Here is a 57,671-nt window from a genome sequence, read left to right as displayed (position 1 = left end):
AAATATCAGCGAATGGAGAAGAACAATCTGTGGCGATCTGACGTCGACTTTCAAACCCTACAATGGCGAAAAAGTCGCTTTACCTGAATTTGTGCAGCGTGATGAATTTGTGGAAGGCATCCACAAAGCAAAATTCAAGGCATTACCAAATGGATTTAAATCACTGACACCAGACGAAGTTGCGGAGATAAATCAGGATCCTGCCAGTTCACCGTTCATGCCTCAGCAAGAAAAAGGAATTCGGCCAGCCTGCCCTCTTCCCTACCAGCTTTATGCGGACACTAAACTGAGTACAGACAAGAAATCCATAGAATTATCTCTAAAATCGGGAAACGAAATTTTCCGCAATAAATCAGTTGGTGCACCATTCGCCGTATACGCTCCGGGCAAGTATCTGGACCAGCATGTCAAAGTATGGAATTATGCTGTCAAAAGTGGTGACACATTAATAGATTCTTACAAGTTAGATAATTTTGAAAATCAGCATTATCATATACGTGCTTACGGACCTAATGGCTTTTTAAGGGAATTCACTGGTGACGTTAATGATCCGCTTATTGAGATAACGGCCGAATACCATTTGGATAAAAATAAAAAACCAACCGGAAATATTGAATTGCATTTCAAAAACCTCGATTCCAAAAAAATAACTGCTGAAATCATTGATAACGCATACAAAACTGGAAAACAGGTGAAGGTATTGGATGCTGTCAGTCAAAAAGCGTCGCCTGCTGTCGTTATCCTTAATCTTGAAAAAAGCTTTAACTGGTATGATTTCAGTGTGAAAATTTCGGGAAATAAGTCGTACGAGAAGCGCTTTGCCGGACACGTTGAGACGGGAAAAGAAAGTCAAAGTGATCCTTTCATGGGCAGAATCATCTGATATTGAACGAGAAAATCCGGATTCAGAAATATCGAAAAACTACATTTGAAAGCTTTATTATACGTAAAATAAAAAGGCCTGGAAATTTACCTGTGTTAAGAAATTGTTAATTAGCTTTGATAGAATTTTTTTTATCTAAAACAGCAATTTTACTATGGGTAAATTTCTAGCTTTCGTAGTTTCACTCTTTTTTATATCCATATTTCCAAATCTGGCAGAAGGAAAGGAGATACTCTTCATTAATGAGATTTTAGCTTCAAACAAAAACGGAATAACTGATAATACGGGTGCAAAGGAAGACTGGTTTGAAATTTACAATCCCAACAGTTACGAAATTGACTTGGCCGGATATTACCTTTCGGACAACGCTACGAATCCAACTAAATTTCAGATTGCTGGTGGTGCCGGCTCTCCCAAAATTCCGGCGGGAGGATTTATTATCATCTGGGCCAGCAACAGTATCGCCCGGGGTGTATTACATACCAATTTTGCGCTTTCCGCTTCCGGCGAAGCTGTTCTGATTTCGTCACCTCAACAAGAACTGATAGATCAGGTAATTTTTGGTCCTCAGACAGATGACGTGTCATACGGCAGAAAACCAGATGGTTCAGGAACGTTTGTTTTTTTCTCATTAACAACCCCTGCCACTTCAAATAATAGTGCTGCAACGGTACTGCCTAAACTTGCCTTACCTGTTTTTTCACAAACAGCCGGGTTTAAAAATGCTGCTTTTGATCTTGCCATTACCCATCCCGAACCTGGCGTAAGAATTCGTTACACATTGGATGGATCTGATCCTCAGGATGATAATACAACCAGAGACTTTAAATATAAAAATAAGTACAATGACGACGGCACACATCCCGATGTAGGTGGGGTTGGAGAAGGTTGGTCCCTTGAAAGCTATAGAACAAATTTATACGCAGGCACAATCCGGATTGACGACAGAACCTCAGCGAATAATAAAATTTCCCGGAAAACCTCGTCCATTACGTATGACCCAGGTTACTTACCCACTGAAAAAATCTATAAAGGAACGGTTGTACGCGCCAAAGTCTTTAAAGACGGATTTACACCCAGCGAAACAGTAACGAGAACATTTTTCGTTAACCCGTCAGGCATTACAAAATATTCCGTCCCGGTTGTCGCTGTGACGGCCCCTGAAACTTCCTTTTTTGACTATGACAGCGGAATTTATACGCCAGGGATAACCTTTGATCAATTCCGTAGAGATAATCCAGGGTTACCTGCCGGATTTTGCTCCATTGGAAATTTTAGCAATAGTGGTGATCTGTGGGAAAGGCCCGCCACAATAGAATTTTTCAATAACAATAGCCTCATACTCTCTCAGGAATCTGCATTTCGTATCCATGGGGGCTGCTCACGGTCCGTTCCCCAGAAGACACTTCGTCTTTACAGCAGCACAGAGTTTAATTTCGCTGTTTTTCCGGAAGCTCCAACCCGGTTTCCTAAGCGGTTATTATTAAGAAATTCGGGTAATGACAATAGTTCCACGCTTTTCCGCGATTCCTATTTTCAGAAATTAGTTGGAAATCTGTCGTTTGATACCCAGTTATCCCGGCCAGCTGTTGTTTTTTTAAATTCAGAATATTGGGGAATTCAAAACATTACGGAGCGTTATGACAAATATTATTTAGAGAAAAAATATGGCGTGAATCGTGACAATGTGGACCTGATTGACGTGGAAGGGATCGAAGTAGAGGAAGGTGATGCCGTGAAGTATAATGAGTTAATGGCTTTTGTCAACGCAAATTCTCTTACAACTCCCGTTAATTATGCTGCGATTAAAACGATGATCGATCTGGAAAACTTTACTGATTATCAGATTGCAGAGATTTTCAGTGCCAATACGGACTGGCCGCATAAAAACACCAGGCTTTGGAGAAATAAAGTAAATTACAATCCTGACGCTAACGTACCTTATGGGTCAGACGGACGGTGGAGATGGATGTTATATGATACGGATATTGCCCTTGGATTAAATGTTGGAGCAAATGCAAACTCAATTCCAAATGCAAGAACAGGCGGCGCACCATCAGCTATACTTAATAAGCTTCTGGATAACGCAGAATATAAAACCTACTTTATTAATCGCGTAGCTGACCTATTGAATTCCACCTTTCTGCCATCACGTTCTGTTACTTTACTAAACGCAACCAAGGCGTTATATGAACCTTTGATCGACGAGCATCTGGCGAGATGGAAATCACCTGTGAACAGGGCTTTCTGGAATCAAAGCATTAACGAAATGGCAACATTTTTAAATGACAGAGGGTCAAATTTCCAGAATCATATCCGTGCTAGTTTAGGTTCTTCCTACACCAATTTTGCGCTTACCATTCAAGTGAGCGATCCTGACCGGGGTTATGTGAAGGTTAATAAGATGAACATTTTACCCACTACCGACGGATTATCCGCATTACCGTATCCATGGACAGGAACCTATTTTCAAAACAATGAGATAACCTTAACGGCGATTTCAAAAGATGGAAATCACTTTCAAAGATGGGAAAAATCGGGTGTCAGTTACGCGACAACGTCTGAGATTAAAGTAACTTCCACATCGAGTGCGTTGGAATTCAGAGCAGTGTTCGCCGACGGGCCATTACCGGTTACATTGCGTTCATTTGATGCTAAACGTGCTGAAAATAAAATAATCGTGTCATGGGAAACTACCGCAGAAGTCAACAATGACTATTTCGAAGTCGAAAAATCAGCTGACGCAAAGAATTGGTCTTTACTGGCGACATTGAAGGGAGCGGCGACAACAAAGGTACTTCAGGAGTACAAAACAGTTGACGAGCAGCCATTTCCAACACTTAACTATTACCGTCTGAAACAGGTTGACTTTGATCGGACAACAACCTTTTCTCGTATTGTTTCAGTCGATATGGGTAATTTTCAGATCAATAAATTATGGCCTAATCCAGTGGCCGATGTGTTAAATATTTCGCTCGATCAGTCCGTCGACTCCGGTGAATATGAGATTATGGATATCAACGGAAGGGTTGTGAAAAAGCCCCAAAAACTATCCGCGACTTCTGCACTTACGATTCCGGTTGGAAATCTGGACACAGGAATATATCTGATAAAAATTAGAACAAATGACGGCGTGAACCATATCGGTCGGTTCGTAAAGCAGTAAGACACCTTCTAAAATAAGTCTCAAAAAGATCAAAAAAAACCTGGTCATCCCGGAAATTCCGCGAGGGCCAGGATTTTATTTTTACATGAAAGCCACTTACTAAGGATTACAGCTTGCTGACATAAATGGCATGTCGGGCACAAATTACTGGAAATTGACTGCTATTTATGCAGTCACTATTTTCTGATGGCAACCAATAACAGACAGGTATATCTCATTTTAGCTGGTTGTGATAGATGCAGCTTTACAGGTGATATTGCAATGCAGTAATACGTCAGCATTAAATTATAAATTTGTCAAAAATGACTGATTAAATATTTATTAAAACCTGTTAATCAAACCATTAACAATTAATTTCCAATATTTATCCAGCGTATTATTTTACACCGCACATTTGTAAAAAAACTTGATAGTTTTCGTTTCAGTCTAGTAAAACTCATCCCAGAGCAAGTAAACGGACTTTCGAAGGTATCATGTCAAAACTGACAGTTTGTCACGGCACTTGATGTAATTTATTCGCTGGTACGGGGTTTTTAAGGATTAAGCAGTACGACAGAAAATCTGAAAAGAATCTTCGTCACGAATTAAGAATCAAATAATTTTAACTTTTAATATATAACAATGGGAAAAATAATTGGCATAGACTTAGGAACTACGAACTCCTGTGTAGCTGTCATGGAAGGTAATGAGCCTGTCGTAATCGCAAATAGCGAAGGTGCTCGTACGACTCCTTCTGTGGTTGCGTTTATGGATAATGGCGAACGTAAAGTAGGTGCGCCTGCCAAACGTCAGGCAATCACCAATCCCAAGCATACGATTAGTTCTATCAAGCGTTTCATGGGTAAAAAGTATGACGAGGTTTCCAGTGAAATGAAAACAATCGCATACAGTGTTGAAAAAGGCCCAAACAACACGCCGCGTATTCCAATCGGAGACCGTTTATATACTCCACAAGAAGTTTCGGCATTCATTTTGCAAAAAATGAAACAAACCGCTGAGGATTATTTAGGGGTAGAAGTAACAGAGGCAGTAATCACTGTTCCTGCTTATTTCAATGATGCTGAACGTCAGGCAACCAAAGAAGCAGGTCAAATTGCTGGTTTGGATGTTAAACGTATCATTAACGAACCAACTGCTGCTGCCCTGGCCTACGGTCTTGACAAGCAACATATCGATATGAAAATTGCAGTTTTCGATTTAGGTGGCGGTACGTTCGACGTATCGGTACTTGAACTTGGAGACGGAGTTTTCGAAGTAAAATCAACAGACGGTGATACCCACCTTGGTGGTGATGACTTCGACCAGGTGATCATCAACTGGCTTGCTGCTGAATTCAAAACCGACGAGGGTGTAGATCTTACAAAAGATCCTATGGCTTTGCAACGTTTGAAAGAAGCTGCTGAAAAAGCAAAAGTTGAGCTTTCAAGCTCTACGCAAACGGAGATCAATTTACCATACATTTTCCCGGTAGATGGTATTCCGAAACACCTTGTTCGTTCATTGACTCGTGCCAAATTTGAACAATTGGCAGACAGCTTGTTCCAACGGATGATGGAACCTTGCAAGAGAGCGATGAAAAATGCAGGTTATTCAAACAGCGATATCAGCGAAGTAATTCTTGTCGGTGGATCAACCCGTATTCCTCGTGTTCAGGAAGAAGTTGAGAAATTCTTTGGAAGAAAACCTTCGAAAGGTGTTAACCCGGATGAAGCGGTTGCTGTTGGTGCTGCAATTCAAGGTGGTGTTTTAACAGGTGAAGTGAAAGACGTTCTTTTGTTAGACGTAATTCCTTTGTCACTTGGTATCGAAACTTTGGGTGGTGTTTCTACGAAACTGATCGAAGCGAACACAACAATTCCATCGAAGAAAACGGAAGTGTTCTCAACGGCTGCTGATAACCAGCCTTCTGTTGAGATCCACATCTTGCAGGGAGAGCGTCCTTTGGCGAATCAAAACCGTACATTGGGTCGTTTCCACCTATCTGATATTCCGCCGGCACAACGTGGTACTCCTCAAATTGAGGTTACTTTCGATGTGGATGCGAATGGTATCCTTCACGTTTCTGCGAAAGATAAAGGAACTGGAAAGGAACAGAAAATTCGTATTGAAGCTTCAAGCGGATTAACGGATGCGGAAATCAACCGTATGCGTGAAGAAGCAAAAGCTAACGAAGCTTCTGATAAAGCAGAACGCGAAAAAATTGAAAAAATAAACGGAGCAGACAGTCTGATTTTCTCAACTGACAAACAGTTGAAAGAATTTGGAGACAAGTTATCTGAGCCGAACAAAACCGCTATTGAAGGTGCACTTGCTGAACTGCGTACTGCACATTCTAGTCAGGATTTGACTGGTATTGATACTGCGATGGAAAAATTAAATGCTGCATGGCAGGCTGCATCTCAGGAGATGTATGCTCAGGGAGGTGAAGGCCAGCAAGGTGCTCCTGGAAATCCACAAGGTAATGGAGCCAGCGAAGGTGCCAATGCAGAAGATGTTACTGATGTAAACTTCGAAGAAGTTAAATAAGGTACAGCAATTCAAAAAAATCCCCTTCTTTTAGTTGGGGATTTTTTTTCAGCTCATTTTTTGAAAGTGCGTAAATAATCTCCATCGGTATGACATTAAGTTGGCTGAAATCCTGGCATAAGTTTTTATTACTGAGAGCAACCCATTCATCGGCATACAAAACGAATTCTACATTTATGGATAACATGATGACTTTACCTGAGTTAAAATATCTGTCTCCCACAACCCGTGAGAAAGCTATGACCATAGCGCAGGATTTAATCAAAACAACTAATATTTCTCCAAAAGATGCTGTTGCAAAAGCGATTCTGATTGCTAAAAACTGGGCAGTTAAAAGTATCAATCGCAACGTTTGGAAAAAATTAAAGTCAATTGAAAAGGAAACGATATGAGTGATTCAAATCAGAGATTTAAAGGACAAACCGTAATTGTGACTGGTTCCAGTTCTGGAATTGGTAAAGCTTGCGCTGTATATTTTGGTCAGCTTGGTGCAAACGTCGTTGTTAATTACAGCGGCAATCAGGAAGCTGCCGATAAAGTTCTGGAAGAAATCATTAGCAATGGTGGTGCCGGAATTGTCGTAAAAGCTGATGTAAGCAAGGAAGAGGAAGTAAAGGCGATGTTTAACCAAACGGTCAGTAAGTTTGGAAAACTTGACATTCTGGTGAGTAATGCAGGCATGCAACAGGACGCATCCTTTTTGGAAATGACTTTAAAAGAATGGCAAAAGGTGATTGACGTCAATTTGACGGGTCAGTTTCTTTGCACACGCGAAGCAGCACGTCAGTTTGTTGCGCAGGAAAAAGCTGCGACGAAGGATGGTGATGTTGATCACAGTGAACTTTCAACTGGAAAAATTATCCTGATGAGTTCTGTTCACGATATTATACCATGGGCTGGTCACGTGAATTATGCAGCTTCAAAAGGTGGCGTGATGATGCTGATGAAATCTATTTCTCAGGAGCTTGCACATCACAAAATACGGGTTAATTCCGTTAGTCCCGGAGCGATAAAAACAACAATTAATAAAGAAGTTTGGTCGGATCCGGAAAAATATAAGGACTTACTCAAACTGATACCATATAAGAGGATTGGTACACCGCTTGATGTTGCCAAAGCTGTTGCCTGGCTTGCCTCTGACGACTCTGACTATGTTAATGGCGAAACGTTATATATTGATGGTGGAATGACACTTTATCCCGAATTTGCAGACAACGGTTGATCATGTATCGACCGTTTTTTTTGAATATATTATTGGACGATCTCAGCTCTGGTGACTTTCAAATTATAATATTTCATCCCTGCTATTTGCGGCTGTCTTTTGCCGTTGTAAGTATAATATTTTCCATCAAAATAGATTGTCGCCAAACCTTCCAATTCTTCAAAATCCGGCAGGTTGCCACAGACAAATCCTGCGTCTACTGAATCGTAAGTTCCGGGAATAGAAACAAACACAACGTATCGTTTTTCTGTCGAATCATAGAACACCCTTCCCGTCTGGTTCGTAACAGTTTTTATAACTTTTCCCGAATAGCAATTTTCTACATCAGGATTTGGAGCCGTCTTCTCCTTACGACATCCCCATGTCGCAAGGATAAGGACTGATATCCAAAACAACATTGATTTTAGCAGGCTCATTTGACGTCTGGTTTTGTGTACATTAATAAAGACACAAAACGCCCCTTCGCGTTGGAACCGTAATACGAATCTTTACTTGTAATACTCAAAATCAATTCAATGCCACTTCAATTTCAGGTATTGTGAAGATAGAAGATATCAACCTTCATTGTTTTATTTATCCTATTTACAACCATTTGATCTTCATGCGCGTCTTAAGGTTATAAGCAAAACCTTCTGCCATGAAAAACCTGATCATAGTAACATTACTTTGTATTTCCTGCTGGGCATGTGATACAAAAAAAGACGAGGTCCTTGAGATCCAGGACCAAACGGTTAGCGCATCTTATCGCAAAATGACTTCTGTTACCATTCCCGGACAAGCGTTGATTGTCAATGTATTGGAATTAAATGAGAGCCGGTGTCCGCTCAATGTCAATTGTATTCAGGCAGGCGGCGTCGATCTTGAATTAAGTATTTCCGATGGTACGAACAAAGTAAATATTCCTGTGTCGTTCAAAAGTGACAGTAAAGCATCAGGCCATCAGACATTTATGCTTGGAAATCAAAATTATTCCCTGGTCGTGCACGAAATCCTGCCCTATCCGGCAACAACACAAACACCCGATCTTGATGAATACAAAGTGAATCTTTCTATTGAAAAAATATAGTTAAATCCTCTTTCTTCGAGTGTACAATAAAAAAGCTGTTTAAGATATACTTTAAACAGCTTTTTGACTTTTACGATATTATTTAAATAACTTCTTGAAGTTATCCCTGAACATTTGATCGATCATCAGTTTTCTACAAAACTCAGCATAAATTTACCCTCAAATTAGACTGAGCCAACTCATGCAAATTTCTGTTATACTGAAACGTTTCTTTAACTTCTTCGCAAAAAATTCATGGATAGCGATCGTATGGACTTTGGTGATTCTGGCCGTCTGCACGTTGCCTGGAAAAAATGTCCCAAACCCTCCATTCCCTAATTTTGACAAACTTGTTCATTTAGGCATGTTTGTGGTCTGGTCTGTTTTGTGGCTTCTGTCCTACCCTGCCAAGGGTAAACTGATCATTATTTTAGGAATGGCCTATGGTCTGGGCATTGAATTTTACCAACAGATCCTGCCATTCGATCGCACTTTTGACTGGTGGGACGCCTTGGCAGATTCTGTTGGTGTTTTACTGGGTTATGGATTCAAGACTCTTATTCTTGACCGTTATCTCCAGCGTTTATATTGATTAATCAGGCCGTTCGTTGAACTGTCGTGGTTTGACACCGGCCAGTCGTTTTGCAATTCCGGATAGATTTTATTAGCCAATTGTTTGCCTAATTCAACACCCCATTGGTCAAAGCTGAAAATGTTCCAGATAATTCCCTGGACGAAGATCTTATGTTCGTACATCGCCAACAGACTTCCCAAAACCTTCGGCGTGATTTTTTTCACAAGGAATGAGTTGGTAGGTTTATTACCCTGGAACACTTTGAACGGTGTAAGGAAATCTATCTCTTCTTTACTCTTGCCCGCAGCCTTCAATTCTTCGCTTGCTTCTTCATAGGTTTTACCATTCATAAGCGCCTCTGTCTGGGCGAAAAAGTTAGACAAAAGCATTTTATGGTGTTCGCCAATCGGATTGTGGCTTATAGCTGGTGCAATAAAATCGGCAGGAATAACCTTGGTTCCCTGGTGGATCAATTGATAAAAAGCATGCTGTCCGTTCGTACCAGGCTCGCCCCAGATTACCGGACCGGTCTGGTAGTTAACAGCTTCTCCGTTTCTTCCAACATATTTACCATTACTTTCCATATCTCCCTGCTGGAAATAGGCAGCAAAACGGTGCATATATTGATCGTAAGGCAGAATGGCATGTGTTTGCGCATCAAAGAAATTGTTATACCAAACACCCAAAAGTCCAAGGATTACAGGAATATTTCTTTCCAGTTTGGTCGTACGGAAATGATTATCCATATCGTGCGCACCAGCCAAAAGCTGCTCAAAATTCTGATAACCTATAAAACAAGCGATTGACAGACCAATAGCAGACCACAGAGAATAGCGGCCACCAACCCAGTCCCAGAAACCAAACATATTTTCAGGATCTATACCAAATTTTTCAACTTCGGACTGATTGGTTGAAATCGCTACAAAATGCTTTTTAACATGCTCTTCGTCACCCGCTTTCTCCAGAAACCATCCGCGCGCTGTCAATGCATTCGTCATCGTTTCCTGCGTTGTAAAAGTCTTGGAGGCGATCATGAATAAAGTTGTTTCAGGATTAAGCGACTTGATCGTCTCAGCAATGTGCGTTCCGTCAACATTAGAAACAAAGTGAACATTCAAACCTTTTTTTCCATACGATTTAAGTGCTTCCGTCACCATCACAGGACCTAAATCACTTCCACCGATACCAATATTGACGATATCAGTGATTTCTTTACCAGAATATCCTTTCCAGGATCCCGAGCGGACTTTGTTAGAGAAATCCTTCATTTTCGCCAGGACTTCGTTCACGTCAGGCATAACGTCTTTACCATCCACCATCACCGGCGTATTTGACCGGTTTCTTAATGCAGTATGTAAAACCGAACGTCCTTCCGTCGCATTAATTTTTTCACCATTGAACATTTGCTCGATGGCGTCAGACAAACCGCATTCTTCTGCCAGCTGAACCAGATATGATCTCGTTCTCGTGGTGATTCTGTTTTTCGAATAATCGAGAACAATGTCACCGAAACGAATCGAAAACTTACGATGACGTTCAGGATCTTCCAGAAATAAATCTTTAAGGTGCTTTTGTGAAATTGTTTTATGGTGGGTTTTCAGCTTTTTATATGCTGCTGTTTGATCAAAGGGTGTCGACTGAAGCATGAGTTGAACGTTATTTATGTTTAAAAAATCATTTTTTATTAAAGCGTAGAGTAAAAAAATTTACTGATAGCCCAACACAAAAGTAGCGTTTTAAGCCACTTTTGATCATTTAAAGTGTGGAAAATTATGAATTAATAACTTTGGAAGTTCTTTCCCAGGACGTTCCGGACTATTTACGTGCGGATAGGAAGTCATTACCTGACTGATCGTTGGCAGTTCATGTTCATCTCTCAAATTTTAAGTTTGACACCTACCTTATTAATCAATCCTGTTATCACCACCACGATCAGAGAAAAAAGCAGTGACTTAATTATACCAACCACTCCCGTTCTTACAATCACAGGTAAACTTATACCAGCAAGAGTGATCACTGCATACCATACGTATGGAATCAGATAACAGGTCAAAGTCGAAGTTCCGGCGGGCTTTAAAATTTGCGCCCAGTTTTTTCTTCCTCTTAAATCTGTAAGCCAGTAAAAGAATGCAAACGTCACAAAACTTATTCCTGAACATATTCCCAACCATGCAGGCGTTGCCCTGATTTTTGAAATCCCCCAAAAAGGCCGGGTCCCAAAGCCATAAGCCAGTGAGATTATTCCAAGCGTTATTAAGATGGTAATGAAAGTTGCCGGGTTTAAACGGTTGGCATATTTCCGGTATAAAACAGAAGCCAAAACTCCGCCCATTGTAAAACCCGGCATAGACCCGCTACCTGCAATCCAGACCTGTTCTTTTACCTCGTCAAGAAATTTCAGGATACCGGCAAAGTCAGCCAGATTAAAAAGGACAAAAAATAGCCAGGCCATGACAATCAGCACGATACGGTCACGGATAAAAAGGTATATGGTTGCGCAAAGCAAATATGACCAGCCGATCAGCCCCAGAATTCCATACCAATGTGGCTTCATCCAGGTAACATCACTTCCTTCTCCTCCTTTATAAACAACAGCAAGTCCGGCCAGCAACATATAACCAATAAATTTCAGCAAGGTATAAAAGGACTTTTTACGAGGATCTCCGGGATATACATTCCAGATCAGAAAAAACGCGATGACCATCAATATTTGCCATATATATTTACTGATTATCATTTCGCTATGCGCATTTTCGAGATTTACGGTAAAAAATCCCATTAAAAGCAAAGCAACGGTTCTTTCTCCGATATGCATTAAGATGGTTGTATCCGTGTCTCCTTTTGATTTTCGGTTGGCAATTGCAAACGGAATGGACAAGCCTACGATGAAGAGAAACGTTGGGAATATAATGTCAGAAAAACCCATGGCGTCGTCAGGACCGGCGCTATGTTCAAGCCATTTCGGAATACCTTCGAGCGTCCATAAGTCGTTTACAAAAATCATCAGGAACATGGTCACTGCCCTGAAAATATCAATAGAATCAAGTCGGTTTAGGGAAATTTTCGAAGTCATGTAGTATTGTTATTTACCTTTTCTAAAAATTGAGTGAAACAATATTTCTGTGCGGCTGGTTTTATCGGATCGATCAGTTTCCCGATCAGTTCCAGTTTAACAAATGATGGAAAAAAGAATCCTCATCTTATATCTGGTTGATGAGCAATAATATTATCCCGCTTCACTCCAAAACCAGCCAGGTATATCCCTTCGCGGGCAGCGTTAGTTTTATTGAAACATTGTAGTCACGATCTACCTGATATGACTTCGCAGCATTCTCCTTTTCTCTGATTTGGATCGTTTGATGTTTTCCTGTATAGTAAACTGGCAACTTTATGTCGCGGACGATATTTTCACCGAGCGGATTATAAACCATCACCAAACCTTTCTCCTTCAATGACGGGTTGACGTGCATCATGCCATCCCAATCTCTGCCGTCTGCGCGCCGCAAATGGACCATGTCCGAGTTCAAAATATCCCTGTATTTCTTGTACCACTGAATCACATTTTGAACTGTCTTTTTTGTCGTTTCTGTATCATACAATCTCGGCCCGCGGTAACAAGCCTGAATACCTGCCCCGTAATATTGCATCATCAGTTGCTCATAGGCATCCAGATGTTCTGAAAGCGGTTCAAGAATAGCATCCGGGCCTCCACCCTGATATTTGGTCAACGGAACAAATCCCCAAACCATGGACGGTGTTTCATTCCATGATGCATCGTAGATATTCTGTCGGTTTAGTAACATCTGCTGGTCACGGGACAATGAAAAATTCACTTCCCGATAACCTAATGCAATTTTATTTGTCCCATCCAGAAAATACCAGTCCGGTGCGTTGACATAAATTCCGTTTTCGTTACACCAGTGATAAAGACTTTTCTGCAATGCCATTTGTTTCCATTGTGAGTCGTGTAAGCCTTCATGTCCGGGATGGGTTGTGGACGCGCAGACATCACCGGGATAGGGCCCGTCATTTTCAAAAATATTGAACCCGGTATATGTCATGAAAAGTTTGAGTTTTTCCAGATAAGCCAGTCCCCACTTACTTCCCATGCAAGGTGCGTTACCAAAAAAAGCACCGCCCGGTTTGCCGGTTTTGGGATCAATCACATCGTCCTCAGAACTTATTTTTCGCGAACTGAATAGAGAATAACTGCCAATAAAAATATTTTTGCTATGCGCATAATCTGCCAGTTCTTTCCATTTTTTCAGATTGGCTGCGGAGGTATCTTCCAGATCACAATGACTTCCAAAACTCAGGATCAAAGCTTCATAACCCGTTTCGGCACATTGATCGATTGCCGTTTTTACTTCTGCATCATTCTTACTCACCAGATGCATGAAAATCGGGTTGCTCGTTGTCCATGGCGCAATAGTCCTGTACATCTTACGAATCGCCAGTCCATTTCGCTCGCGGTCATAACGATCCTGCAAGAGTTCGTAAGTTCTAATTGACTCAAAATGCCCGCCTTTTTTCAGGTCAACCCCAACACTGACCTTCGGGTGAACTTCAAGTAAACAAGGTGTTTGAAAACGATAATTGACCTGGGAAGTATAGGCCGAATCCCTTTTCCAATGCGTCGCCTGATCACTCAACTTGTAACGCATTGCATTGTTGAAAGCAAAATTATTTTCAACATAAATTCCGTTTGGTATTGCCATTTGTTCCGTGTTTCCTTCCACAGCACTTTCCTCTTCCACAACCGCCAGAATCTCATTCACCACCTGATCGAGCCTGACATTTTTGTCTGTGTTATTTTGTAAAGTCACCCACTTGCTGATCAGAGGAATTCCTTCAAAAATGGAATAATGCACAGCTACATCCAGTCCGTTCAATGCTGGCAAAGCAGATTGGAAATAAAATGTGATCGATTTTCCTGCTGGATTTTTTTTATTCCCCGTCCACATCGGGGTTTTCCAGTTGAGATAAGGTTTAATATCTTCAACAGTATATTTGACATAATGAAAAGCACTATCCGAGGTTTTAAACGAATCGATCCATTCCGGTAACAAATAAGCATTTTCCTTCTGTCCATATAATCCTCCGACGGAATAAGCTTTTCCGTTAATTGTCAAACGCGCTTCCGGCTTTACGGCCCTTAAAAGTTGTTGTCCGTTGCTTAAATTTTTAAAATCAGTACATGCCAGATCAGGCGTTATACGAAAAGTCCTTTTTAAAAGTCCGTTGTATAATACGATATCACGTCCATCTTTACTCTGGAAAACCTGCGCCTTTTCAGCAGCAGGCCTAACCAGCCAATCGGCAGGTTTTTTATTTTCAAATTCAGTTTTCCAGACTGGAAGTTGCTGGGCAAATGTTGTGTTCAACAAGCTGCTAAAAAACAGCAAAATAATTTTCAAACGAATATGTAGAGTCGGGCCCATGTATATGTTTAGGAATTTTACAATAAACATAAGATTCCTAAACATAGTATCAACGGATAAGGCGCATTTATTTTGGGAAAGCGGATACTATCAATCTTTTTTTGACAGAAATAATGGCGGGTGCTGCTAAAAGTTAAAGATTAATGGAATGATCAAGCACTGGGCCCGGCTCCCCAATCCGTCCGGATGCATTGACCTGTTCAAAGTAATTGTACCAACCTGCATCAACAACCATTTTCTGAAAACTTTTAACCAGATCCTGAGTTGGAAATTTCCAGATTGCAAAGTACTGGAAGCCATTAAAGTTATCAATCGTGCTATCGTTAAATGACCATGTTATAATCTCTACGCCGGAGGCCAACACATTTTCAACAGCTCCGCCCACGGCGGTAACGTAGGCGGTACGATCAGAAGTTGGCAGGTCAAGCCAGGCTTGTTTTGGATTCCACATTTCAACGAAAATATACATAAATTTTGCGTTTAAGGATGAAATCAAATTTACTCAATCTATATGTGTAAAAATTTAATTCTTAGCAAACGGCAATCTTAACCTTATAATATTGAGTTACTTACAAAGTAAACGGGTCAGATATTCAGATTACTCTTTTTTTAGAATTCCTTTATCAACACTGTCATTAATCAAATTCTCCGCATAATTCCAGATAGATTCTGAACCATATCGCATCACACTTTTTTTATCATATACCTTCTGATAATCCACATCAAATTCTTTCCAGGTCCCGCCATTGTTGGAAACATTTTGCAGCAGCGGTTCCAGGCGGTCCATTGATTTTGCGAACTTGGCTTCGGCGGTTTCTCCGGTTTCAAATTCTTCCCAGACCGCAATCATTTCATCGCGCTGCGCATCCGGCAATAATCCAAAAATCCTTTTTGCGGCCAATAATTCTTCGTCGGTATTTGTATGATTTTTTACCGTATCATAAATAAATGTATCTCCTGCATCAATTTCAACAATATCATGAATCAAAACCATTTTGACCACTTTTAAAATATCAATCGGAACGTTTGAATGCTGCGATAAAATGATAGCCATCATGGCCAGATGCCAGCTGTGTTCAGCATCATTTTCATGACGATCACTGTTAAATAATTTCGTACGGCGCTGAATGTATTTTAGCTTGTCGATTTCTTTAATAAATTCAATTTGTTTGATTAAATCTTCAGTTTGCATCGGGTTATAAAAAAGTGGTACGATTCAGTGTCAGGAGAAAGTAAAGCTAATAAATTTAGATTTTTGTAAGGCAGCAAATCTTGGTAGATAATGATTAAAATGAAAAATGCAGACTCCTATATCAGGAACCTGCATTTTTTGTCACCGAAATTATCCTAAGCCATCAAAGCCTTCCGTGCATATTCAACACATTTTGCAGTTTCTTTAACCGCATCCGAACCTGCGGGAATTTCATATTCCAGCTCAATCGTAGCGGGGAATTTATATTTATTTTTTCGCATCAGTTCCAGTGCTGCGATTATTGGCGTATCACCCTCACCCCAGGATACATTCTGTCCGCCATTCGCTTTTGACTTCCGGTCTTTCGTATGCATGCTGACAATATTTTCATGTTTGGCCTTGATCAATTCCAACGGATCGAAACCGGCTGCCACATAATGCCCCATATCAAAGTTAAGCGCATTGTATTTTGACTGTTCAAGGGCAACGTCCCAGGCGGTAAAGGTCTGCTGTAAATGTCCATGATATCCAACGTAAATTTTATTCTTTGCCGCCAAATCGCCTAACCGTTTTGTTTGCGCCGGATCGGTTGGAAGCTCAACTGTCGCCTGGTTTGCTCCAAGTGCTTTCGCCGCCCGAAATGCATAATCCACCTCTTCATCAGTATTGTTTACGCCCAAAGCCGACGGCTTGAATGCATAAATACTGACCCCGGCGTCATTGTACATTTTCCGAAGCTGCATAAACTTTTCCATTGGCACTTTGGAACGCCATAATGCTATTTTTTTTGCGTATTCTGCTTGCTCCGCTTTTTGTTCGGGTGTGAGTTCCGGCCGCTGACCGGGTGTGCCGGAAGGACGCGGCGGTGCAATTGGTGCTCCCGCAAACGTTTCAGCCGCGGGTCCCATCAGTTCGATTGCGCTGATATTACTATCAATACAATATTGCAAAACCTGCTCGGCACTGCTTGGCATACTGCGCCAGGAATAACTGATCACACCGATTTGCACACCGTTAAACTGCGAATTCGGTTTGCCAAGATTTTTTATATAAGCAGGCATACCAAAACCTGATTCTGAAATAAGTGCCATACCGGCCACAGCCAGCGAAGACGCACCTAAAAACTGCCTTCTGGAAATTTCCTGATGTTTCATATGAGATTATACTTTAAAGCTGATTTAGATTATTGTATAAAGGAGAACAGTACACGATTCTATCGTATTTAAAAGGGATATTCAGTATTTTCAGGAAGTGGTTCCACAACGACCTTCATCCATTTTCCAGCCACTTTGATAACGACAATATTCCTGTCTTTGTCATAAAACATAGTTCCATTTCCCGCCCCTTTTAATTCTTTAAAATTGACATGTTTTGCATCGTCTCCGTAATTTTGTTCAGCATCTTTTTCCGGTTGTTTTTCCAGAATATCTTCTTTTCCAACGTTACCCAAAGTCAGCGCATTTGTCATTTTTAATGATCCGTAAAAAACAGCTTTATCGCGGCCAAATAAAAATGAGTGTTGGCGAACATCCGAGCCAAGCTTGAACCAGTTGTAAGCATTTTCAGAATGATCATAGGCAGTGCTATAATAATATGCCTCAGCAACGGGGCGATCAAGTTCAGTATGTTTATTAACCAAAAAAGTGATCCGCGATTTATCGTCGCTGGCATACCCTTCAAAAACGTGATAGCCCCATCGCTTACGATTTCTTTCCTGTGCATTTCCCCGAACCTGAATCATGTAGGGTGTGCTTAAAATACCTTCAATCGTTGTGTACATGGGCGTGATCTTAGGATTAAATCCGAAACTATATCCACGCTCCTTCCATTTGTCCCAGGTACTGTCCACATCCGATGAGAGTACAACCCGATGCTGTTCTGAATTTCTGGAAGCAGGGAGCACTTTAATATAATTGGACAAAAGACCAGGTTTAGGAGTTCTTTGAGCATTTACATTTGAAGCAGCGCCCGCCGAAATTATGACGATCAGCAGATAAAATTTGAGGAAATAATTGAGCGACATGGTATTTAAATTATTTGTGAGTAACGAAAAGCAGGTCTATTTTGACAACTCAATCTGCTTGCTCGTCCTCATATATCCAACCAAAGCCGTAATTTCCTTATCCGATAAATCATTCAGCAAACCGGGAGGCATCATCGAAACGGGTGTTGTCTCCCGTGTCTGGATATCGGATTTATTGATCGCCACGGCATCCTGTCCCACAATCCGAAGCGTGATCTGCCGCTCAGTTTCCTTGGCAATATTGCCAACATAAGTTCGTCCATCGCGCGTGGTGACCACCACCATTTTATAATCGTCCTGAATTTCACCACTTGGATCCAGGATGTTTCCAAGCAAATAATCAAGATTAGCACGGTTCGAACCGGTAAGTTCCGGCCCGATAATTCCGCCCTCGCCATACATTTTATGACACGGTGCACAGGTTTTTTTAAAAATCAACCTGCCCTGACCCAGATTCGCCTGACTAACGTTATGATCAGTTAATAGATTTTTGTATTTTTTGTAAGCATTTTCATCAAACGCCACGTGATCGATCGGTCCCCACACTTCAACAAACCCACTGCCAACCACACGTCTCAACTGCCTCGCAACATAAGTCGGAATATCTTTTTTTGAAATAATATTTTTAGATATAGCCTGTGTTAAAATCCATCCCGATTTAGGTCTTGACGCAAGGGTCTGAATAGCTTCGGCTTTTTCCGCAGTACTGAACTTTGGATAACGTTCAACGAGCAGCCTTGCAAGTGATTCATCGTCAAATCCCGCCATGGCACGGATCGCGTCAATGCTGATATTGTCGTCATCAAGCAGTGCAGGTAACTCTTTGACCAATTCCGGGCGTTGTCTTACCGCTAATAATTGCAATGATTTACGACGCTGGTCGGCTGTTGCATTTTTATTCTTCAAAACAACAAGCGCATTTTTTGCAGCCTCAGTATCTCCAAAATGATTTGATATTTCATAGGCCAGCTGGGCGACAGGTTTTCCCTGCGATTTCAAACCGGCATAAACAGCATTCCAATTCGCAGGTGTTTTAAGATCTGTTCTTCCTTCCAGTCCGTCGCGCATGCCTTCCAGCAGCGAAACCTGATTGGTCGTCTTTTTACCTACCAATGAAACCAACCGTTCAACCACATCAGCATCTACGGTTCTTCGCGCTATGAACTGCGTAACCATTGGAATTTTACTTTGAACGGCGAGTTCCAGCGCGCGGGGAGTATTTTCCTGTATTAATGGCTCAATTCCATACCAGGTCATCTTTGGAAGATTGTGGTCGTTCGCGTCTTCCTGATGTGATAACAAACCTTTTGCGATATCCCACCGGTCGTCATAACCCAACCGCTGCAAAGCCGAAGCCAGATAGAGCCGAACAACAGCGGATTGCTCGCCACTGGCAAGCTGAGCAAATTTTGCAAGAACCTCCTTCCCTACGTTTTTATCTTCGGTCAAAAACTGGATAGCCCATGCTCTGACATATTCGTCTTTATCAGACAAAGCATCCAAGAGCATTTTATTATCCAGACCACCCGTTACCTGCAGACTCCACATGGCACGCAGGCGCCAGTCAGGGTTGGTATTTTTGGAGTAAATCGAAAATAACTTATCATAGGTTTCTTTTTCCAAAGGTTTTTTTGAAGCGCGGTTCTGAAGTATAATCCTGGCCCTTCTGGCATGCCACTCGCTTTTACTTATTTGTAGATCAACTAATTCACTTTCAGAAAATTTTGTAAGATCGGCATACCGGTTTTTCCAGTTTTCAGCCAGGGAGACTTTGGGCATAATCCTGAAAATCCGTCCGGTTTCTGAATTCAAAACATCCGAACCGCAAATATCTGCATCATGCCAATCAAGCACATAAAGCCCGCCTTCCGGCCCGACTTCCATACTAAATCCAACCCATTGTGCATTATTTGCCATCATGAAATCATCCCCATGTTTCCCGGAAAAACCAGAACCCTTGCGTTCCAGAACATCGGATAAAATGCCGTGTTCGTGAATGTTAGCCATAAAAATTCTGCCTTTTTCCGTTTCGGGAAATGCATCAGAAAGATATACACGCGCTCCCCCATGGGCTGAGCGATGGCTGTGATCTGCAATGGTTTTGATATCATTGTAAACATACGGATTGAAATGCTGGCCTCCCTGACGGTGATAAATTCCTCCCGGCACAACATGCCACAAATGGGGAATGACGCAGGCTGTCATCAACAGCTGCCCTTTTGCGTCATAATCTATGCCCCACGGATTACTGAATCCATGTGCAACAACTTCAAATTTACCTTTGACAGGATGGTAGCGCCAAACTCCGCCGTTAATATCAGTTCCTTCCTTCAAAGTGTCGGTTGGGAAAGGATCTTTGTGCCTGAAAATCCTGCCTTTCCCAATTGGTTTCCCAACTTTCGACGGTGTTGCAAAACCCTGTAAACCGTATAACCAACCATCCGGGCCCCAGTGAAAACTGTTTAAGGTTTCATGTCGGTCACGGATTCCCCAGCCTGTCAGCCGAACTTCAATGGCATCCATATCCGCCTTGTCATCCCCGTTTTTATCGGGTACAAAAAGCAGATTTGGTGGAGCTCCCACGAACACACCGTCAAAACCTACGGCGATCGCGGACGGAAAAGCGATACCTTCCATAAAAACGGTTCGTTTGTCGGCTACTCCGTCGTGATCGGTATCTTCGAGAATCAGAATTCTGCTGTCACCTGAATTTGAAAAACCTTTTCCGCGGGATTCATAATCCTTGTTTTCGGCGATCCACATACGCCCGCGGTCATCCCAGCAAAAAGCCATCGGCTGCGTCATCATCGGCTCAGAAGCCCATGCACTCACCTGAAAACCATCTTTGATTGTCATGGCGGCAACTGCTTCCTGTGCACTTAAAAACTTTGCTTCTCTTCCCTCCTTCTGAGCAATTGCCCACAAGGCAGCAGTGTTGTAAGTTCCGTTATTCCCTATAAATTCGCCAAAGGTTTTGGTAAGTGCAACATCATTAAGGACGCCGGTGTAGATAACCAGTTCATGTTTAATCACTTCGGTCTCTCCTTTTTTTATGTGCCAGTCAGCCTTTCTTGCCCTTGCAGGACCAGCGCCCAGCTGACCATCCACCCGCCATGTTTGGGGATATCCTTTATTTTCCGGATGATCAAGAATGGCAATATGCGCCAGATCGTTTCTGCCTTCAACCTGCATGGCAATATCAACCCACATCGCCGGCTGTCCTTCGGCTTTCTCATTTCGCTGGCGGGCGGCGTTGATCACCTCGCCTTTTATTCCTTCTTTCCATGGCATTCTTACAAACAATCCGCCATAATCATACTTCCCGATCGTCACATCCGTTTTTGCTTCACCACTCCATTCCAGATCAAGCAGATATTTTCCGTCTTTCTGCCTCATCGACCAGTTCTGCGTCTCTGTCAAAACGGCGGTCCCTGTCGAATCCAGTAAATCGTAAACCGTCTGCCATTTTACTTCCAAACCCTTCGCCTCCAAAACCGTTGCGGATACACGCCGCCAATAACCTCCATCAGGGTGATGAAAATAGTCACGACCATTAACCCGGGTATACCCCCAATAAATACCGGTCTGATGTTTGTGGTGGCCGGGACTGTACTCAGTGAGAATACCTTTTCCATCCGGTGCTATGATCGGGTGCAAATATGGTCTAAAATCTGCTTTTGTATTTTGCACCAGGATCGGTTTAACCTCCGAACCCCGGAAAATGCTGATCGTTTCCTTTGACGCATTCTGAACTATTCTTAATGCAGGATCTTTTGAAACGGACGAATCCGCAGGTTTTTCCGGTTCAGCGAACGGGTACCAGAAGTTTATAATTACAAAAAGTAAAAAGAGGGGAACTGATCTTAAAGTGTTCATACCAGAATGCCAATGTTTTGACTGTTATCGAGATCATTACATTTGGTATAAGGATTGAAGCGTAAGAAATTACTGCAATTAGTACCTTCTAATTTATATAAAATATAGGATTAAGAATATGATAAATGCTATGGATTAATCAAATCACAGAGCGCTCACAAGTTTATTCCCCGGAATAACTTTCCCATTTCTCCGATGTCTTTCGAGATAAACATTCCCAATAATCAGCAGTACCAAACTGACCGCTGCCTGTAAATAAATGAACTGCATCAACACGTTTGACCAGCTCATCTGTTTCATGAAAAATTCCTTATATAACAACAATCCAACACTTGACAGATACCCGAAACTCTCACAGATGTAAACGAAAAAACCTGCATTTGCCCTTAATCTGAACAGGGCGATCAGACGGTCAAAAATGGCGGACTGGATTACTGTGAAAGCCAGAAACATACCGGTACCAATTGATAACATCCAGTAAAATCCGTTAATCAGATTTTTTTCAAACAAATAAGTTGAAACTGCACTCATAAGGATACCCGTAAAAATGACAAGATTGGTCATTCGGAAACCAACGAGATTGTTTTTAATAAAAGCCAGACTGCCAATCACGACTAAAACGACAAAACCCGTAATCATCTCCGTCTGGGACAGAACGCTGCTAACCCAATTGGTGTCAATTTCATTCCAGATTTCAATGGTAAAATTGTCCCGAAAATCCCTTACGACAATGAGCATAATATAACAGATCAGCAGGCAAAAAACCGGAAGACCAAATTCTGTCAGTACATTTCTTTTGTCGTCATTTCTCATCGGAACTCGTTCGGTTCTTAACCGCATGTCTTCTTCAGTCGGGGCAGGCAGAACCTCCAGCATCCAGACAAAAAGGAAAAAGAAAGGCAAAAATAACAATCCGATACTAAAAGGCATCCAGAATTCTGTGATCCAGGGAAACCATTGATGGACTTCCAGATAGGTTGTTTTTAACACGCCAGATGCGATGATTATACTGATATTTAATCCCATTGCAATCATTTCTGTAAATCGCCGGCCTTCCAGAAAGCTGAAAACAACGCCATAAACCATCCCTAGCGGGAGGCCATTGATAAAAAGAAATACAAAATTGTAGGGATAAGGAACGATACCAAAAAATAAAAGAGCGACCTCGGCAACGAGAATAAGGGAAATAATCAACCTGACGCGCGAAGTAGATTTAAGTTCTGAAATAATCTTGATCCCTGTAAATTTGGACAAGGTATACCCGGCAACCTGAGAAAGAATCAATATCGTTTTATAGCCAATTCCTGACAATGCTAACCCTTCATACAGTCCTGAATTAAAAGGTTTCCGAAATGCATACATGCAAAAGTACGCGCCAAACGAAGCAATAATTGACCAGGCAATAAATAAAAAATTAGAATCCAGTAATGCCTTCTTAATTCGCATGGCGTTGTGATAAAATGCTGATATTTATCTTAAACGGAAGCCGTCTCCATAGCAGTTTCCAATATTTGTAAAGCTTTTGTTAATTCTTCGCGTGTGATGGTGAGCGGCGGCGAAAGCTGCAAAACATTCCCCTGCGAAACTTTGAAACTCATCCCATATTTCAGGCATTCGTACATGACAATTTCTGCCTCGCGCACCGCTTTTTCTTTTGTTCCTCTGTCACGAACCAACTCGATACCCCACAATAAACCAATACCGCGAACATCTCCAATCAGCGGAAATTTTCCTTTAAGGCGATCAGTTTCAACTTTCATAAACAACTCGTCATCAAGTACTTTTTCCAGAATGTTATGACCTTCAATAAATTCAAGCATGGCCAGCCCTGCCACACACCCCAGCGGACTTTTCTCATGCGTAAAATGTCCAAGGGAAACGCTTCCGGCGACATTATAACGTTCCCTGGCGACGATCGCAGCAATCGGCATCACAGCTCCGCCGAGCCCTTTTCCAAGACAAATAATATCAGGTTCAATGTTGTAATGTTCAAAGGCAAACATTTTCCCCGTGCGTCCAAATGCGATGGGTATTTCATCCAGAATGAGCAATACGTTATGTTTATCACAAATTTCGCGAACGCGCGTCCAGTAAGCCTGCGACGGAATCTGAACATCTGTATTGCGAATGGTCTCGATCATAAAAGCACCGATATCACCCTCCTTTTCAATGACATATTCCAGGTAATCTGCATAGGCAACGTCGCTGTCGCCAGCAGATTTGAAAGGGCCGCGATAGGTCATCGGAGGCGGAATACGTTCAACGCCCGGCATCAGCGGACCAATATCTTTCCTGAAATCCAATTCGCCGCCCGCGGAGATAGCATCCAGGGAAGCCCCGTGAAAGGAATCCCAGAGCGAAATAATTTTATGTTTCCCAGTAACAATTCTCGCCAGCTTCAAAGCCATACTGATCGAGGATGTACCACCAGGCGCGAACAAAACGCGTTTCAAATCACCCGGTAAAAGAGCACTTAATTTTTTGGCCAGTTCTATGGCCGGAACATTGGTGTAACGCCGCGGGGAAAATGGCAAAATATCCAATTGCTCCTTAATCCGGTCAAGGATATAAGGATTTCTGTAACCTACCTGATGAACGTTGTTTCCATGAAAATCCATGTACTTTTTGCCTTGAATATCAGTCAGGTAAATCCCTTCACAAGAAGCCAGCACATCCAGACAAGGGGTAGAAAGTGCCTGATGGAGAAAGTATTCCGCATCCTCTTCCAATAAAGAAAGCGTGTCTGCATCCTTTATTATGGCATACCAGTTGCTCCTTTCCGATGTCAGATTGATATCTCCTTCCGTTCGGTTGTGTTCTTTTTCACTCATTGCTTTCAAAAAAATGGCGGCGTCGCTTTATTTGTAAAATATATAAAGTGTTTAGGAATAATCAGTTATCATTTCACAAAAAGCTTGTCGGCAGGAATCAATTGTTTAGTAATTCCAGGACCTTTATAAAAAGCATCAAGCCAGAATCCGCCGCCATTGTTATAATATTCCACACGAATCGGATGTCTTCCGGCTGTCAGTTCGATTGATCCGGTTTCTTCCATCACCCCATGATTTCCATCGTTGTCAACGACTTCTTTACCATTAATGAACAATTTACTACCATCATCAGATTGAGTGGAAAATGTATATTTCCCTGTTGTGTCTATCTGGATAAAACCTGAAAACTGCAAGGCAAAACTCTCATTACCTTTTTCAAGTATCCCGTTAATTTGATCGCGGTTGATATTAAACTCAGGGCTTATCCAGGATGATCCTTTTTTTAATGTGCCAAACACAGGAAGTTTTGATAACTCTTTTCCCTGATAAAAAGTGGTGGTAAGACCATTTCCCGAACCCGGTTTAACCAACCGAAAATAGGCTGTTGACAACAAACTCGCATTCCCTTTTTCATCGAAAGATTTCGCTTTTATAACCGTCGACTTATTGACTGTAAACGGAGCCTTGTACTCAGGTGAAGATTGATCCGGGTCCTTGCCGTCAGTTGTATATCTTGTTATTCCTTTTTCCGCTTTTGCATCGATTTTAACCGTTGCTGTTTCTGTCGTAAACAGGCCACCAGCCTGCTGATATAGTTTTCTTTCAGGATAAATAACGGGCTGACTTACCATTTTTTCTCCCAGCCATAAATTTTCAGGTTCCGAAAATCCGTCAAATGCAGATTTTACTGGGCGGCCCGTCCAGGCATACGGTGGCGTGATATCCAGCGCAAATGCAATCGTTGCCGCCAGATCATAGGTATAAACCTGCTGTTCAATTTTATAACCTTTTTTCACATTCTTACCATAAAATATTCCGGCAATCTCTGCTTCCTGCGGGGTTGCGCCACCATGGCCATACCCTATTCCACCATGATCCGCCCAGATAATGACCAAAGTATTTTCTTCAATTCCTGCGTCTTTGATACCTTTCAAAATCTGTCCGACCAACGAGTCAGCTTTTGTCACGGATTGATAATATTCCTGGGAGCCATGACCGCCATGATGCCCGGCATGATCCACATGATCAAAATGTACAAATCCAAGTGTCGGCTTTTTTTCTTTGATATACCGGATAAAATCCGTCGCTGTTGAATCCTCTGTAGAAAAGTTTTTATCGTAATTGAGTGAATTTTTCTGAAACAATCTGCCAAATCCATCCCAGTGATAAACCGTCCCAATTTCTGTTTCCGGTTTCGCTTTGTGAAGAACGCTGAAAATTGTTGGAAAACGGCCATCAGCTTCCTGAACGATGGGCGGCAAAGTGTGGTCGTCCATTTCCCAATCATTGCTGATTATACCATGTTGCTCCGGTCCTGCCCCCATGATCATGGAAGCCCAGTTCTGACTGCTGCTGGAAGTCAGAACCGTCCGCACATTCCATTTTACGCTGCCGTTAGCAATCATATCATGGATCACAGGCGTTTTTGCCTTTTGAATTCCATCCGGACTGAGCCCGTCAATGCCAATGACAATGACGTGCTCAATACCCGAAGGAGACTTTTCGCCATCCTTTTTACAAGATGCGAACAGGGCAATTAATAAAAGAAAATTAAGGGTTTTGGAATTAAAAGTCATCTTGTATATGGTTTGCTCTTGGTAATCATTGCATTTTTCCTCAGAGACATGCGACTCAAATTCATCAGTTGGCGGCAACTTATGACTTATCAATTTTATTGATTTCTAAATTTGAACGACAAGCATTATACGACGCCTGATTTACTTTCAGGTTTTTGCTACTTAAAATACCCTTGATATTTCTCGGAAGAAACATCAAGGATATGTTTCTTAAAGATAAAATATCAATAAGTCCCTCCAATTACCTCGTCACACAGACCGAAAGACAACGTCATACCTGCTCCTCCAAGTCCGTTGATGATTGTCACGCCTTCGCCTGGACGTAAAACGATTTCCGTATTTCCGTTAGTCATCTTCGGGTATATGCCGTGCCAGGTCTGAAAAACTTTGGAAGATTTAAATTCCGCAAAAGTGGCCAGATAATCCAGAATCATTGTGTTGATAAATTCTCTGTCGAAAGGGTCAAAAGTCAGCGCATATTCATGCGAATCTCCGACCGTTATTTCCCCAAGGCCGTTCTGTGAGGCCATAACATGGATTCCCCATTTCAAATATTCTGCGTATTCAGCTTTGTATCTTTCTTTTAACTTGTCCAGAGAGGCCGCAGCTTTGAAACCATCGTAATGGATCAGCGACAACCCTCCGCATAACGCCGGACCAATTTTCCAGTTTTCAGGCTGCGATTCCAGACGAAGCATTTGTAACTTGCATTTGGTAATGGCAGTATTCAAAAATTCTTCCGGATAAAGTGTTTCAAAATCCTGGCCGCTGCAAACGAAAATCTCATCCGCTGACCACTGGTTTTTACCAGAGCTCACAGTAGGATGACTAACTTCCGAAATGGCCGTATCCCAGATAAATTTCACCCCATATTTTTCAGTCAGATAGGCTGGAATTCCTGCAATCGCTTCCCTGGGGTCAACGATCATTTCGTCTTTACAAAACAGAGAACCCAACAGTCCATTTTGATTAACCGCAGGTGATTTTGAAAGGGTTGCTTCGGGTGTAAGAACGCTTACGGGTCTTGCTTCACTAACTTCAACGATCTGCTGAATAACTTCCAGCTCGTCCTGATGATAAGCCATGTGTAAACTGCCCCCCTCGTGAAACCATAACTTTCCGCCAGTCAGAACTTCCTTCCATATACTTTTCGCTTTCAGTGCTCTTTCATAAAGTTTTCCTTCCGGCTGCCCGATCGGCCATACCATGCCGAAATTTCTTATTGATGCCCCAACTGCTTTACTGGACCTTTCGATAACCGTCACCTGATATCCCCTGGCGCCTAATGCGCGCGCACTCGCCAACCCTACTATCCCTGCACCGATCACTATTGCTGATTTGCTCATGCTTAATAGTATTTATTTTTACTAGCTTTCTTTTTCAATCAAAGTTTTGACATCCGCAGAAATAATCGCGATTACCTCCCAAATATTGTCGATAATATGTGTGGGCTTGTAGGGCATAAGTTCTTCCCTCGTAAACGCACCGGTCGTTATCCCGATCACATATTTGCAGCCGCTATTAATTCCTTCATTTATATCAACTTCGGTGTCACCGACTTTTGCTACAACTTCTGAGGAAACAATACCAAGCTCTGCTTTAATTTTTTCGATCATATCCGGAAAAGGACGGCCATTTTCAACCTCATCACTGGCGACCATCAGATCAATTTTATCTTCCCATCCAAGACGGCGGATGATCACGTCGGCGATGTTTTTTGAAAATCCGGTATCCAGCGCAACTTTTATTCCCGACTCGCGCAGAACTCTGAACGTTTCCTCAACATCAGGTAGAGGAACGATATCATTTGAAGTTTCATAAAAATGGATCATGCTGGTCACAAATTCAGCATGAATTTTTTTGATCAGCTGATCAGAGATTTTGCTTTTATCCGTTTCATGCTTATCAAGCATCATTCTTATCGCAACTGGCTTTTCATAACCCATGATCGGATTGATATTTTCAATCGCAATGGCATAACCAAACGCATCCATCGCATTTTGAAACGCCAGGCCCACAGCATTTTTATCTTTAACGGTGGTTCCCGCCATATCAAACACAACAAGTTCAATCGACATTTTATATTATTTTAATTGGTGAATTAATACTTAACAATCCTCAATTCGTGGTGAATCCGCAATATTTAAAAACGCAAACATTTAAGTAATTTGTAAAGTAACACTAAACATTACATCTTAGCTCAACGATTACTTCCACCGAACAGTTGCAATAAAAATACTTCAAACAGGATGCACAACCAAACAAAAGTTAATTAAAATTTAACATTTTAACAAATTAAATAGATTTACGACGTAAAAATAGGATGAGAAATTTTAATGTGTATTATCTAAATGTTAATTAATACTAAACATTTATCGATATGAACTTCTACGATGTATGGTCATATTCGCGTGTTCGGCAGTGACCAAACCGGATGTTTAAAGTGCTTTACCGGTATACTCATCTGTATAATGCCCTTTCATTTTGGGTTCGGAGAATTTCTCCGCATTGTATCGCCCGGATTCTCCACGAGGAATTGACAGCGACTCCCATTGGTGATCCTTCAACATTTTGCCGATAAAAACAATCTGGCCGACATGATAAGGGTAATGCGAAAGTTGACGGTTTATGGCCTCTGTAATCGTATGCCCCTGATTTCTTATGTAGATTACAGTGTCAATATTCTCTTCACTAAGAGAATCCAGAGCGTCAAATAAACACTGCCAGCCTTGACTCCATTTATCAAGAATTTCTTGCCTGTCTGTTAAATCATTGCTGAATTCTGAGTCCCGGTCACGCCAGTCTTTTTCGCCATCCGATGTTAAAAATTCTGTCCACCTCGACAACATATTTCCATGCAAATGTTTGATTATGGCTGCTATACTATTGCTTTCCTCATTGAATGTCCAGAAAAGCTCTTCGTCGGATAGCTGTTGAAGAGTCTTCTCGCCAAGCAATCTATAATACTGAAATTGCTTTTTTACGCTTTCAAGACAGGCAGTGATCATAGTTTTGAATATAAAATTGAGAGGTATAATTCATACATTGAGACATTTCCTTTCGTGGTCAGGATTATCTACATAGTTACATTTTTTTTGTTGAACAAAAAACGTTTATCAGTCGACTTAAACGATATCCGGATAAGACATGATCACGATCTATTCTGAGTTATTTTTGGCTATCACATCAATACGAAAATAGACAAGTTGGGTGATTACTGATTTTAAAAGTTCCATAGATATATTTCGTAATAACTTCTTTCATCTATTACAGGAACCAGATTGAAATTATGTTTTATTTCGCACCAAACTGCATTATTTTCCCGGATAAATACCTTTTAACTTCTATTCTTTAATAATCCAAAAAAAATCATGAGATTTAGAAGAAATTGGAACGTCACATACTCAACAAAAAATGAAATTTCCTCCCATCCCTGACAACGAAAACGAACGACTTAGGGCCCTCCAAAACTATCAGATTCTGGATACCCAAACCGAGCAGGAATTCGACAGATTAACGGAACTAGCCTCCATCATCTGCGAAACTCCTATCTCACTCGTTTCTTTTGTTGACGAGAAACGGCAATGGTTCAAATCCAGAAAAGGTCTGGATATCCGGGAAACAGCAAGAGATCTTGCTTTTTGCCAGTACGCGATCATGGGCGATGAACTCTTCGAAGTAGAAGACGCAACGCGGGACGAACGTTTCAAAACAAACGAACTCGTAACAGGAACACCAAACATCCGGTTCTATGCCGGATTTCCTCTTGTAGATCCCGGAGGATACTCGTTGGGAACCCTTTGCGTGATTGATAGAAAAAAAAGACAGCTCACAGAACAGCAAAAAAATGCATTGAAATTACTTGCTGAGCAGGCCACAGCGCTGATCATCGACCAAAGAATGAGAATGGAGCTCAGGTATTTTGAGAAGCTTTTCCAAATGTCAAATGATCTGGTTTGTATTGCCGGATCCGATGGATATTTCAGAAAAATCAATCCTGCATTTGAAGAGTTATTGGGTTGGGATGAAAAATTTCTATTAAAAACAACATTTTTTGAGTTCATCCATCCTGAAGATTTAGAAAAAACATACCAGGAAATATCCCGGCTCGCAGGGGGACAAACAACCATTAATTTCGTTCACCGTTTCCGTACAAAAAATGGACACTATCTTTACCTTCAATGGACAGCCACGCCGGAACCGGATACCGGGAATCTATTTGCAATCGCCAGAAATATTACGGAGGAAAAAAACAGGGAAGATAAATTAAAAGTCAGCGAAGAGAATTTCAGGTCCTTTTTTGAAAACTCCCAGGGGCTGATGTGTACGCACGACTTAAACGGAAATTTCCTGACCGTCAATTCAGCCGGTGCGGAGTTGCTGGGGTATACCACGGAAGAAGTGTTAAATATCAGCCTCTTTGACCTCGTTCCATCAAAACATCACCTTATTTTACAGGGATATTTGAATGAGATTTACACGACTGGCAAAGCCAACGGTTTGATGACCACCGTACACAAAAACGGCAGCTTGAGAATTTGGAGCTATCACAATGTGCTGGTCAAGTCGCTGGACGGAATTTCCTATGTGGTTGGCAATTCCATTGATATTACGAATAGCCATCAAATGGCTAAAAATTTGCAAAAAACGCAGGAAATGTTGCTGCAGACAAATCGAACAGCGCGCGTGGGTGGCTGGGAAATTGACCTTGCCAACGGAAAGATAAACTGGTCGGAGGTTACAAAAGAAATTCATCAGGTGCCTCCTGGTTACGAGCCCAATCTTGATGTGGCAATAAATTTTTACAATGTTGAGAGCAGGAAAAAACTAGAAATAGCGATTAATCTGGCTTTGAAAGAAGGAATCGGATTTGATCTTGAACTCGAACTTACCACAGCAAAAGGTGAAGACCTGTGGGTGCGGGCAATTGGTAACTCAGAAATGGAAAACGGAGTTTGTAAAAGACTCTACGGAACATTTCAGGATATAGACGCAAAGAAACGGGCAGAACTGGAATTTCGAAACTCTAAAAAACTTCTGGATGATGTTTTAAACGCTGCTTCGGAAGTCAGTGTGATTGCAACTGATGTTAGCGGAATTATAACTGTTTTTAATAAAGGAGCTGAAAAATTGCTTGGATACACGGCTGAGGAAATGGTTGGAAAGTCGACCTCTGCCAAAATTCATTTAGAAGACGAAATTTTACTGCGATCACAGGAACTGTCGCGAAAATACCGGACCACTGTTGACGGATTAAGATCATTGGTATATAAGGCTGAAAGAGAAGGATCCGAAATCAGCGAATGGACTTACAGAAAAAAAGATGGGACACTTTTCCCTGTTTCTCTTGTCGTTACAACAATCCGCGATGTTCACAACGCGATTATTGGATATCTGGGCGTTGCCAGTGACCTATCCGCCCAGAAAAAAGCAGAGGAGGAATTATTTACGCAGAGAGCACGACTACTTGCTTTCGTTGAACATGCGCCGGCAGCCGTGGCGATGTTTGACAAAGACATAAAATATCTTGCAATCAGCCATCGCTGGCTGGAAGAGTATCGCCTGGTTGGCCAGGATATTATCGGAAAGTCACATTATGAAGTTTTTCCAGGTATTGACGAAAGCTGGAAAGAAATACACCAGCGAAGTTTAAATGGGGCAGTTATTACGAAAGAAGAAGAAACGTGGCGGCCTCCGGGATGGAGTAATGATCAGTATTTAAAATGGGAAGTAAGGCCGTGGTACCAGTTTGATGGTTCCGTCGGCGGTATTATGATCTTTACCCAGGACATTACCGAAATGGCAATACAGAGAGACGAGTTAAAGCAGGCAAAAATTCAGTCTGAACAGGCCAGTATCGCTAAATCCGAATTCCTGGCGAACATGAGCCATGAGATCAGAACTCCGCTGAATGGAGTAATCGGGTTTACCGACCTGGTTTTAAAAACCAAAATGACCGATACACAAAAACAATATTTAGGTATAGTCAACCAATCTGCCAATGCGTTGTTGAGCATTATCAACGATATTCTTGATTTCTCAAAAATCGAAGCTGGGAAGTTAGAACTGGACGTTGACAAGTGCGATATATATGAGATCGTATCGCAATCGGCGGATATTATTTCATTCCCAGTTCAGAGTAAGGGGCTGGAAATGCTCCTGAACATTCCGTCGGACCTGCCTAGATTCGTCTGGGTTGATGAAATAAGGCTTAAACAGGTCTTAATTAATCTTTTGAGTAACGCCGCAAAGTTTACGGAAAACGGAGAAATTGAACTGAAAATTGAAATACTAAAATACAAACCAGTCGAAAGCGAACACATTATGTGCCGGTTTTCTGTTCGGGATACCGGAATTGGAATCCGGGAAGATAAACAGAACAAAATCTTCGAAGCTTTTTTACAGGAAGACGGTTCTACGACAAAAAAATATGGTGGGACGGGCCTTGGCCTGACCATCTCAAATAAGCTGTTGGGCATGATGGGTAGCCGCCTTCAGTTAAAAAGCATTCCTGGTGTCGGCAGTACTTTCTTTTTTGATCTTGCCATGCGTTCTGAACCTGGCGAAGCGATTGAGTGGGAAAATCTGGACTCGATCAAACGCGTGTTAATCGTAGATGATAACGACAACAATCGTGTCATTTTGGCTGAAATGCTGCGGCTTTTAAAAATTGAGTCGGACCAGGCAAGCAATGGTTTCGATGCTTTAAATATTCTGGCAAAAGGTGAGACTTTTGATGCAGTGTTGATGGATTATCATATGCCATATCAGGATGGGCTGGAAACGATTAGGCAAATCCGGGAAACATTTTTTATGGATGCAGAAGAGCTTCCCATCGTTTTGCTCAACAGCTCTGCGGACGACGCGACGGTTCTCAAAGGTTGCGAAGAACTGAATATCAATTACCGCCTCATCAAGCCAATAAAACTTCATGATATATTTCTTTCTTTAAGCCGTTTGTCTCAAAAGGAAAAGGCAGAGGAGATAGGTTATAGCGAAATTCAAAACGAGATCAGCAATGCGAATTTTCGGATTATTATCGCAGAAGATAACCCAGTGAACATGTTTCTGGCGAAAACGATTATTGAAAAAATAAGTCCCAACTCGCAGATCCTGGAAGCTGAAAACGGTTTAAAGGCTGTTGAGCTTTGCAAAAGGCAGTTGCCTGATCTTATTTTCATGGATGTTCAAATGCCTGAAATGAACGGATATGAGGCGACCCTGGCTATCAGGGAACTGGCTACGAGCAGGCAAATCCCCATTATCGCGCTTACCGCCGGTAATGTAAAAGGCGAACGGGATAAGTGTTTAGAAGTGGGTATGGACGATTTCATTTCCAAACCTTTCGTTGAAGATGCTATCTGGCAAGTTTTCCAAAAATACACAGGATTGAGTAGCAAAAGGGAACCTGTGGAAGAAAAAGCAGATTTCGGTCGGTATCAAAATGAACATTTCGACATCGATAAGCTAAAAGAAGTTTACATGGACGATGAAGACTTTATTGCTGAATTTCTCGTATTGACACGAGATAGTTTATTGAAAAGTCTGGTTGAATTAAATGCCGGAGTAAAATCAGGAGATTTAAGCAAAATTAAAGCAATCGGGCATAAACTTAAAGGTGCTGCATCCTCAGCATTTTTATCAAACGTTACCAAAATTGCTGGAAATCTTGAACTTACAGAATCTTTCGATAAAAAATATATCACTGAACTGATTGATGAGCTGGAAGGAGAAATAGAAATCTTAAAACCATTGCTGGTTAAATAAATCGTCGTTTTTTAAGAAAACGCAACCGCATTCAGCCCTTTAAAAAGAATTATTTTTTTTCAGGGCTGAATTTATTCGATATTCGCACGTCATCATTACGAACAAATGCTTTAAAATAATGCAATCGCTTAAACTATTCCTTGAAATATTTGGAGGTCTGATCATTCTCTTTTCGATAATACCCCTAATAAAAAATGACTACTGGGCCTTTCGGGTATTTGAGTATCCCCGCTTGCAGAAATTATTTCTGAATCTGGCAGTTCTGATCGTTTACATTTCTCTGTTTGCTGTTAAAACTACCTTTCAATATATTTTCCTTGCCGCCTTATTTGTCAACACCGGTTACCTGATATTTCAGATATACAGGTTCACCTTATTTGCTAAAAAAGTACTTATGAAAGCAGCTATGGCGGACGAAAATAACAAGTTGAGCATCATTTCTTCAAACGTTTTTCAGGATAATAAAAATACATCCGGATGCCTTAAGATGCTCCACAGGCATGATCCTGATATCATCCTGTTGCTAGAAACTGATGAATTCTGGTACAAAGGTACCGAAGAACTTAAAGAAAAATATCCGCATCAGGTTCTCGTCCCTTTAGAGAATACTTATGGAATGCTGTTGTATTCAAAATTTGAACTGATTGATTCTGAGGTAAGATATCTCGTGGATGAAGAAATCCCATCCATTAAAGCAAAAGTAAAATTACCATCAGGACAGCTTGTTCGCTTGTATTGCGTACACCCTACACCGCCAGTACCGGGTGAAAATATGTATTCAACAGAACGGGATAAAGAATTGTTGCTGGTTGCCAAAGAGGTGAAGGAAACTGCATTCCCAACTATCGTTGTCGGCGATTTGAATGACGTCGCGTGGTCCTACACTACGGAACTATTTACCAAAGTCAGCGGACTGCTTGACCCAAGGATCGGACGCGGATTTTTCAATACCTTTCACGCCAAATACCCATTTTTGAGATTTCCCCTGGATCACCTTTTTTGCTCGACTGATTTCAAGTTAATCCGGATCATGAGACTGGAAAACTTCAACTCAGACCATTTTCCAATTTTTATTGAGCTTCAATACGAAGCCAATGCTGATCTGCACCAGGAAGAACCACAAGCTGACAGCGAAGATATTGCATTGGCAGAGGAAAAAATCAAGAAGGAAACGGATCAGAATTAACGTTTGCTGATATTATTGTGTGTTATGACGCGTTGCAATGCTGATTTGAACCGGTTGATACCAGCCGTGCGTTTTAACAAGTGTTTCTGGCTAACGCCACTGTTCACCCGTTTGCGCCACATAATGAAACTACTTCGTTTTAATTGTTCGCGCATCAATTTAATGACGTCACCCTCCGATAATCCAAACTGGGCTTCTATCGCTTCAAATGGTGTACGGTCTTCCCAGGCCATTTCCACTACGCGGTCTGTTTCTGCTGATGTCATGATATCTTGTTAATTTAACTTAGCGAAGGTAATTGATTCTTGTTTACAGTAATACAGAAACCTCGTTTTGTTAGGAAGGTATAGTTAAAATATCCGACTTATTTCGTCCCTGATATACCCGATAGTTGAAAATAAAACTTATTAAGTGCTCATTTACAGTTACCTTCACAAGCCACGGCGATCTGCCGGCGTGCTTAACTCAGCTTCTTGCTAAAAGCCTTTAATTCCCTCATCGACAGTTTCATAGACAATAAGGTGGGCATCGCAGAAAACTTTTTAAGCGAAGCTCTGGCATCGCATTTAAAGGAAAATCTCAAAAGATTATTTATTGAAAAACAACTTCTTAATGCTGGCACTGGCAACGAGGCAGTTGTGGTGCAGGATAAATCAGTCAGAGGAGACAAAATTTACTGGCTGGACCGGACGCACAACGACCCTTATGAAAACGAGTTTTTTGATCTGATGGACCAGTTTGTAAGTCATTTGAACAGCTCTTGTTATACTGGAATAACCGGATATGAATTTCATTATACCCTCTATGAAAAGGGTAGTTTTTACAAAAAACATCTGGATCAGTTCCGAAACAACGGAAGTCGTCAATATTCCATGATTATGTACCTCAATGCTGAGTGGGAACAAAAAGATGGTGGCGAATTGCGCATTCATCAGGCCGGACGCGAACAGAATATTGCCCCCACCAACGGGAAAAGTGTCTTTTTCAAAAGTAGTGAATTGGAACATGAAGTGTTAATGACAAACGCCTCAAGAATGAGCATAACGGGATGGCTTAAAATAAATTAGTGCTGAAATAATTTGTATGAAGAATTATCAAAACCTTCGTACAAATTATTTCAACAGTTATTATTAGTATCAACTTTTGAAGGCGTCCGTTTCTGCTAGTAAAGTGTTCAAATTCGAACAACATGACAGTTATAATAAAATTTTATATTTTCATTATCAGGTAGTTAAATAAAAAAATCATCGATGGTATAAATTTTTTAAACACATGTTAATTCTGTAACCTTGGTTTAAATAACATCGCTCTATGTTCCAAAACTACTTCAAAATTGCGATCAGAAGTTTGCTAAAAAGTAAGCTTTTTTCATTCATCAATATATTCGGCCTTGCGCTTGGAATGTCTTGCAGTTTGCTAATCTGGCTTTGGGTTAAAGATGAACTGTCATTTAACCGTTTTTATCCTGATCTTGAAAGAATCTATATCGTACGCCCCGCGTCGGACTGGAAGGGACAAAAAAACGTAGGTGAAGCAACGCCGGGACCTTGGTCGGAGGCTATTCAAAAAGAATCAGCGGACTTAGCGGCAATAACAAAAATTACCTGGAACCGCGATTTACTTGTAAAAGTTGGTGAGAAATCGACAAAGGAAAATGGAATTTATGCTACATCGGATTTTTTTAAAGTTTTCCAAACGCCATTTTTAGAAGGTAAAGCTGAATCCGCCATCAATGCGCCTACTTCCATCGCCATCTCACAAAAGCTGGCTGAAAAATATTTTGGCGACACAGGCGCCGTCGGTAAAATAATTCAGCTCGATAATGCGTCGAATTTTACTGTCAGTGCCGTTTTTGAAGATATTCCACAAAACGCATCGGTAAGGTTCGACTGGATCGTGAATTTTAAAGTTCAGGAACAGGACTGGATGAAAACCTGGGGCAATTATAGTTTTAAAACCTACGCCAGATTATCAGATAAAGCCGATGCGGCGCACGCTGAAAAGGTCATACAGCAAATCATAAAAAAGAATTCTCCTCCGGAATTTGTTAGTTACCCGATACTTCAGAGTCTGAAAGACGTTTATCTTTATTCTGAATATGAGAATCTGAAACCGGTCGGTGGTAGGATTGAGTATGTGCGTGTATTCTCCATTGTAGCAATTTTTATTCTGCTGATCGCCTGTGTCAACTTCATGAACCTGGCCACGGCGCGTTCCGTAAAACGGGCGAAAGAAGTTGGGGTCAGGAAAGTTGTCGGCGCTGAAAGGAAGTTTCTTGTTATGCAATTTATGGGCGAGTCATTGATTGTCAGTATCCTTTCGGCAGTTCTGGCCACGCTTTTTGTTCTCTTGCTACTTCCGGCATTTAACGAAGTCGTGCAAAAACAGATAACCCTGTCTGTTTCAGATCCGGTGTTATGGCTTTCGGTTATGGGATTAATTCTCATCACAGGACTTGTCGCCGGTAGTTATCCCGCACTTTACCTTTCAAGTTTACAACCTATACGCATCCTGAAAGGCAGGTTAACTTTCACCAGATCAGGTGGTTTTTTGCGAAAAGGCCTGGTCGTTTTTCAATTCTCTCTTTCCGTATTCCTGATCACAGGCATGCTGGTGATCAGTCGACAAATGAATTATATCCAAACGAAAAAATTGGGACTCGACCGGGAAAACGTAATGTACATCTCTCTGGAAGGTGAGCTGCAAAATAAACTGGAAGCTTTTCGTCAGGAAATAATGAACTCACCATTTATAGGAGCAGCTACAACCACAGGTGCGATTCCGACAAATATTCAGAGCAGCTCGGGCGATCTGGACTGGGGCGGCCGAGACAAGGAGCTTGATAATTCGGTAAATGCAACTTTCGTAGGGTATGACTTTGCCAAAACAATGAACATCCAGATGGTGGAAGGGCGGGACTTTTCCAAGGACTTTGCCGCAGATACTTCCAATTATATCATCAACGAAGCGGCGGCCAAAATGATGAAGATGAAAAATCCAGTCGGGCAGCAGGTAAAATTCTGGATGGGAAAAGGCACAATCGTTGGCGTTATGAAAGACTTCCATCTTAACACTTTCCACTCCGCTATTCAGCCTTTGATTTTTGTGAATTATAAAGGCTTGAATACTGAATATATGATGATCAAAGCCAAGGCCGGCAAAACATCGGAAGCAGTGAGTCATGTTGAAAAAGTAGCGAAAAATTTCAATCCAAATTACCCGTTCAACTATCATTTTCTGGATGAAGACTACGAAAAAATGTATCGTTCAGAAATGATTGTCAATACTTTGATCAAATATTTCGGTATCCTTGCCATCGTGATTTCATGTCTGGGATTACTGGGGCTGGCTGCTTTTACTGCGGAGCAGCGGACCAAGGAAATTGGTATCAGAAAAGTAATGGGAGCAAATGTTGGCAGCGTAATCTCGTTGCTGTCCAGGGATTTTGTAAAACTTATCATCATTGCAATTATTATCGCCACGCCAATTGCCTGGTATGCCGTCGATAAATGGCTTACAAGTTTCGTTTATCACATTGACCTTACCTGGGAAATTTTCGCACTATCCGGCGCCATTGCAATTTTTGTCGCGATGTTCACCGTGAGCTTCCAGAGTATTAAAGCCGCTTTGATGAATCCTGTCAAATCATTGCAGAGCGAATAAAAAAACGGTCGGTCTGTCAAAAACAGGCTGACCGTTCCAGAGTACTTAGTAATCAATCTTCCACCAGAACCTTCTTGTGTGCATTCTTATTTTCCAGATAAGGCAAATGATACTGCTTCATAAACTGCTTTTTTGAATCTGTATAGGAGCTAACAGCACCGAGCATATTCATTAGTTTGATGTAATAAAAAGCCATATCCACCTGGTGCGCCTTAAATCCGCTTCTCGCGCTTTTAGGAAATAAATGGTGATTATTATGCCATTCACCAGCGACAAAACCAGGCCACAACTGATTAATGGATTTATCTTTTTGACTAAAATCAGTTCCTTCCTGTTGCTTATGCTCGCCTTTTGCATGCCCCTCGTAATTGAAAGTTCTGACACCCACGGCCCAAAATCCGGCTGCGCCAAATAAGGTACATGCAAGACCATGACCACCGAGAAGATAAAAAGCTGTGTACCAAAATGACCAGTTTAAAACCCAGGCCATCGTTGCGCGCCACGGGTTTACATAAGAGCCCCATTTTTGATATTGTTCATAAGTATTTGCCTTGACACCTGTGTGGCTCATAAGCAATTTCACCCGATTATAGTCTGCTTCCGAAAGGTCTTTCGCGATAGGCTGATGATTTACGTCTGCCAGGAAACAATAGAAAAATCCTGCTTCTGCGTTGTAAGGATCACCCGGCTGATCGGATTTGGCATGATGAACATGATGCGACACCACGTAAATTTCTTCCGGAATCACATTGATTGTCAGATTCTGAGTAAAAAAGCGCCAGAACTTATTTCGAAATTTATAGGCACCATGCGTACAATACCGATGATGCCAGATTGTCCCGTGCGTCCCCATAATGATCATGCTGTAAATAAAAGCTGCCACGAATAAGGACAGGCTAAAATATTTAAAGACGAACAGAAAGAAGAACGGCATCAAGCATAAAACTTTAAGCCAGCTAAAAAATGGCAGCCAGTTTTTTCTTGTTTTAAAAACATTAAGCCGTGCGAAAAACTCTTTAAAGATTTCACCAACGCTTGGTTTTACCAACTTACCTTCGTCATCCTTCCAGCCATAAGCCGGTGTTTGCAACACGTGATCTAAAAATGCCATTGAAAATGAATTATAAAATAATAGGGTTTGACAGTCTTATCTTGTATCAACTGTCTTATTTTGGCAGAAGATTATTAATTGGCTAAAAGGCTATCTTATTGAATGAAAGTTGCAATCCCGGTCTGCAGATGTTTGTTAAAACGCTCTGCGGGTTTGACCTGATTAGCGGCGGCCAATGCAGTAGTTAGTAGACGTTTTCTTTTTGAGACTTCCTTAGTCCCTGCATATACAACTCGAATATCAGATTATTATTGTCGGATCAAATTTATTAACTGACAATAAATAAGTTAGTATCTTAAATCTGACGATTCTGCTTTGTTCCGGAAACAAAACAGAATCGTTGAAATGTTTCAAATCAAGCCGTTGACCTCTTATTTCTGAGGTAAGGTTACCATAAAAGTAGCGCCTTGTCCAGGTTCCGAATTGATGCGAAGATTTCCATTCAGACTTTCAATTAAATGTTTTACCAGCGCGAGGCCAAATCCATAACCAGACTCGCCTTCCGTCCCATCCGTGGTACCAGAAGTACCGTTTAAAATGGCCATTGCTGCTTCTGCGGTCAGACCAATACCTGTGTCCTTCACAGCAATGACCAAAGTTTTATCAAATTGGTTAACATGCAAATCCAGATCGGCACTCACTTGTCCATTTTCAGGCGTAAACTTCATGGAATTGGAGATGAGGTTTCCGGCAATCTGAAGCAGTTTGTTTTTGGAAAATGGTACCGTCTCCGTTTCAAGTGTCGTGTTAACCTCAAAACGAATTTTTTTATTCCTTGCCTGCGGTTCGTATAACTTTAAAAGTTTATCCTTAAAAACGGATAAATTGAACTCACTTGCAGCTAAAACTCCTGATTTAGGTTCTGGCTTATGGCTACTTAAAATTTCATCAGCCAGATCAAGCACAGAATTGCCGCTTTTCTGGATCAGGTTGATAAATTCCAACACTTCCTCCATATGGTTATTTTGCCCCTGATCTTTGATAATCGAGGCAAGTCCGATAATCCCGCCAATCGGCCCGCGAATATCGTGTGCAACCTTCTTATGGGTATTATTGGCTTCCAGAAGTTTTGCCTTTAAATTGTCCATCACCCTGAAGGTCTTCAGGCGACCTACAATTTCATCTGCGATTATTTTCAGCAGTTCTATTTTTTCAGGATCCAGTACCTTTTTCTGGCTATCAATAACACATAACGAACCGATGTTCAATCCGGAACTGACTTGTAAGGGTACCCCATAATAATACCGGATATTGGGGTCACCAGTTACATAAGCCTTTTCCCGAAAACGTTCGTCAAGCGACAAATCGCCAATTTCGAGCGGCTCATTGCTCATGATCGTATACTGACAGACCGTGTCTTCTCTCAGCATCTGATCGATATCCATTCCATAGTTAGATATCGTCCATTGCGTAAGCGAATCAATCATATTTACCAGAGAAATACTTGTTCCTGCAACTTTGGCCGCCAGCTTAACAAGATCTTTAAAATTATTTTGATGGTCAGAATAATCCAGATCTAGATTTGACAGACTGATAAGTCGTTCAAATTCATTTTCAGGTACCGGGGGATTAATTTGTTTCAAATTTTCATTAACATTGAGTTTCATAATATTTATTTTTGAAATCGAAAATAGTCACAAATCTTTTAACCTGATACATTTAAAAGTTAATCAGGTTCATCTTTATGTAAAAAAAAACAATTCGAAAATATGTGAAACAGTCAAAGAACAGTCTTTTTTCTTTCGTTTAAATATTTAATTTTATATTAACTAAATCCAAGAATCGAAAAGTGGTTGTTTATCAGTAAAGATATAGCTGAAATCCTATGAAAAAGTGTGTATTTAATTCCTTGAAATTCTTGTCACTAACATTTGCCACATTCTCTACAGTCAGTTGCGAAAATGATGGATTAAGTGACGAAAATGCAATGATTTGTGGTACAACAAAACCAACTGAGGAGCTCCTATGGCTCAAAAATCAGGTTGATGAGTTTTACGGTGGCGAGGAAAGTAATGCTGTCGTTTTATATAATTTTAACGGGGAACAGATTATTGAAGTACAAAACTCTGTGTTCAGCTCCACTAATCAGCATCAGTATTTCTGTGATGGCACGAAACTTGAACTTGACGATGCCAATAAGTTTAAGGAATTTATAGATAACCGCGAGGAAGTGAAGATAATTTACGGAACCAGGATATGGAATTAAAACTTTGATTTATAAACCGTTTATATCCAAATCCACATACGAATTAAGCATATCAAGATTTTTTATGGCATCTCCCATTGTATTGTTAAAGTAAGCGAAAACAGCTTTTCCTTCCTGAATCCAGTCTCTGGAAAACTCCGCATATTCATAAACAAAGCCATCCGGATAATGCCCCTTATAATCCCCATTCGGGCCGTGGAAGCGGAGATATTTAAAATTTACATCAGATTCGATCAATGGTGTTTCTGACCCGGGTTTGTCGTGAATAACAATGCCGAAGCCATTTTCTTCAAGAATTTCGAGAATATCTTCATGATACCACGAACGATGCCTGAATTCAAAAGCCGTTTTCCATTGCTTATCCGGATCGGCCTCAGAGATATTAATGATCAGTTTTTCTAGTTGGCTACGCATGTCAATATTCAAACTTGGGGGAAACTGGATTAACAAACAGCCCTTTTTCAACCCAACATTATTGATTACGTCAATGAAACGTTCTACATCCTGCACTTTAAATTGAAGACCCTTATTATGCGTAATTTCACGCCATAACTTGAAAGTGAACCGAAAATTCTCAGGAACCTGGTCAGCCCATTTCCTGACCGTGGAGGGCATGGGAATTTTATAAAAAGAACTATTTATTTCGATGCTTCTGAACAATGATGCATAGTATGTCAGCCGACTTTTATCCTGAAAAGCTTCCGGGTAAAAAAGTTTATTTTTTACTGGTAACATAAGGCCGCTCGTGCCCGCATAAAACTCCGGCTGACTAAATTCCTTCATTTAACTAATCTGAAAATAAAGAAATTATTTACTCAATGCCTTGATCGCTAGCGCGGTAACCAGTCCTCCAAAAACATACCAGGCAACCGTCAAAACCTTTGTTTTAGCGGTTTTCGTAATCGGCTCGTCATCCAGGCCCAGTGGTTCAGTAAGAGATAGTGCACCGATACCCGCCGCCAGGCCGTAACCGGCTCCGCGCATCAGAATCCCTTTATTGCCTCCCAGACCGATCGCACTGTAATACATCGCATTACTGATAACATCTGCGCCCAAAGTTGCAGCGAATAAATTTTGACCTTTGGGAGGTTCGGCACCTGTCATCTCAACAACCTTACTCACAGCCTCCTCTCCTACCAGGTCAATTCTCGGTGCTTCCGGATCAAGCCTTTTGGCGGTTTCATGTAAAATATTTAACGCCACAGCTCCGGCCAAGCCACCAGCTATAAATCTGATATCTTTCATTTCCTGAATATTAATAGTTAATAATAAAATAATAAAACACGTAGATGTCTTAATCTGATCTATTAAAATACTATTCCAAGCAGTGATAATCAATAAGGTGGCATTTGGTATAGGATATGAAGAAAATGCTCTACAACATAGCGTTAATTTTGAATGCACGGAGTAGTCAAGGGCCTGCGTGCGAAAAAACTAATTCTTCTCTTTGTAAGTAAAAGCAACGATCAACAATAAGACACCTACAAAACCAAGCGCAATAGGTAGAGAAGAAGCTTCCGCAATAAATCCGATCATCGCAGGCCCGGCGAGCTGCCCCATATAACCAAGCGTTGTCACAGCAGGTAAGGAGACCGAGGCAGGAATATTAGGAATATTTCCGGCAGCTGTAAAAAATACAGGAACCACATTGGCCGCTCCCAAACCGACAAGTGCAAAACCGATCAGTGCGGCGCCTTGCCAGGGAACCATCACAGCGAGCATATATCCGGCAGCCGAAACCAGCGCACCAATTAACACAACCTTTGAAGAACCGATTTTATGGACAATCTTGTCACCCGTGAGACGCATTACCGCCATAGCAACGGAAAAAACAGCGTATCCCAACCCAGCCATAGAAGGCTCAAAATTTCTGTTGAACTGCAAAAAAACTGCGCTCCAATCTAACAACGCTCCTTCTGCGAGAAAGAATACAAAACACATCAAGCCCAGAGCTAAAACCGGGCCTCTCGGCAAACTGAACGTAAAGGAATCTACACTTTTTTCTTCTGATTTTGGGAAAAGGTTTTTGTATTGGCTTACTGCGATTAAGACGAGTAAAGCGGAAATACTTCCCGCAGCGATGGAAGGAGATAATCCCATTTTGATTAAAAAACCAAGTCCAATGGAACCGAGCAAACCGCCGAGACTAAACATTCCGTGGAAAGACGACATAATGTGTCGGCCATACCTGTCCTGAACGAGCACTGCATGCGAATTCATGGCAACGTCAATAGAGCCAATGGAAGCACCAAATACGAATAATGCAACCGCAAGTTGAGGAGCAGTAGAAGTTAACAAGAGCAGTGGAAGCGTAATGGCAATAACAATTGCCGCGACAAGCATCACTCGTCTGCTCCCAAATTTATTAATGAAAAAACCGGTAAAAGGCATGGTCAGGATAGCACCCGCACCGAGCGAAAGAAGTACGAGTCCGAGCGCGGCATCGTCCAAACCGAGATTTACCTTGGCAAATGGCACCATAGGAGCCCAGCTTGAAAGCCCGATTCCACACACTAAAAATATCAATAAACTTGCCCTTCTTGCGGCGCTGGTTTTTCCTGCGTCTGTGATCACAACGTTTTCCATTATAACGTAAGTAGTTTTTTGCAAAAATATGCAAATTTGCATATTTTTGCAAAAAACTTTCTTTAATATGGTCAGAGAAAAACGGTTTAATTATATTCTTGAAAAACTTCACGATAATAGCGAGGTTGCATTCAGCGAATTAAGCAGTGACTTGCACGTTTCCGAAGATACAATCCGACGCGATATCGATGCCCTGGCAAACAATGGACTTCTACTGAAAATCCGCGGCGGAGCAATTCCAAGATCGCATAATCCGCTTTCTTTTAAAGATCGGATCGGACAGCTGAGCGATGATAAAGAATTGATCGCTTTTAAAGCGCAAACTTTAATCAAATCCGGGCAAACCATTTTTCTGGACGGCGGAACTTCCGTGTACACGCTGGTGTCTCTGCTCTCGACCGATATCAAACTTACCGTGATCACCAACAATACAGCCATAATACCTGCACTTTCCGCTTATCCATCCGTGGATTTAATCGTTCTGGGCGGGAAATACTTAAAACAATCAGAAACCATTGTCGGTTACCAAGCAATCAAAATGGTCGAAAATTTCCAGGCGGATCTTTATTTTATGGGCGTTTGCGCATTGGATATGGTTAAAGGCGTCACGTCCAGCTATATGGAAGAGGCAGAATTGAAACAGGCCATGCTGCGGAAATCCGCTGTATCCATCGCGCTCAGTACCTTCGACAAACTGGAAACGTTTGAGTCATACCGCGTGTGTCCGATCCAGTCGCTGGATTATGTGATCACGGAAACGGATGCCCAAAATGTAAGATTAAGACCATTTAAGGAGGTTGGGATCAAGGTTTTGTAATATCTATTTTATGATCAATTCCATCTGGATATTTGCACGTTCGTACGGCGTCGGGCGACCTGCAACTTTTTGAAAACCAAGTTTGTGATACAAATTGATCGCAGGTTTCAGTATCGTATTACTTTCCAGATAAATTTTCTTCGCACCTAATTCTTCTGCTTTTTTAATCATCGCCTGTGCCAGTAGCCAGCCAACATTTTTCCCTTGTGCCTTTGGAGAAACAGCCATTTTTGCCAGTTCAAATTCATATTCAGGATCATCCATTTTGATCAATGCACAAACGCCGACAGGTTCACCGTTGTAAAGCGCAACCAGAATATGTCCTCCTTTACTTAAAATATACCCATCCGGATTATCCAATGACTTGTAATCATTTTCTTCCATTTTAAAGTAGGTGGAAATCCATTCCACGTTCAGTGCTCTGAATGTTTTTTGATATTCCGGTACATAATCTACGATTTCCACCTTGGCGCTTTCACGTAATTTTTTCTGTTCCTGTACGCGACGAAGTAACGTTTTTTGTTCCAAAAGAAACTCCCACTCACCTATCGCTTTCCATAGATCATGGCTTGCCTGCGAAGAAACATCATCAATTCCACTGGCAACGTCAAGATATAAATCCTCAATTTTTTCAGTTACTTTCATTCCCTTTTCAGACAACGATACTACATTTCTGCGCCCGTCAGTATCATCACGCTTTTCAATAACGAATCCCGATTTTGACATTTCATTGATAATTTTGCTAACAGAAGGATGCGAATGACCAATTTCCCGGGCAATAGCCGTGATCGTTTTTTCTTCGCCTTTGGAGAGCGCATAAAAAACCGGAAACCATTTTGGCTGCATTTCCACATCATAAAGACGGTAAATCTGCGCTGAATCTTCTGTAATTTTTTCGGTCAATCTCCGAAGACGGCTACCCAGTGCAACTTTGCCAATTTGTTCAAAAAATTCCATTGTGTATACATTTACGTAACTGATTACACAAATATATACACGATGTTGTATATTTTCAAATTGCAGGTTAGAATTTAAAACAACTTAAGTCTGAATCTATTTTCTTAGATAACTAACCGTGTAATTGGCAGGAATTTTGGGTACAACAACCAGATTACTTCTTCCATCAAAGGGTGAGGATTTTTTGCAGAAACGCTCTGTTACGCTGTAAGTTACTTTTTTCTTGAAATCATCTGTTTCAACTTCAAGCAGATAGGTGCTATTTCGGCCATCGTTAATGGTTGTTAAACCCAGAATATCGAATTTGGTAAAATCTATTTCTTCAAGCGTATCACCACAACAATACGAAAATAGCCGTTGGTATTCGCTTTGGGTGGAAATTTTGATGCCATTGCGCCCCATATCCCCATCACTCTTGAGATAGGCAATGTATTGTTCGTCCAAAATTTTGGTTACTCCAATCATTTCATCTGAATCATGTTCATTGCAAAACGGTTCCCTGAAACACGAACATAGTGTTATCAGTGTCAGTAAAGTTAAGTTTTTCATTATGTCTGGCTAATATTTTTTTTCTAGTGGAATTTTCGACTTTGATGTAATATCAGAATATATAATTAGATTTTGAATTGAATTCTTCATCCATTTGGGTGATCCAGTCAAACCGAGTTTTATGGCCTCGTTAATTGTCAATTCAGCAAGGTACCGTCGGAGTCATTGCACTCAGAGAAGCGTCAGCGTGGTCTCAATAGGACAAATAGGCTTTTAAAACGGGGCAAATCCAGGAAAATTAAAATACTAAAATTAACGCAGCGAAAAAGCTAAAACATCAGTTCCAGCCATCTTCTCCCCTTATTAATTATCAAATATTTAAAATATTATTGTACCGAAGGAGGTGGGACTCGCACACCCCAGGATTTATTTGGCTGGCTTCCCATTTTAAAACGCAGCGTTCCCCCTGTCATTAGCTCATCACGGTATAGCCAGCAATTATCCAGTTTTTTTCCGTTATACTCTGCTGACTGTATATAAATGTTTTCTGTGGAACTGTTCACCGCCTCAATCTTCAACTCTTTGTTATTTCCCAAACGAATCAGAGATTCTGAAAATAACGGACTTCCGAATTCAATAATCGGCCTTGCATCCGTAAATCCTTTGACGTCAAACAGACCTAACGATGCAAGCACATACCAGGAACCCAACTGCCCCTGGTCTTCATCCTGACCGTATCCATAGCCATGAATTGGTTCGGTTCCATAAAATTCATTACAAATCGCACGCGTCCATTTCTGAGTTAGCCACGGTTTTCCTGAAAAATTGAATAACCAGCTTATGTGCAGACAGGGTTGATTTCCATGGTTATAGATTGATTTTATTCCTGCAAAAGAGTCGATCACTTTTCCTCCGCCAAACCCGGTCAGTTCAGATGCGGTAAAAATACTGTCGAGCCTGTTATTAAAAGTTTCCTTGCCAATTGCGTTGATCAGACCGGCTGGATTTTGAGGAACATAAAAAGTATATTGTATGGCATTTCCTTCCTGGAAACCACGCCAGGGCTGGTAAGGATCAAATTTATCAATGAATAACCCGTCTATTCCTTTCGGTTGTATCAGTTTATTTACTGGATTAAAAATACCTTTCCAACCATTTGAATACTTTATTAAACGCTCGTAATCCTTCTTATTACCCATGGCTTTTGCCATTTGAGCGGCCGCAAAAGCACTGAAACTATACTCCAGCGTATGAGAAGCTGAATATTGAGAACCCGTTGAATCCGTTTTTTCTGTGCTCAGAAAGGGCACAAATCCACGTTCAGTAAATACTTTAGTATCCAGTTTTCCCGAACCTTCCACTCTGTTTTCCCAATTAAGTTCATTGGATTTCACCGCCTCGTATGCCAATTTAACGTCATAATTCCTGATGCCCGAATTATATGCGCCAACAATGGCCAGGCCGACAAAATTAGTCCCTACACCAGAAACATATTCACTATTTGCGATACCGTCGCCAAGCCAACCTTTATCTTTGAACAATTGCAATTGAGTACTGACATAGTTCCCGTACCACTCCGGATAAAACAGTGACCAAAGCTGGGTGATATTCCAAAAGGCTCCCCAGATAGCATCCGTATTCATAAATTCAGGGCGCCTATTTTTTTCGAAACCAGTAAGTTTACCTGAAAAACCTGCATGTTTAGGATAAGAACCATTGACATCACTTGCTATCCCCCGACCAAGCAGCGCGTGAAATAATCCTGTGTAAAATTTGGTCTTGTTTTTCTCGTTATCATCTTTTATCCGGATCTTCCCCAGCTCAGTCCTCCAGATATTCTGGGCATTCATTTTTGCGTTGTCAAAAGTGAGCGCGGCTGCTTCGGTCATAAGATTTTCTTTCGCATTTGCGATCGAAGTATAAGACAGCCCGACTTTAATATTTATTTGTTCCAGGTTTTTGGTTTCATAATTTAAGACAAGCCCCGCACCTTTTCCCTGCGCCGATGAAGTATTATTCTTAATTTCCGATCCGGTAAAAGCAGTAATATTCTCAGGTTTTTTGCTTAGTTCTCCGAAAAAGTACATCGAAATTTTACCCTGAGGATCATATTGCTGAACATATTTTGGGTATGTTACCACATAACCTTCGAAATGTTTTTCATCAATCATTCTTATGTTGGCATCAACGACTTCGCCGCTTTCACCCTGCTTATTGCCGATATCCAAAACAATATGTGATTCTTTATTTTCCGGAAAGGTGTATCGGTGAAAACCTACTCGCCTTGTTGCAGTCAGCTCGGCCGTGATACGGTAGTCATCCAGTAAAACTTTGTAATATCCAGGTTCTGCTATTTGATTTATACGATTAAACTTTGATCGGTAACCAGTAGAGTCTCCTTCAAGATCGCCAGGCTGGATTTTAGTTTTCCCTGTGGTAGGCATAAAACTCACACCGCCGATTTGCCATTCATGAAAATTAACAAAACCTTCAATGGATTGATGCCGGGTGTCGTATCCTACCGCTTCCCATCCCGATGGGTTTCCGTGATGGCCATTGGTAGAGGGTGCGAGTTTTGCCATTCCATAAGGTAATGCGGCCGGTGTGTAAAAAAACCAGCGACTATGGGCCGTACCAATTTCCGGTTTGACAAATCGGAGCACATCTTGCCCCGCTGCCAGGATACTTACCGCTGAGAGAATAAAAAGTAAGCCGAAACTTCTGTATCTGATTTTCATGGAAAACTATACATTGTTAAAATGCCAATTTATAAAAGTCAGCTTCAATTCCAATAAAAAGGTTTGTAGGTGTTTTGAGATAAATGATTTCTTACATTTTCTATCCGGACAATGTATCCAAGTTTCATTCTGTGACCAAAAAAACTTAATTTGAACATTTATGAAGACAGGACTTTTTTCATCCCTATGAGTTATATCCATTTTAAACCGCACCCTAAGCTCTCACCATACATCGATGCCTATTGGAAAGTAACGGGTGCTAACGAGGAGCTGAAAACTGGAAAGATTTTACCGGATGGCTGTGTAGATATTATTTTGAATGTAGGTGATGACTTTCTTAGCACGGATGGAAAGTTTTGCATGAAAAATGAAACAGCGTACCTGGTTGGGACTATGACGAAGTTTAAGGACTCAATCCTTCGACCTGGTACGAGCCTGATTGGCATCCGTTTTAAGCCAGCAGGTTTTTCATTTTTTTATAAATATGCCTCGCTTCACGAAATTACGGATCAGACTATTGAATTTGAAAAGAAACTGGCACCAGAAATTGGAAACCATCTTGACGATCACGTCCATTACCTGGATCGTTTCTTTTTAAATAAATTGTCCGATCCAAACCCTGCATTGCTGAAAATAATTGCGAGTATTGAGAAAAAAAACGGCCGGGAATCTGTCACAGCAATTGCACAAAAACACTGCGTTACTCCACGTCAGCTCGAACGAGTATTCAAGCAATTTATCGGCATCAGCCCAAAGCAATTCTCTGGTATCGTTCGTTTCCGGCACGCCCTCTCCTTAATAAAATACAAATCCAAAGATCGTAACCTGCTGGATATTGCTCTTGATTGCGGATACTTCGACCACGCACATCTGGGCAACGAATTCAAGAAATACGCAGGAAACACGCCCTCGGAGATTTAATTTTGTCGGATTTTTCCAAACATCAGAATACAACAAGGTCTTACATTTGTGAAACAGTTTATCATTTCACACCTTACAAAACTCCCTCATTATGATTAAATTTGCATATACCATTTTGTACGTCACAGATGTGACAGCATCGATTACATTTTACGAGAAAGCTTTCGGTTTTCAGCGAAAGTTTATTTCCCCGGAACAAGACTATGCTGAGCTGGTTACGGGTGAAACCACCCTATCCTTTGCATCCAAGTTTTTGGCAAATTCCAATTTATCCAATGGATTTATTGAAAGTAATTTATCTTCCAAACCCTTTGGGATTGAGATAGGATTTGCCGTTGATGATGTAGAGAAAACTTTAAACAACTCCCTTAACGCCGGAGCACTTTTAGTAGAAAAACCAAAAACAAAGCCCTGGGGACAAACAGTAGCTTACGTGAAAGATATTGATGGATTTTTGATCGAAATTTGTACGTCGATGGATGGGTAATTGTAGAATTTGCTGAAAAGATAATTTCAATTCGCAATCGTAATTATCTTTTCACAAAAAAACACCTGCAAAACTAATTGTTAAGTGCTTGATTTTTAAGCAAGAAACCATTCGCACCACCAGTAAGTCCATTTCTGGCTTACAATTTTTCTAACTATCCAACCAAGCCTTAAAATCACTTACTCGTTCCCTGCTTACAACATTGGAATCGCCTTGCTGTAATTTAGTGGCAATAGAAAAGCGTCCATTAAAATAGCTATTCACTTTTTGAATGGATTTTATATGCAGTATTGTTTTTCGATTGATACGAAAAAAATCTTTGGGTTGCAGTATTTTTTCAAGTTCGTCGAGTGTGTAATCAACGGCATAGCGGCTGCCCTTGTTGGTTACCAAAAACGATAAACTTTCCCGGGTTTCAAAATGATGAATCTCTTCGGTTGAAATAGTGTCGATGCCTTGTCCAGTTTTGACTAAAAACCGATTTTTGTATTGATTATTGAGTTGCCTATAAGCCGATGTGATATTTTCAATGAGTTGTTTGTTGGCCGTCAGTTGTTGCTTTTTGAATTTTTCAATGGCAAATTTCAATTCTGCCAAAGCAATGGGTTTCAATAGATAATCAATACTGTTTTGTTTGAAGGCTTGAATGGCGTAATTATCGAAAGCGGTAGTGAAAATAATGGGGATATCCGTTTGAATTTTTTTGAAAATATCAAAACTATTGCCGTCAGCCAGGTGAATGTCCAGGAAAATCAAGTCGGCTTGTAAACCATCCTCAACGGCGTCAATGGTCGCTTTTACGGTATCGGTATATTTTATAACTGCAATGCCCGAATCAATTTTTTTCAAAAGTAAAGTCAAATGTTCCGCTGACAATTTTTCATCTTCTACAATTACAACATTCATTTTCTTGAAATTAAAGGCAGAACCACGATAAATAATTCCTCATTTTGGATGATTTCTATTTTTTCATCGGTAAAAAACGAATAACGTACCTGTATATTCATTAAGCCTGTTTGTGAACTTTTGACCTTATCGCTTCGTAGCTGAATCGGATTGGTTATATACAAACGATTGCCGTCGGTAAAAATATTCACTTCCAAAGGTTTTGCCTGCGAGGTTTCATTGTGTTGAAAAGTGTTTTCTACCAACATTTGCAAACACATGGGTGGTAAATATAAGTTTTCAGTCTCCTTAGTAATCCTGATAATGAATGAAATATTCGTATCAAAACGTATTTTTAGTAAGTAAATATAATGTTCTAAAAACGCAAATTCTTCTTGTAAACTCACTAATTCGGCATTTTTATTATCTAAAACATATCGATAGACTTTTGAAAGTTCATTGATAAAATTTACGGCTTTATCCTGATTTTGATAAACCAACGAACTTAAAACGCTAAGATTATTAAATAAGAAATGGGGATTAAGCTGATTTTTGAGGTTTTGTAATTGAGCATTGACACTTTCGGTTTTGTATTTTTCTACTTCTATCAAACTTTGCCGCCAAGCTTTGAAAAACTGTTTTGAAATATACAAAATCAAACCCAAAAACGTGATCGTTATGGCTGGAACAAACATCTGACGAATAGCCCTGTTGAATAATCTTACATCACCAAACTTTATAAAGTGTAGGAAATTCATCGACACGAATAGCGTTATGGCACTAAAAATAAGACTCAGCACAAATTGAACAAGTATTCTTTGCTCTGGTTGCGCCAACCAGCTGTACCGTTTTTCTAATCGTCCATCAATATAAATATTTCCTTCCCAAAGGAATAAAACGATGAAAGGGATGATAATTAAATCAAGTTCAAAAAAATCTGATAGTCGAAAAAATAGCATTTTGAAGAGTGAGGCCACCAAAATTGCAATTCCGGTTTTATACAAAAAGTTAAATTTCAACATCGTTAACTTTTCTGTGAAAATAGATACTTAAATGAAGCCGAAGACCCAAATGGTCCAACGCCCTTAGCGATTACCAATAACACAGCAACTACAAATATCGATAGAAAAATAAAAGAGGGACTTCTGAAAAATCTGCCTGGTGTTTGCTCAATTGTCCAACTCCCGTTTTCTACGTGAAGTTTTGCTTCGTGCCTAACGGCCTTTCCTAAAACTACCTGTTTTTGTGGCAAACCATTGAAAGTCAGAATTACTTCACATACGTTATTTGGCATATCCTTGAAGATGGCATTTTTAATTTCAAGCGACTTAATTATTTTCGGTCGGTTTGATAATTCAGCAACAACGGTGGTTTCGTGTCCCAAGATAACCTTCGGATCTTCAAATTTTATACTTTCTCCATTGATAGTTACGGAACAATGTTTTCGAAAGTGTTTTATTACCAATAGCTGAAACTCCTCCGGCGTCTTATAGGAATCTTTGCCGTAGAGATAGATAATTTCTTCCTCAAATGCAGTCAAAGAGCTTTTTATGAGCAAAACAGATTTCCCGTTTTGCTCATAAATCATCAGACTTGATAAATCGGGTTGATGTGCCATTGCTGCCCGAAAGCAAAACAGCAAAAAAATAACCGATAGACTACCAGATATTTTTTTCCTATTTAACATAAGCACCTGCCAAACTATTGATAAAACTGTTTGTACCTGCTTTGGCTACATGGTAATGATAACCTCTTGTCGCATCATAATGCCCACGGCTTGCGTCCAAATCAGTATCTTCTTTGCCCGCCACACTTAGATTTTCATAAATTGCATAACCATCAAGAGCGTAGCCAATCATGGCAGCATGACCATCCGTCTGATCAATTTTTGTCGTTTTTCCTGTGGCCGCATGGTAGTGATAACCTGCACCAATGTTGATGTGTCCGCCTGCATCGTCAAAAGGAGCTAAGGTATATGCACCTAAAATAGCACTTACTGGTGCGGGAGCATCAAAAACAACCCCATTAAAGGCAATTCCTCTGATCGACGGGCCTGCCGCCATCGGCCCTGCACCAAAGCTAACCGGCGAAGTCAGTTTTACAGGCGTAACAGGAATATAAATAGTTTTTGTAAGTGAAGATACATACGAAGGCAGACACTCAACACAATAATTTTTGTATTCTGCACCCACATTTGGGTTGGCAGCCGCCTGGCAGTCCGCTTGTGTCAGGGTTTTAGTAATTGCCCCCGTAGACGTATTATACATTTGCCAAGACGTATTTTTGTAAAATGTGGCTAGATTTTTGATAAAAGCCCCATCTACGTCATAAACATTGCCACCTTCCAGCCAAATACCACCTTTTGTGGCGTCGTCTGTAACATTAGACGGACACCAGGGCCCCATTGTATGGTCGGGCGGAGTGCTTTTGGTCACAATTTTATAGCAATCCACCGTTTCTCCTGTGGAAAGGGTTTTGGAAACAATACTGACCGGTTCGGCAAGACCGGCGGATAGAAATTTGGTGCCATCTACTTTTATTACTGTGTCAGCGTTTTCTGGAGCTGCTGTGTCGCTATCATTATTACATGCAAATAACAGGGATGCAACGACTACGAAGACAAGCGGTTTGTGAATCATGATTTTGGTTTTTAGGTGTGTAGCGATTTACTTCTTCCATTGAAAAACTTCTGGCACTGATATTGGCAAGGTGATTCAAAGCATTTGCTTTATTAGAAGCTTTTACAACAACTTCATTGAGCATTCTTAAATCTTCTTTCATTAAAATATCCAAAATTACAGCTTTACGAGAAGTAACTACGATATTATAAAAGGTAACATCTTTATAACCAATAAAATAGATCTTGATTTCGTAACGATATCGGAAAACACGATATTCCATTCGAAATACAACTTAGTTTTGTTGTAAAGCTAATTGTTGCGGAGATGGTTAGAAAATGCAATACCGTTGAATTGTTGAATTTTCACGTTAAGTTGAGCATAAAGATTGTTAAATATATTTCGACTTAAACAAATTTATAGTTCAGCTGAGCGTTGGTACCGGGCACAGCTACCTATGTAGGTTTTGCTCACAGCGATGCTAATTGAACAACCATTTCTACGTTTCTTTCCCAAACTTTATAATGGATGGCATTTACCGCATCATTTTTAAGAAGAAAAAACGCTAAAAAAGTTTGAACAACTTCATCATCAAGGTTCTGTCGCCTCTAAAACAGAGGCTATGAAACTACTACTTTTTTAATTAAAAACCGACGTTTTCGACCAAGTCAGAATCAGGCCTATTTATTTCAATTAATACAAAATTGCTTATTTTTGCCGGCGGTTTAACAGTCACGCTACACACATTAATTTCATGCTATTTCCAAAACGAACCCTGGTTTTTTATTTTATTTTTATTTCTGCATGTTTTAAATCTGCAATTCTTCTCGCACAACCACGAAAAATTTCAGAACAAGGTATCAATTTCGTATCAGGAGATTTCAATACCGTTTTGGCAAAAGCCAAAGCGTCAGAAAAGCCAATTTTTGTTGAAGTCTATTTGAATGGCTGTCCACACTGCGAGGCTCTTGCTCCCGTGTTAACTGAAAAGAGTGTTGGCGATTTCTTCAATGCCAATTTTATAAGCTGGAAAACTGAGGCCAACTCCAAAGAGTCAGCCGCTATTCAAAAAAGCAAGGGTATTACCTATCCGGAATTCCCAATCATGTTTTTCTTTGATCTTAAAGGCGATCTTATTCATATTGCAACACCGGCAGAACGAAAAACACGTTCGGAATTTATCGAAGAAGTGTTGTCAGCAGGACGTGCAGCGCTTGATCCCATGCAGCGCACAGGCAGTTATGCAACCCGGTTCAAAAGTGGAGACCGTGATCTTATGTTTCTGATAAATTATGGGAAATATTGTAAAACGATTAAAGATCAGACAACACTTTCAGAAATCAACGACACGCTGGGTAAACTCCTGACCAGCCCACAGGATATTACCAGCCAGGCCGGATTTTATATTTTGCAGCGTCTAATTAACGATGTTGACAACCCGCTGTCGGCTTATTTCTTCACCCATCTGGATGTGTTTAAGTCGAAATATCCTGCAAAGGATGTGAAGGAAGCTGGTGAAGCCATCCTTTTTCATTCTTTGTATGGTCCCAAAGGTGATGCATATCCGGCCGCCAGGATCATGGATATGCGAAAAAATATGGTTAAGCTCGGCGTGACAGAAACAGAAGCATCTGCCCGTTTGCTGCTCAAAGAACTGGACGCTTACCTCCGAGAGAAAAATACCAAAGCGGCCGTACTAAGATTTAATGAATATCGGAAACAGGCAACGTCGCTGGGGCTTGCTGATTATGCTTACCTGATGAAATATTTCAACGAGAAAGCCACTGACATTTCTTATTTATCAGAGGTTCCAATTTGGGCTAACGAAGGTTTACGTCTGGCCAAACCAACGGAAGTCAATAGCAAAGTCATGGCAGGCCTCTATTATGAACTGGCGGAAGCATACTGGAAAATGGACAAAAGGCCAGAAGCGATAAAAAATGCCGTTAAAGCACTGGAAACAGCCAAAACTGCCAAGGATGATTTGACGAGGTTTCAGGAGCAGATTGGCAGGATGAAGTAGAAAAAATTAAACAAAAAACTTAACGATCTTCACAGTTAAACATAGGCTCCATTTCCCTGTCTTCACCCGATGAATATATTTGAAGCTGAAGTAATTTTATAACGCCTGATTTCGTGTCAGCTTCGGAATCGGAGGAAATATCAATAACCACCAATTCTCAGAAGTTAATTTTAACTGCCTCCTGGTCATCGCGAAAAGACAAAAAACTGAGCAATAAAATGACGCATAAGCTTTTTGTTCATTGTTAAAATTATTTGACATTTAATTCAATACCATCAAATTGCTTTAATCCATTTAAAGCACTTAACTCAGACTTGCGAGAACAATTGGACCTAGGTTCATGTTGAAAGCTTTCGCACTGGTGTATACGTCACCAGCGCCTGGATGACAGACGCTGATTGGGCTGAGAGACAATGAATGTCGGGGGCGCCTAGCCTGGACGGTGACCGGGTAGTTTTGGCGGGAGGCCGCCCCGTCGGTCGACTGGGCACGCACATCCCTGAAAAACACCAGGACTGTCAACAATAACAACAGGGCGTGAACGAAACGGTATGGCATCAGAATCTGTAATGTACTAATCTGTGACATATAGGATAACGCTTTGTCACAATGACTGCTGTCATAAAATCATCACCATGCCACAACCCTACCGAAGCTATCATTCTCAGTTCAAAATTCAGTATGGAAATGGAAGTTTGCCAG

Annotated in this window: 45 protein-coding genes (1 of these 45 running past the window's edge); 16 read left to right on the top strand and 29 right to left on the bottom strand. The window is 41.0% G+C overall.

Annotation, left to right across the window (positions count from 1 at the left end; translation table 11 throughout):
• The 5 genes from AC1XUO_RS21410 to AC1XUO_RS21390 form a co-directional block, all read left to right on the top strand.
• Positions 1-883, top strand: the final stretch of a protein-coding gene (locus tag AC1XUO_RS21410; protein WP_483331818.1) for a phosphocholine-specific phospholipase C. The gene continues 1,658 nt to the left of window position 1, outside the view; the window shows 883 of its 2,541 coding nt (coding positions 1,659-2,541); the start codon falls outside the window, past its left edge; the stop codon is at positions 881-883.
• A 154-nt stretch (positions 884-1,037) separates the two neighbouring features.
• A complete protein-coding gene (locus AC1XUO_RS21405) occupies positions 1,038-4,049 on the top strand; it encodes a CotH kinase family protein (protein WP_483331817.1) in 3,012 nt (1,003 codons plus the stop codon).
• Between the two features lie 621 nt (positions 4,050-4,670).
• Complete coding sequence (gene dnaK / locus AC1XUO_RS21400) at positions 4,671-6,575, top strand: molecular chaperone DnaK (protein WP_483331816.1); 1,905 nt, start codon at positions 4,671-4,673, stop codon at positions 6,573-6,575.
• Positions 6,576-6,664: 89 nt separating this feature from the next.
• A complete protein-coding gene (locus AC1XUO_RS21395; protein ID WP_483331815.1) occupies positions 6,665-6,967 on the top strand; it encodes a hypothetical protein in 303 nt (100 codons plus the stop codon).
• Positions 6,964-7,797 (top strand): SDR family oxidoreductase, encoded by an 834-nt coding sequence (locus AC1XUO_RS21390; RefSeq protein WP_483331814.1) that lies wholly within the window; start codon positions 6,964-6,966, stop codon positions 7,795-7,797. The genes AC1XUO_RS21395 and AC1XUO_RS21390 overlap by 4 nt, the downstream gene beginning before the upstream one ends.
• 29 nt (positions 7,798-7,826) lie before the next feature.
• Here the strand turns inward: AC1XUO_RS21390 and AC1XUO_RS21385 are convergent, their stop codons facing one another.
• Entirely contained in the window at positions 7,827-8,213 is a 387-nt protein-coding gene (locus AC1XUO_RS21385; protein ID WP_483331813.1) for a hypothetical protein, read from the bottom strand.
• 221 nt (positions 8,214-8,434) lie between these two features.
• On the opposite strand from AC1XUO_RS21385, the gene AC1XUO_RS21380 reads away from it, so the two are divergent.
• Both AC1XUO_RS21380 and AC1XUO_RS21375 read left to right on the top strand, forming a co-directional pair.
• A complete protein-coding gene (locus AC1XUO_RS21380) occupies positions 8,435-8,863 on the top strand; it encodes a hypothetical protein (protein ID WP_483331812.1) in 429 nt (142 codons plus the stop codon).
• A 181-nt stretch (positions 8,864-9,044) separates the two neighbouring features.
• Positions 9,045-9,434: a VanZ family protein gene (locus AC1XUO_RS21375; protein ID WP_483331811.1), complete on the top strand. Its 390-nt coding sequence runs from the start codon at positions 9,045-9,047 to the stop codon at positions 9,432-9,434.
• Here the strand turns inward: AC1XUO_RS21375 and pgi are convergent.
• From pgi to AC1XUO_RS21305, 14 genes are all read right to left on the bottom strand, one after another.
• Positions 9,413-11,062 carry a glucose-6-phosphate isomerase gene (gene pgi / locus AC1XUO_RS21370; protein WP_483331810.1) on the bottom strand — a complete coding sequence of 550 codons (1,650 nt, stop codon included), beginning with the start codon at positions 11,060-11,062 and terminating at the stop codon, positions 9,413-9,415. The genes AC1XUO_RS21375 and pgi overlap by 22 nt on opposite strands.
• Before the next feature lie 230 nt (positions 11,063-11,292).
• Positions 11,293-12,489 carry a heparan-alpha-glucosaminide N-acetyltransferase domain-containing protein gene (locus AC1XUO_RS21365; protein WP_483331809.1) on the bottom strand — a complete coding sequence of 399 codons (1,197 nt, stop codon included), beginning with the start codon at positions 12,487-12,489 and terminating at the stop codon, positions 11,293-11,295.
• A gap of 163 nt (positions 12,490-12,652) precedes the next feature.
• A complete protein-coding gene (locus AC1XUO_RS21360; protein ID WP_483331808.1) occupies positions 12,653-14,857 on the bottom strand; it encodes an alpha-galactosidase in 2,205 nt (734 codons plus the stop codon).
• A gap of 133 nt (positions 14,858-14,990) precedes the next feature.
• The gene (locus tag AC1XUO_RS21355) at positions 14,991-15,326 is read right to left on the bottom strand and encodes a DUF6616 family protein (RefSeq protein WP_483331807.1); all 336 of its coding nucleotides are present in this window, start codon (positions 15,324-15,326) and stop codon (positions 14,991-14,993) included.
• Between the two features lie 129 nt (positions 15,327-15,455).
• On the bottom strand, positions 15,456-16,049 hold the full coding sequence (locus AC1XUO_RS21350) for an HD domain-containing protein (protein ID WP_483331806.1): 594 nt from the start codon (positions 16,047-16,049) through the stop codon (positions 15,456-15,458).
• A gap of 155 nt (positions 16,050-16,204) precedes the next feature.
• Positions 16,205-17,203, bottom strand: a complete 999-nt coding sequence (locus AC1XUO_RS21345; RefSeq protein WP_483331805.1) for a sugar phosphate isomerase/epimerase family protein — start codon at positions 17,201-17,203, stop codon at positions 16,205-16,207.
• A 68-nt stretch (positions 17,204-17,271) separates the two neighbouring features.
• Positions 17,272-18,072 (bottom strand): hypothetical protein, encoded by an 801-nt coding sequence (locus AC1XUO_RS21340; RefSeq protein WP_483331804.1) that lies wholly within the window; start codon positions 18,070-18,072, stop codon positions 17,272-17,274.
• A gap of 36 nt (positions 18,073-18,108) precedes the next feature.
• Positions 18,109-21,948: a PVC-type heme-binding CxxCH protein gene (locus tag AC1XUO_RS21335; RefSeq protein WP_483331803.1), complete on the bottom strand. Its 3,840-nt coding sequence runs from the start codon at positions 21,946-21,948 to the stop codon at positions 18,109-18,111.
• Positions 21,949-22,092: 144 nt separating this feature from the next.
• Positions 22,093-23,394 carry a DUF5690 family protein gene (locus AC1XUO_RS21330; RefSeq protein ID WP_483331802.1) on the bottom strand — a complete coding sequence of 434 codons (1,302 nt, stop codon included), beginning with the start codon at positions 23,392-23,394 and terminating at the stop codon, positions 22,093-22,095.
• 29 nt (positions 23,395-23,423) lie between these two features.
• On the bottom strand, positions 23,424-24,779 hold the full coding sequence (locus tag AC1XUO_RS21325) for an aspartate aminotransferase family protein (RefSeq protein WP_483331801.1): 1,356 nt from the start codon (positions 24,777-24,779) through the stop codon (positions 23,424-23,426).
• 68 nt (positions 24,780-24,847) lie between these two features.
• Positions 24,848-26,515, bottom strand: a complete 1,668-nt coding sequence (locus tag AC1XUO_RS21320; protein ID WP_483331800.1) for an alkaline phosphatase family protein — start codon at positions 26,513-26,515, stop codon at positions 24,848-24,850.
• 224 nt (positions 26,516-26,739) lie between these two features.
• Positions 26,740-27,861 (bottom strand): TIGR03364 family FAD-dependent oxidoreductase, encoded by a 1,122-nt coding sequence (locus AC1XUO_RS21315; RefSeq protein ID WP_483331799.1) that lies wholly within the window; start codon positions 27,859-27,861, stop codon positions 26,740-26,742.
• 21 nt (positions 27,862-27,882) lie between these two features.
• A complete protein-coding gene (locus AC1XUO_RS21310; RefSeq protein ID WP_483331798.1) occupies positions 27,883-28,593 on the bottom strand; it encodes an HAD hydrolase-like protein in 711 nt (236 codons plus the stop codon).
• Positions 28,594-28,953: 360 nt separating this feature from the next.
• Positions 28,954-29,523 carry a DUF1572 family protein gene (locus tag AC1XUO_RS21305; protein WP_483331797.1) on the bottom strand — a complete coding sequence of 190 codons (570 nt, stop codon included), beginning with the start codon at positions 29,521-29,523 and terminating at the stop codon, positions 28,954-28,956.
• 406 nt (positions 29,524-29,929) lie between these two features.
• Here AC1XUO_RS21305 and AC1XUO_RS21300 point away from each other — a divergent pair, with 406 nt between their 5' ends.
• Positions 29,930-34,282, top strand: a complete 4,353-nt coding sequence (locus tag AC1XUO_RS21300) for a PAS domain S-box protein (protein ID WP_483331796.1) — start codon at positions 29,930-29,932, stop codon at positions 34,280-34,282.
• 118 nt (positions 34,283-34,400) lie between these two features.
• Positions 34,401-35,468: an endonuclease/exonuclease/phosphatase family protein gene (locus AC1XUO_RS21295; protein WP_483331795.1), complete on the top strand. Its 1,068-nt coding sequence runs from the start codon at positions 34,401-34,403 to the stop codon at positions 35,466-35,468.
• On the opposite strand, the gene AC1XUO_RS21290 is transcribed toward AC1XUO_RS21295, so the two are convergent.
• Positions 35,465-35,734, bottom strand: coding sequence for a TIGR03643 family protein (locus tag AC1XUO_RS21290; protein WP_483331794.1), 270 nt, complete (start codon positions 35,732-35,734; stop codon positions 35,465-35,467). The genes AC1XUO_RS21295 and AC1XUO_RS21290 overlap by 4 nt on opposite strands.
• A gap of 207 nt (positions 35,735-35,941) precedes the next feature.
• Here AC1XUO_RS21290 and AC1XUO_RS21285 point away from each other — a divergent pair, with 207 nt between their 5' ends.
• Positions 35,942-36,535, top strand: a complete 594-nt coding sequence (locus AC1XUO_RS21285; RefSeq protein WP_483331793.1) for a 2OG-Fe(II) oxygenase — start codon at positions 35,942-35,944, stop codon at positions 36,533-36,535.
• 244 nt (positions 36,536-36,779) lie between these two features.
• Positions 36,780-39,131 carry an ABC transporter permease gene (locus AC1XUO_RS21280; protein ID WP_483331792.1) on the top strand — a complete coding sequence of 784 codons (2,352 nt, stop codon included), beginning with the start codon at positions 36,780-36,782 and terminating at the stop codon, positions 39,129-39,131.
• Between the two features lie 52 nt (positions 39,132-39,183).
• Here AC1XUO_RS21280 and AC1XUO_RS21275 read toward each other — a convergent pair whose 3' ends face one another.
• Together AC1XUO_RS21275 and AC1XUO_RS21270 are read right to left on the bottom strand one after the other, a co-directional pair.
• On the bottom strand, positions 39,184-40,242 hold the full coding sequence (locus tag AC1XUO_RS21275) for a fatty acid desaturase (protein ID WP_483331791.1): 1,059 nt from the start codon (positions 40,240-40,242) through the stop codon (positions 39,184-39,186).
• Between the two features lie 371 nt (positions 40,243-40,613).
• A complete protein-coding gene (locus tag AC1XUO_RS21270) occupies positions 40,614-41,849 on the bottom strand; it encodes a GAF domain-containing sensor histidine kinase (RefSeq protein ID WP_483331789.1) in 1,236 nt (411 codons plus the stop codon).
• 218 nt (positions 41,850-42,067) lie between these two features.
• Here AC1XUO_RS21270 and AC1XUO_RS21265 point away from each other — a divergent pair, with 218 nt between their 5' ends.
• Positions 42,068-42,448, top strand: a complete 381-nt coding sequence (locus AC1XUO_RS21265) for a hypothetical protein (RefSeq protein ID WP_483331788.1) — start codon at positions 42,068-42,070, stop codon at positions 42,446-42,448.
• Positions 42,449-42,457: 9 nt separating this feature from the next.
• On the opposite strand, the gene AC1XUO_RS21260 is transcribed toward AC1XUO_RS21265, so the two are convergent.
• The 3 genes from AC1XUO_RS21260 to AC1XUO_RS21250 all read right to left on the bottom strand — a co-directional run bounded on the left by AC1XUO_RS21260 (position 42,458) and on the right by AC1XUO_RS21250 (position 45,034).
• A complete protein-coding gene (locus tag AC1XUO_RS21260) occupies positions 42,458-43,231 on the bottom strand; it encodes a DUF72 domain-containing protein (protein WP_483331787.1) in 774 nt (257 codons plus the stop codon).
• 24 nt (positions 43,232-43,255) lie between these two features.
• Complete coding sequence (locus AC1XUO_RS21255) at positions 43,256-43,693, bottom strand: hypothetical protein (protein ID WP_483331786.1); 438 nt, start codon at positions 43,691-43,693, stop codon at positions 43,256-43,258.
• A 189-nt stretch (positions 43,694-43,882) separates the two neighbouring features.
• The gene (locus AC1XUO_RS21250) at positions 43,883-45,034 is read right to left on the bottom strand and encodes an MFS transporter (RefSeq protein WP_483331785.1); all 1,152 of its coding nucleotides are present in this window, start codon (positions 45,032-45,034) and stop codon (positions 43,883-43,885) included.
• Between the two features lie 67 nt (positions 45,035-45,101).
• On the opposite strand from AC1XUO_RS21250, the gene AC1XUO_RS21245 reads away from it, so the two are divergent.
• Entirely contained in the window at positions 45,102-45,851 is a 750-nt protein-coding gene (locus AC1XUO_RS21245; RefSeq protein WP_483331784.1) for a DeoR/GlpR family DNA-binding transcription regulator, read from the top strand.
• Positions 45,852-45,854: 3 nt separating this feature from the next.
• Here AC1XUO_RS21245 and AC1XUO_RS21240 read toward each other — a convergent pair whose 3' ends face one another.
• The 3 genes from AC1XUO_RS21240 to AC1XUO_RS21230 form a co-directional block, all read right to left on the bottom strand.
• Positions 45,855-46,808, bottom strand: coding sequence for a bifunctional helix-turn-helix transcriptional regulator/GNAT family N-acetyltransferase (locus tag AC1XUO_RS21240; RefSeq protein ID WP_483331783.1), 954 nt, complete (start codon positions 46,806-46,808; stop codon positions 45,855-45,857).
• A 96-nt stretch (positions 46,809-46,904) separates the two neighbouring features.
• Complete coding sequence (locus AC1XUO_RS21235) at positions 46,905-47,357, bottom strand: hypothetical protein (protein ID WP_483331782.1); 453 nt, start codon at positions 47,355-47,357, stop codon at positions 46,905-46,907.
• Positions 47,358-47,683: 326 nt separating this feature from the next.
• Entirely contained in the window at positions 47,684-50,035 is a 2,352-nt protein-coding gene (locus tag AC1XUO_RS21230) for a GH92 family glycosyl hydrolase (protein WP_483331781.1), read from the bottom strand.
• 186 nt (positions 50,036-50,221) lie between these two features.
• On the opposite strand from AC1XUO_RS21230, the gene AC1XUO_RS21225 reads away from it, so the two are divergent.
• Both AC1XUO_RS21225 and AC1XUO_RS21220 read left to right on the top strand, forming a co-directional pair.
• Positions 50,222-50,956: a DUF6597 domain-containing transcriptional factor gene (locus AC1XUO_RS21225; protein ID WP_483331780.1), complete on the top strand. Its 735-nt coding sequence runs from the start codon at positions 50,222-50,224 to the stop codon at positions 50,954-50,956.
• Positions 50,957-51,047: 91 nt separating this feature from the next.
• Positions 51,048-51,443 (top strand): VOC family protein, encoded by a 396-nt coding sequence (locus AC1XUO_RS21220; RefSeq protein WP_483331779.1) that lies wholly within the window; start codon positions 51,048-51,050, stop codon positions 51,441-51,443.
• A 150-nt stretch (positions 51,444-51,593) separates the two neighbouring features.
• On the opposite strand, the gene AC1XUO_RS21215 is transcribed toward AC1XUO_RS21220, so the two are convergent.
• The 5 genes from AC1XUO_RS21215 to AC1XUO_RS21195 are packed head-to-tail and all read right to left on the bottom strand — an operon-like array spanning position 51,594 to position 55,229.
• On the bottom strand, positions 51,594-52,349 hold the full coding sequence (locus AC1XUO_RS21215; RefSeq protein WP_483331778.1) for a LytR/AlgR family response regulator transcription factor: 756 nt from the start codon (positions 52,347-52,349) through the stop codon (positions 51,594-51,596).
• Positions 52,346-53,332, bottom strand: coding sequence for a sensor histidine kinase (locus AC1XUO_RS21210; RefSeq protein WP_483331777.1), 987 nt, complete (start codon positions 53,330-53,332; stop codon positions 52,346-52,348). Before AC1XUO_RS21210 ends, AC1XUO_RS21215 begins: the two co-directional genes overlap by 4 nt.
• A 20-nt stretch (positions 53,333-53,352) precedes the next feature.
• Entirely contained in the window at positions 53,353-53,946 is a 594-nt protein-coding gene (locus tag AC1XUO_RS21205; RefSeq protein ID WP_483331776.1) for a hypothetical protein, read from the bottom strand.
• Between the two features lie 58 nt (positions 53,947-54,004).
• On the bottom strand, positions 54,005-54,967 hold the full coding sequence (locus AC1XUO_RS21200) for a YHYH protein (RefSeq protein ID WP_483331775.1): 963 nt from the start codon (positions 54,965-54,967) through the stop codon (positions 54,005-54,007).
• On the bottom strand, positions 54,912-55,229 hold the full coding sequence (locus AC1XUO_RS21195) for a peptidase associated/transthyretin-like domain-containing protein (protein ID WP_483331774.1): 318 nt from the start codon (positions 55,227-55,229) through the stop codon (positions 54,912-54,914). The genes AC1XUO_RS21200 and AC1XUO_RS21195 overlap by 56 nt, the downstream gene beginning before the upstream one ends.
• 471 nt (positions 55,230-55,700) lie before the next feature.
• Between AC1XUO_RS21195 and AC1XUO_RS21190 the strand changes: the two genes are divergently transcribed.
• A complete protein-coding gene (locus AC1XUO_RS21190; RefSeq protein ID WP_483331773.1) occupies positions 55,701-56,969 on the top strand; it encodes a thioredoxin family protein in 1,269 nt (422 codons plus the stop codon).
• Positions 56,970-57,671: the final 702 nt, after the last annotated feature.

Source organism: Dyadobacter sp. HNCC25DJ186, from assembly GCF_056895235.1.
This window is presented reverse-complemented; position numbering and strand designations above follow the sequence as displayed.

Excerpts from the sequence above, each read along its gene's own strand:
- AC1XUO_RS21200 (WP_483331775.1), bottom strand. The coding sequence starts at position 54,967 with ATGATTCACAAACCGCTTGTCTTCGTAGTCGTTGCATCCCTGTTATTT.
- AC1XUO_RS21260 (WP_483331787.1), bottom strand. The coding sequence starts at position 43,231 with ATGAAGGAATTTAGTCAGCCGGAGTTTTATGCGGGCACGAGCGGCCTT.
- AC1XUO_RS21295 (WP_483331795.1), top strand. The coding sequence starts at position 34,401 with ATGCAATCGCTTAAACTATTCCTTGAAATATTTGGAGGTCTGATCATT.
- AC1XUO_RS21230 (WP_483331781.1), bottom strand. The coding sequence starts at position 50,035 with ATGAAAATCAGATACAGAAGTTTCGGCTTACTTTTTATTCTCTCAGCG.
- AC1XUO_RS21335 (WP_483331803.1), bottom strand. The coding sequence starts at position 21,948 with ATGAACACTTTAAGATCAGTTCCCCTCTTTTTACTTTTTGTAATTATA.
- AC1XUO_RS21290 (WP_483331794.1), bottom strand. The coding sequence starts at position 35,734 with ATGACATCAGCAGAAACAGACCGCGTAGTGGAAATGGCCTGGGAAGAC.
- AC1XUO_RS21270 (WP_483331789.1), bottom strand. The coding sequence starts at position 41,849 with ATGAAACTCAATGTTAATGAAAATTTGAAACAAATTAATCCCCCGGTA.
- AC1XUO_RS21190 (WP_483331773.1), top strand. The coding sequence starts at position 55,701 with ATGCTATTTCCAAAACGAACCCTGGTTTTTTATTTTATTTTTATTTCT.
- AC1XUO_RS21235 (WP_483331782.1), bottom strand. The coding sequence starts at position 47,357 with ATGAAAAACTTAACTTTACTGACACTGATAACACTATGTTCGTGTTTC.
- AC1XUO_RS21275 (WP_483331791.1), bottom strand. The coding sequence starts at position 40,242 with ATGGCATTTTTAGATCACGTGTTGCAAACACCGGCTTATGGCTGGAAG.
- AC1XUO_RS21385 (WP_483331813.1), bottom strand. The coding sequence starts at position 8,213 with ATGAGCCTGCTAAAATCAATGTTGTTTTGGATATCAGTCCTTATCCTT.
- AC1XUO_RS21355 (WP_483331807.1), bottom strand. The coding sequence starts at position 15,326 with ATGTATATTTTCGTTGAAATGTGGAATCCAAAACAAGCCTGGCTTGAC.
- dnaK (WP_483331816.1), top strand. The coding sequence starts at position 4,671 with ATGGGAAAAATAATTGGCATAGACTTAGGAACTACGAACTCCTGTGTA.
- AC1XUO_RS21215 (WP_483331778.1), bottom strand. The coding sequence starts at position 52,349 with ATGAATGTTGTAATTGTAGAAGATGAAAAATTGTCAGCGGAACATTTG.
- AC1XUO_RS21280 (WP_483331792.1), top strand. The coding sequence starts at position 36,780 with ATGTTCCAAAACTACTTCAAAATTGCGATCAGAAGTTTGCTAAAAAGT.
- AC1XUO_RS21305 (WP_483331797.1), bottom strand. The coding sequence starts at position 29,523 with ATGATCACTGCCTGTCTTGAAAGCGTAAAAAAGCAATTTCAGTATTAT.
- AC1XUO_RS21320 (WP_483331800.1), bottom strand. The coding sequence starts at position 26,515 with ATGACTTTTAATTCCAAAACCCTTAATTTTCTTTTATTAATTGCCCTG.
- AC1XUO_RS21365 (WP_483331809.1), bottom strand. The coding sequence starts at position 12,489 with ATGACTTCGAAAATTTCCCTAAACCGACTTGATTCTATTGATATTTTC.
- AC1XUO_RS21390 (WP_483331814.1), top strand. The coding sequence starts at position 6,964 with ATGAGTGATTCAAATCAGAGATTTAAAGGACAAACCGTAATTGTGACT.
- AC1XUO_RS21240 (WP_483331783.1), bottom strand. The coding sequence starts at position 46,808 with ATGGAATTTTTTGAACAAATTGGCAAAGTTGCACTGGGTAGCCGTCTT.
- AC1XUO_RS21225 (WP_483331780.1), top strand. The coding sequence starts at position 50,222 with ATGAGTTATATCCATTTTAAACCGCACCCTAAGCTCTCACCATACATC.
- AC1XUO_RS21340 (WP_483331804.1), bottom strand. The coding sequence starts at position 18,072 with ATGTCGCTCAATTATTTCCTCAAATTTTATCTGCTGATCGTCATAATT.
- AC1XUO_RS21245 (WP_483331784.1), top strand. The coding sequence starts at position 45,102 with ATGGTCAGAGAAAAACGGTTTAATTATATTCTTGAAAAACTTCACGAT.
- AC1XUO_RS21330 (WP_483331802.1), bottom strand. The coding sequence starts at position 23,394 with ATGCGAATTAAGAAGGCATTACTGGATTCTAATTTTTTATTTATTGCC.
- AC1XUO_RS21380 (WP_483331812.1), top strand. The coding sequence starts at position 8,435 with ATGAAAAACCTGATCATAGTAACATTACTTTGTATTTCCTGCTGGGCA.
- AC1XUO_RS21375 (WP_483331811.1), top strand. The coding sequence starts at position 9,045 with ATGCAAATTTCTGTTATACTGAAACGTTTCTTTAACTTCTTCGCAAAA.
- pgi (WP_483331810.1), bottom strand. The coding sequence starts at position 11,062 with ATGCTTCAGTCGACACCCTTTGATCAAACAGCAGCATATAAAAAGCTG.
- AC1XUO_RS21220 (WP_483331779.1), top strand. The coding sequence starts at position 51,048 with ATGATTAAATTTGCATATACCATTTTGTACGTCACAGATGTGACAGCA.
- AC1XUO_RS21310 (WP_483331798.1), bottom strand. The coding sequence starts at position 28,593 with ATGTCGATTGAACTTGTTGTGTTTGATATGGCGGGAACCACCGTTAAA.
- AC1XUO_RS21315 (WP_483331799.1), bottom strand. The coding sequence starts at position 27,861 with ATGAGCAAATCAGCAATAGTGATCGGTGCAGGGATAGTAGGGTTGGCG.
- AC1XUO_RS21325 (WP_483331801.1), bottom strand. The coding sequence starts at position 24,779 with ATGAGTGAAAAAGAACACAACCGAACGGAAGGAGATATCAATCTGACA.
- AC1XUO_RS21350 (WP_483331806.1), bottom strand. The coding sequence starts at position 16,049 with ATGCAAACTGAAGATTTAATCAAACAAATTGAATTTATTAAAGAAATC.
- AC1XUO_RS21195 (WP_483331774.1), bottom strand. The coding sequence starts at position 55,229 with ATGGAATATCGTGTTTTCCGATATCGTTACGAAATCAAGATCTATTTT.
- AC1XUO_RS21345 (WP_483331805.1), bottom strand. The coding sequence starts at position 17,203 with ATGAAACATCAGGAAATTTCCAGAAGGCAGTTTTTAGGTGCGTCTTCG.
- AC1XUO_RS21405 (WP_483331817.1), top strand. The coding sequence starts at position 1,038 with ATGGGTAAATTTCTAGCTTTCGTAGTTTCACTCTTTTTTATATCCATA.
- AC1XUO_RS21395 (WP_483331815.1), top strand. The coding sequence starts at position 6,665 with ATGACATTAAGTTGGCTGAAATCCTGGCATAAGTTTTTATTACTGAGA.
- AC1XUO_RS21265 (WP_483331788.1), top strand. The coding sequence starts at position 42,068 with ATGAAAAAGTGTGTATTTAATTCCTTGAAATTCTTGTCACTAACATTT.
- AC1XUO_RS21255 (WP_483331786.1), bottom strand. The coding sequence starts at position 43,693 with ATGAAAGATATCAGATTTATAGCTGGTGGCTTGGCCGGAGCTGTGGCG.
- AC1XUO_RS21300 (WP_483331796.1), top strand. The coding sequence starts at position 29,930 with ATGAAATTTCCTCCCATCCCTGACAACGAAAACGAACGACTTAGGGCC.
- AC1XUO_RS21250 (WP_483331785.1), bottom strand. The coding sequence starts at position 45,034 with ATGGAAAACGTTGTGATCACAGACGCAGGAAAAACCAGCGCCGCAAGA.
- AC1XUO_RS21360 (WP_483331808.1), bottom strand. The coding sequence starts at position 14,857 with ATGGGCCCGACTCTACATATTCGTTTGAAAATTATTTTGCTGTTTTTT.
- AC1XUO_RS21205 (WP_483331776.1), bottom strand. The coding sequence starts at position 53,946 with ATGGCACATCAACCCGATTTATCAAGTCTGATGATTTATGAGCAAAAC.